35 protein-coding genes, 1 tRNA gene and 1 pseudogene are annotated in these 40,815 nt (G+C 32.3%); 28 read left to right on the top strand and 9 right to left on the bottom strand.

The features are described 5' to 3' along the window. The 4 genes and pseudogenes from C6368_RS15335 to C6368_RS15320 form a co-directional block, all read left to right on the top strand. Nucleotides 1-3,566, top strand: a pseudogene (locus C6368_RS15335) (hypothetical protein); the annotation flags it as partial. A 148-nt stretch (nt 3,567-3,714) separates the two neighbouring features. Next, a complete protein-coding gene (locus C6368_RS15330; RefSeq protein ID WP_317045985.1) occupies nt 3,715-5,379 on the top strand; it encodes a DUF819 family protein in 1,665 nt (554 codons plus the stop codon). A gap of 4 nt (nt 5,380-5,383) precedes the next feature. Then, nucleotides 5,384-6,286 carry a histone deacetylase family protein gene (locus tag C6368_RS15325; protein ID WP_107040102.1) on the top strand — a complete coding sequence of 301 codons (903 nt, stop codon included), beginning with the start codon at nt 5,384-5,386 and terminating at the stop codon, nt 6,284-6,286. Next, nucleotides 6,246-6,776, top strand: coding sequence for a TspO/MBR family protein (locus C6368_RS15320; protein ID WP_107040101.1), 531 nt, complete (start codon nt 6,246-6,248; stop codon nt 6,774-6,776). The genes C6368_RS15325 and C6368_RS15320 overlap by 41 nt, the downstream gene beginning before the upstream one ends. Nucleotides 6,777-7,095: 319 nt before the next feature. Here the strand turns inward: C6368_RS15320 and C6368_RS15315 are convergent, their stop codons facing one another. The 3 genes from C6368_RS15315 to C6368_RS15305 form a co-directional block, all read right to left on the bottom strand. Next, a complete protein-coding gene (locus C6368_RS15315; protein ID WP_107040100.1) occupies nt 7,096-7,668 on the bottom strand; it encodes a hypothetical protein in 573 nt (190 codons plus the stop codon). 3 nt (nt 7,669-7,671) lie between these two features. Next, nucleotides 7,672-9,540: a transcription termination factor Rho gene (gene rho / locus C6368_RS15310; protein ID WP_107040099.1), complete on the bottom strand. Its 1,869-nt coding sequence runs from the start codon at nt 9,538-9,540 to the stop codon at nt 7,672-7,674. 249 nt (nt 9,541-9,789) lie between these two features. After that, a tRNA-His gene (locus tag C6368_RS15305) sits at nt 9,790-9,865 on the bottom strand. Between the two features lie 307 nt (nt 9,866-10,172). On the opposite strand from C6368_RS15305, the gene C6368_RS15300 reads away from it, so the two are divergent. From C6368_RS15300 to C6368_RS15270, 7 genes are all read left to right on the top strand, one after another. Then, entirely contained in the window at nt 10,173-11,165 is a 993-nt protein-coding gene (locus tag C6368_RS15300; protein WP_107040098.1) for a Gfo/Idh/MocA family protein, read from the top strand. A gap of 41 nt (nt 11,166-11,206) precedes the next feature. Further along, entirely contained in the window at nt 11,207-12,070 is an 864-nt protein-coding gene (locus tag C6368_RS15295; protein WP_107040097.1) for a hypothetical protein, read from the top strand. A gap of 9 nt (nt 12,071-12,079) precedes the next feature. Next, a complete protein-coding gene (locus tag C6368_RS15290) occupies nt 12,080-13,474 on the top strand; it encodes a sugar transferase (RefSeq protein ID WP_234369152.1) in 1,395 nt (464 codons plus the stop codon). A gap of 197 nt (nt 13,475-13,671) precedes the next feature. After that, nucleotides 13,672-14,220 carry a bifunctional pyr operon transcriptional regulator/uracil phosphoribosyltransferase PyrR gene (gene pyrR, locus C6368_RS15285; RefSeq protein WP_107040096.1) on the top strand — a complete coding sequence of 183 codons (549 nt, stop codon included), beginning with the start codon at nt 13,672-13,674 and terminating at the stop codon, nt 14,218-14,220. Then, the gene (locus tag C6368_RS15280) at nt 14,213-15,142 is read left to right on the top strand and encodes an aspartate carbamoyltransferase catalytic subunit (RefSeq protein WP_107040095.1); all 930 of its coding nucleotides are present in this window, start codon (nt 14,213-14,215) and stop codon (nt 15,140-15,142) included. Before pyrR ends, C6368_RS15280 begins: the two co-directional genes overlap by 8 nt. 34 nt (nt 15,143-15,176) lie before the next feature. Further along, nucleotides 15,177-15,515, top strand: coding sequence for an STAS domain-containing protein (locus C6368_RS15275; RefSeq protein ID WP_107040094.1), 339 nt, complete (start codon nt 15,177-15,179; stop codon nt 15,513-15,515). A gap of 4 nt (nt 15,516-15,519) precedes the next feature. Then, nucleotides 15,520-16,431 (top strand): ribonuclease Z, encoded by a 912-nt coding sequence (locus C6368_RS15270; protein ID WP_107040093.1) that lies wholly within the window; start codon nt 15,520-15,522, stop codon nt 16,429-16,431. A 140-nt stretch (nt 16,432-16,571) separates the two neighbouring features. On the opposite strand, the gene C6368_RS15265 is transcribed toward C6368_RS15270, so the two are convergent. Beyond that, the gene (locus C6368_RS15265) at nt 16,572-17,369 is read right to left on the bottom strand and encodes a M15 family metallopeptidase (RefSeq protein ID WP_199851658.1); all 798 of its coding nucleotides are present in this window, start codon (nt 17,367-17,369) and stop codon (nt 16,572-16,574) included. A 428-nt stretch (nt 17,370-17,797) separates the two neighbouring features. On the opposite strand from C6368_RS15265, the gene C6368_RS15260 reads away from it, so the two are divergent. From C6368_RS15260 to C6368_RS15235, 6 genes are all read left to right on the top strand, one after another. Then, nucleotides 17,798-18,610 carry a ParA family protein gene (locus C6368_RS15260; RefSeq protein WP_107040092.1) on the top strand — a complete coding sequence of 271 codons (813 nt, stop codon included), beginning with the start codon at nt 17,798-17,800 and terminating at the stop codon, nt 18,608-18,610. After that, complete coding sequence (locus C6368_RS15255) at nt 18,600-19,499, top strand: ParB/RepB/Spo0J family partition protein (protein WP_107040091.1); 900 nt, start codon at nt 18,600-18,602, stop codon at nt 19,497-19,499. Before C6368_RS15260 ends, C6368_RS15255 begins: the two co-directional genes overlap by 11 nt. A 4-nt stretch (nt 19,500-19,503) precedes the next feature. Further along, nucleotides 19,504-20,082, top strand: a complete 579-nt coding sequence (locus C6368_RS15250) for a DUF5683 domain-containing protein (RefSeq protein ID WP_107040090.1) — start codon at nt 19,504-19,506, stop codon at nt 20,080-20,082. Nucleotides 20,083-20,144: 62 nt separating this feature from the next. Further along, a complete protein-coding gene (gene dapB / locus C6368_RS15245) occupies nt 20,145-20,870 on the top strand; it encodes a 4-hydroxy-tetrahydrodipicolinate reductase (RefSeq protein ID WP_107040089.1) in 726 nt (241 codons plus the stop codon). Nucleotides 20,871-20,882: 12 nt separating this feature from the next. Further along, complete coding sequence (gene lepB / locus C6368_RS15240) at nt 20,883-22,784, top strand: signal peptidase I (protein ID WP_107040088.1); 1,902 nt, start codon at nt 20,883-20,885, stop codon at nt 22,782-22,784. Next, the gene (locus C6368_RS15235; protein WP_107040087.1) at nt 22,784-23,383 is read left to right on the top strand and encodes a WbqC family protein; all 600 of its coding nucleotides are present in this window, start codon (nt 22,784-22,786) and stop codon (nt 23,381-23,383) included. The genes lepB and C6368_RS15235 overlap by 1 nt, the downstream gene beginning before the upstream one ends. Nucleotides 23,384-23,863: 480 nt before the next feature. On the opposite strand, the gene C6368_RS15225 is transcribed toward C6368_RS15235, so the two are convergent. The 3 genes from C6368_RS15225 to C6368_RS15215 all read right to left on the bottom strand — a co-directional run bounded on the left by C6368_RS15225 (nt 23,864) and on the right by C6368_RS15215 (nt 26,868). After that, nucleotides 23,864-24,400: a GNAT family N-acetyltransferase gene (locus tag C6368_RS15225; RefSeq protein WP_107040085.1), complete on the bottom strand. Its 537-nt coding sequence runs from the start codon at nt 24,398-24,400 to the stop codon at nt 23,864-23,866. Nucleotides 24,401-24,409: 9 nt separating this feature from the next. After that, complete coding sequence (locus C6368_RS15220; protein WP_394336219.1) at nt 24,410-25,078, bottom strand: SanA/YdcF family protein; 669 nt, start codon at nt 25,076-25,078, stop codon at nt 24,410-24,412. 320 nt (nt 25,079-25,398) lie between these two features. Then, entirely contained in the window at nt 25,399-26,868 is a 1,470-nt protein-coding gene (locus tag C6368_RS15215) for a hypothetical protein (protein WP_107040084.1), read from the bottom strand. A 162-nt stretch (nt 26,869-27,030) separates the two neighbouring features. On the opposite strand from C6368_RS15215, the gene C6368_RS15210 reads away from it, so the two are divergent. Further along, complete coding sequence (locus tag C6368_RS15210; RefSeq protein ID WP_107040083.1) at nt 27,031-27,723, top strand: pseudouridine synthase; 693 nt, start codon at nt 27,031-27,033, stop codon at nt 27,721-27,723. A gap of 16 nt (nt 27,724-27,739) precedes the next feature. Here the strand turns inward: C6368_RS15210 and C6368_RS15205 are convergent, their stop codons facing one another. Both C6368_RS15205 and C6368_RS15200 read right to left on the bottom strand, forming a co-directional pair. Then, entirely contained in the window at nt 27,740-28,318 is a 579-nt protein-coding gene (locus C6368_RS15205) for a DUF1287 domain-containing protein (protein WP_107040082.1), read from the bottom strand. Between the two features lie 129 nt (nt 28,319-28,447). Then, nucleotides 28,448-29,695, bottom strand: coding sequence for a cystathionine gamma-synthase family protein (locus tag C6368_RS15200; RefSeq protein ID WP_107040081.1), 1,248 nt, complete (start codon nt 29,693-29,695; stop codon nt 28,448-28,450). 152 nt (nt 29,696-29,847) lie between these two features. Here C6368_RS15200 and C6368_RS15195 point away from each other — a divergent pair, with 152 nt between their 5' ends. From C6368_RS15195 to C6368_RS15150, 10 genes are all read left to right on the top strand, one after another. Further along, the gene (locus C6368_RS15195; protein WP_107040080.1) at nt 29,848-30,297 is read left to right on the top strand and encodes an Lrp/AsnC family transcriptional regulator; all 450 of its coding nucleotides are present in this window, start codon (nt 29,848-29,850) and stop codon (nt 30,295-30,297) included. Between the two features lie 122 nt (nt 30,298-30,419). Next, on the top strand, nt 30,420-30,983 hold the full coding sequence (locus C6368_RS15190; RefSeq protein WP_234369151.1) for a thioredoxin family protein: 564 nt from the start codon (nt 30,420-30,422) through the stop codon (nt 30,981-30,983). A gap of 203 nt (nt 30,984-31,186) precedes the next feature. Next, on the top strand, nt 31,187-31,645 hold the full coding sequence (locus C6368_RS15185) for a UpxY family transcription antiterminator (protein ID WP_107040079.1): 459 nt from the start codon (nt 31,187-31,189) through the stop codon (nt 31,643-31,645). Nucleotides 31,646-31,826: 181 nt separating this feature from the next. Continuing rightward, on the top strand, nt 31,827-32,825 hold the full coding sequence (locus C6368_RS15180) for an SDR family oxidoreductase (protein ID WP_107040078.1): 999 nt from the start codon (nt 31,827-31,829) through the stop codon (nt 32,823-32,825). 87 nt (nt 32,826-32,912) lie between these two features. Beyond that, nucleotides 32,913-34,547 (top strand): glucose-6-phosphate isomerase, encoded by a 1,635-nt coding sequence (pgi, locus tag C6368_RS15175; RefSeq protein WP_107040077.1) that lies wholly within the window; start codon nt 32,913-32,915, stop codon nt 34,545-34,547. A gap of 72 nt (nt 34,548-34,619) precedes the next feature. Next, nucleotides 34,620-36,032 carry a nucleotide sugar dehydrogenase gene (locus C6368_RS15170; RefSeq protein ID WP_107040076.1) on the top strand — a complete coding sequence of 471 codons (1,413 nt, stop codon included), beginning with the start codon at nt 34,620-34,622 and terminating at the stop codon, nt 36,030-36,032. A gap of 68 nt (nt 36,033-36,100) precedes the next feature. After that, nucleotides 36,101-37,150 (top strand): dTDP-glucose 4,6-dehydratase, encoded by a 1,050-nt coding sequence (gene rfbB, locus C6368_RS15165; RefSeq protein WP_107040075.1) that lies wholly within the window; start codon nt 36,101-36,103, stop codon nt 37,148-37,150. Nucleotides 37,151-37,325: 175 nt separating this feature from the next. Next, nucleotides 37,326-38,195, top strand: a complete 870-nt coding sequence (rfbA, locus tag C6368_RS15160) for a glucose-1-phosphate thymidylyltransferase RfbA (protein WP_107040074.1) — start codon at nt 37,326-37,328, stop codon at nt 38,193-38,195. Further along, nucleotides 38,196-39,635 (top strand): lipopolysaccharide biosynthesis protein, encoded by a 1,440-nt coding sequence (locus C6368_RS15155; protein WP_107040073.1) that lies wholly within the window; start codon nt 38,196-38,198, stop codon nt 39,633-39,635. It abuts the gene before it with no gap. Beyond that, on the top strand, nt 39,632-40,714 hold the full coding sequence (locus C6368_RS15150) for a DegT/DnrJ/EryC1/StrS family aminotransferase (RefSeq protein WP_107040072.1): 1,083 nt from the start codon (nt 39,632-39,634) through the stop codon (nt 40,712-40,714). The genes C6368_RS15155 and C6368_RS15150 overlap by 4 nt, the downstream gene beginning before the upstream one ends. Nucleotides 40,715-40,815: the final 101 nt, after the last annotated feature.

The raw sequence follows: 40,815 nt of genomic DNA, 5'->3' as shown, positions 1-40,815 counted from the left end.
TTAGAAAGCTGGAAGAAGAAAATGAAACACTTTTGCTTGATCACACCAATAACGAAAATCTAGTTGCGCAGAATAAGGCTTTGGAGCAATTGGAAAGTGAAATCCAAAATGAAATCGATGAATTGGAAGCTGTAATTGCAGAGGAAAACCAAATTTCAAATGAAATCAATGAAGAAGAATTAGCTGAATCAAATCTGGAAAGTGGAAATAATGAAGTACTTAATTCCTCAACACAAATTCCAAACAATGTAAGGACCTTGTTTTCAGAAAAAGGAGAAGAAAAGTTTAATGAGCTTAATTTAGAAAAAGCGCAACTGATCGCTGAAATACAGAATAACCCTTCATTGAAGAATGATATAAAAACAATAAATAAATTAGCTAAAATTGAAGACAAAATCCAGCAAGAGATTAATATCGAACTACAAAAAGCTGTTTTAGACAATTATTCTCTCATTGAAAGCCAAGCAAATTCAATTGATGATTCGAATAATATTCAGATTTTAAAGTCTAAGCAAAGTTTAGCTAAAACTGATTATTCTATATTGAAGATCAATAAAAGTGGAGATTCTGAATCAAGATATAAATTATTGAATCAGACCTTTCAGGAACAACAAAAATTAATAGAATCAAATAAAGAAAAAGTTTTAGAATCTAATAATGAAAGTTCATGGACTTCAATAGAAGCTCTTAAAAAAGAACAAGTTGAAATTGATAATTTATTAAAGAAATTAGAACTTCAAAAGAAGGAATTTTCAGATTTAAAATCAGCTGCAAATAAAAATGAACTTGAAACTATACACTTCAATCTAGAACAACTAGCTGAAATTAAAGAGAACTATGAAAGCAAATTAAACACTAATAACCTACAAATAGAAGAATTAGAGAATAATTTTCTAACTGCCAATAACAATACTGAATCGAAGAATGAAAACAATCTTTCAACTGAAGAGAAAACAACGAATCTAGAAAACAAAGTAGAAAATAAAGTGGATGAGTTTGAAAACAATGTATCCATAAATTCTAATACACAGCAGGATGATTCAGGTAATTTAATTTCAAACAAAGTAGAAGAAATCCTAACACCTTCTAGCAAGGAAAAACTAAGTACTTTGTTAAATGAAAAGAATGCAATTGAAACTGAGTTAAAAAACACTGAAGTTCCAAATGAAAAAACTAAATTAAAGAAACAGCTTTCAAAAATTGAAGGCGAAATTTATACCGGAGTATCCTTAGATCTTCAAAATAAGATAATTTTAGAGAGAGATGAATTGCAAAATCAAATCAAGAACACTGAAATCGAAAATCAAGATGATCTCAATGCTTTAGCATTCAATCAATCCAAAATAGACCAATTGATTTTCAAGTCGAAATCAAGTGCTGATGCTAAAGAAAAATACGAATTACTAAATGAAGCATTACAAGCTCAAGAAGTTGCTCGGAAAAGTATCGATGATGCAAAACAACAAAAGAAAATTACTGACTATATCCAAAGTGTTGCATCTGAAAAGAAATTAAACAATATTGATCCTCAAACAATTACTTATACAGAAGAGCAAATAAAGAAAGAACAAATCCAATTTAATTTAAAATTGCTTGAATTAGAGGAGCAGCAGAATGATTATGCAGCTTTAAAAATAACATCTAACCAATTACAACAGCAGGAAATTGATTCTAGCATCGTGCAAATTGAGAATATTAAAACCAAGATACAGTCGCAATATGTAGAAAACAACCTTCTACTGGATCAATTTAAATCTCAAAAATTGGCAGATGAAAACAAAGGAGTTTCCAACACGGCAATCAATAATGCGATCACCTATAAGGAAGAAGTTGAAATTGCAGAATCTCCAGAATACAATAATCAACTTAAATTCATTAATAAACTGCAACAATCTCAATATGAATTACGAATTAAAGAACAACAATTAGAGGATCTACTTAATGAAATGAAAAAGTTGAATGATAAAATCAAATTAGCCAAAACAATTTCAGAAGAAGATAAGCAATTAATTGACAACTATATACTTAGCATCAACACTACTAAAAACGAAATTAAATCCTTAAGAGCAGATGTTCAAAAGCATCAATTGGATTTAGAAAAGGCACTTCCTACAGATAAGATATTAAGAAGTAAAACAGAAAATTTAATTGCTCGGGATGTTTCGCCTATCAAAGAAGGAGAAAAGAACAAAATAAACAAGCAATTGATTGAAACAGGATTTGTAGTTCTGCAGGAAAATCAGGTAACCTACAGCGATGAAAGACCTATTCCTATTATTGAGAATACAGAAGATCAAATTCAAGGATTGGTATTTAGGGTACAAATCGGAGCATTTAAAAAACCAGTTCCGAATTCCACATTTAAAGAGTTCACCCCTGTAACAGGAGAAGATGTTGGTTCTGGCTGGATAAGATATGTTGTCGGTATTTTCAACAATAGAGACAATGCTAATGAAGCCAGAAACAAAATTAGAACATTTGGATATTCGGATGCATTTGTAGTTGCTTATTGCGATGGAGAACGCATTCCAGTGTACCGCGCTATTCAACTCCTGAACTCAGGCGCATGTTCTCCTCCCAAAACTGAGGACATGAATGAAGAATTGGTTTCTAATGCTGTTGAATCGGGCTTAAGTAGAGCAAATGAAATTGATGAGAGTTCGTACAATGAAACCCTAGGTTCTGCAAAGGCAGAAATTGTTGAGCAAAGATTGGGTCTATTTTACACAGTTCAAGTTGGTGTTTATAACAGACCTGTTCCATCTTCACAAGTAAAAAGCTTAACTCCATTAATAACCAAAAGACTAGAGAATGGTCAAATCCGTTACTCCTCAGGTATTTTCAACTCGGTAGAAGAAGCTAAACCTCAAAGATCTGAAGCGATTTCGCGTGGAATAAAAGACGCTTTTATTGTTGCTTATTATAAAGGGAAACGAATTTCAATTTCTGAAGCCAACAATATTCTTAAGACAAAAGGTGAATCAGTATTAGAGAAAAATAACAAGGACAATATAAAGAACATTCCTGTTAAATTTTACACGGAAAAAGAACGCATAGAACCATTTATTAACAATGGAAACTCAAGCAGTATGTTAATTTCAAAAAAACAATATACAGAATTCCCCATCCAGGAATTAAAAAGATATAATGAACGTGGTGAACTATTCTACTTCAATTCAAAATCCCAAAACATTGAAAGTTTCATATTTGAAAACAGCAGCATAGAAACGTCATTCAGTAATGAATTTACAAATTTAAAACTTTATTATTCTGCATATCCTGTAGTAAATGAAAATACACCAAATAAAACTGAAGCAATACGTCTTGCTGAAAAAGAAGTGATACAGCTAAAGATAGAAATTTCTTCTTCAGATTTAAATTCAGATATTATGGAAACCATTCTGACAACTCCTATTAACAGAAAAATGAAGACTAAGGTTGATGGCATAGAAATAGATTTTTATGCCCTAGATATTGATGAAAAACGAGAAGAAATGAATTTACTATATGCCAAATTGATAAAATTAGGAGCTACAAAGGTTGAGTTTTATGAATTGACAGATTAGTGAGATCTATAGTTATAATATGAATATCATTTTTTGATTTCTACAAAACGGCTTAATAACGATCAAAAACAAATAAACCTTGTTTTATAAGCACATATTTCAGATTTGTTAATTATTTTGTGACCTCAATTATAACAAGAAACATTTCATGAAAAAATTTCTCTTTTTACTTTTAGGATTCATTTATTCTTTATCATTTTCAAACGCCCAAGAACAAGTATTAGTTAGTGGAAAAGATAGTTTACTTATCTCCACAGAAGAAATTCCACAAGAAGTTCTCGATAAGATGGAATCCTACCGATTTGGTAAAGAAATCAAAGTATTCAGCGAATCATTTTATGGTGTTTTCTCCTTTAACGATGACGACAGAAGGATTTTAGAAAGTGCAGACGACATAAAGGTTTTCTTTAATGACGATTCTACACGCGTTGATGCAATTGGTAATATATTTTTCAAAAATCCAGGACATGATGAAATGATTCATGTAAGGTTGAAAGCATTTAAAAACGGAAAGGAACTTAGTTTTCATGGTCATAAAGCAGACACAAAAGTTAGTTTTTTAGCAAAACCACCTAAAAATGCAATGATTACAGATGACCGCATTGTTTTAGGAATCTTAGCTGTGGTCTTGGCTTTAATTTTCTTTACATCAAGTTTAAAAAGTAAAGGATGGAAGAACTTTTATACGATTATACCTGCACTATTCATGTGTTATATGGTGCCAGCAGCGTTAACTTCATTTAATATAATTGACCCTGAATCAACAAACCTATATTACATGGCAAGCCGCTATTTATTACCAGGTTCTTTGATTTTACTCATTCTATCAGCTGATATTAAGAGTTTATTGGGACTAGGTTCTAAAAGTTTAATCATGTTCTTCACCGGAACAATTGGAATTATTTTGGGAGGTGTATTTTCAGTTTGGATTTTCTCAATGATATCACCAGAAACAGTTGGTGGAGTTGGAAATGAAGCAACGTGGAAAGGCTTAGCTACAATCGCAGGTAGTTGGATTGGTGGTGGTGCTAATCAAACTGCAATGCTTGAAACCTATAAATACAAAGAAACTTTATTTGGCGGAATGATTCTCGTAGATATAGTTGTGGCCAACATTTGGATGGCTGTAATTCTATTTGGAATAGGTAAAAAAGCTAAAATTGATAAATGGTTAAAGGCAGACAGCAGCGCAATTGATGACTTAGTAGTTAAGGTGGAAAATTTCCAAGATTCGGTTCAAAGAAAAACAACACTTACTGATTATATGGTCATCACAGGTTTGGTATTCGGAGGAGTTGCTTTAGCCCACTTCTTAGGAATTATATTATCAGATTTCTTTTTAGAAACTTCTGGAAAAGGGAGTACTTTCTCTAGCCAATTCTTCTGGATGGTTGTTATTTCAACTATTTACGGATTAATATTAAGTTTTACCAGAGCAAAGAATTATGAAGGCGCTGGAGCATCAAAATTTGGTTCTGTATTCTTATATATTTTAGTAGCCACAATCGGGATGAAGGTAGATATTTCAATGATTTTTGATAAACCATTATTGATTTTCGTTGGATTGGTATGGATGGCATTTCATGCCATTCTATTAATTGTTGTGGCAAAAATTATTAAAGCTCCATTCTTTTTCCTTGCCGTAGGAAGTCAAGCCAATGTGGGTGGTGCAGCCTCTGCTCCTATTGTTGCAAATGCTTTTCATCCGGCTTTAACTACAGTTGGTGTATTAATGGCGGTTGTTGGATATTTCATAGGAACTTTTGGAGCTTTTATGGCTGCAGAATTAATGAGAATGGTCGCCCCAATGTAATATCATGTTAAAAATTGCTTTTAATAAATTCTATGCCCATTCTTTACCTTTAGGACATCGTTTTCCGATGGAAAAGTATGAGTTATTGCCTCAACAACTACTGTTAGAAGGCACAATTGAAGAAAATGCATTTTTTAGTCCTGGAATGATTAGTCAAGAACATGCTCTTTCAGTTCATGATGAAACATACTACAATGATTTATTGAATTTAAAATTAGATCGAAAAGCCCAAAGAAAAACAGGATTTATTCACAATGATGATTTAATTGTTCGCGAGCAAATCATCATGGAAGGTACCAGAGAATGTGCAGAGTATGCTCTGAAACATGGTGTATCTATGAATATCGCTGGTGGAACTCACCATTCTTTTACAGACAGAGGTGAAGGATTTTGTTTATTAAACGACCAAGCGATTGCTGCTAAATGGCTGTTGAATACTAAAAAAGCAAATAAAATATTAATTATAGATTTGGATGTTCATCAAGGAAATGGAACAGCCCAAATTTTTCAAAATACTCCTGAAGTTTTTACTTTCAGTATGCATGGAGAAAACAACTATCCTCTAAAAAAGGAAAATTCAGACTTGGATGTTCCTTTAAAGGATGGAATAAAAGATAATGATTATATTTACCTACTAGAACAATCTTTGGATAAAATTCTCAATATTTTCACTCCAGATTTTTTGTTTTTTCAATCAGGAATCGATATAATAGATACTGATAAATTAGGTCGACTCGGAGTAAGTATCAAAGGATGTAAGCAAAGAGACGAAATTGTTTTTAAGTTAGCAAAGGAATTAAATTTACCTATAGTGGCAAGCATGGGTGGAGGATATTCAAAAGAAATAAAATATATAATTGAAGCTCATGCAAATACATTCAGGACCGCACAATACCTCTACTTTTAAAAATGGACTTTGGTGGAAAATCCTTGCTTGCTCGCTGGCATGTTTAGGCTTGGGAGCCTTAAGTGGATTATCCTCAATGGCGAATTTTCAAGATTGGTATGCTACATTGAATAAACCTTTCTTTACTCCTCCCAACTGGATATTTGGTCCAGCTTGGACTATTCTTTACATTTTAATGGGCGGTTCATTAGCCATAATTTGGCAAATAGCATCAATTGGACGTTACCCAACAATAATTAAATTTGCCAAGAGAGGAATTGTAATTTTCATCATTCATTTTCTCTTCAATTTAGCGTGGACTCCCATCTTTTTTAATTTACACATGATTGGACTGGCATTGGTAGTAATTCTTATTCTTCTGGGATTAATAATTATTCTAATCAGACACTTTTATAGATTAGACAGACTTTCGGCTTTTTTATTAATTCCATATCTTGTATGGGTTTCATTTGCAACAGCTTTGAACTTGGCAATTGTAGTGATGAATTGATATTACATTTTATTGTTGATTAAAATGAATTAGACTGACACCTTCAACTGTTAATTATAGTCTTCCTATTTATAGTGGTCTCCGACTTATGCTATACAATTTTCGTCTTTTGTCGTATTTTCAATCGATATTCTCAACTTTTTCAAATAACTGATTAATTTTAAGAATGTCTATTTTATTGGAATAAGAACCCTAAATTTATTGATATCAACTAAAATACTCATAAGAATCTTTTGGACTTTCGCTGTTGTAGTTGATCCAAATAAAAAGAGGCTTGACTAAGTCAAACCTCTAAAAATTCCTTTTAATTTTCGAATTCCTAAACCTTTGGATAAAAATCTCTAAATAGAATTTTTCTGTAAATAACTGTAAGGAATATCGCATAAGTTAATGCCATAACCATTAAGCCAAGTAAAGAAAATACGAATAGTGTTTTAGCAGATAAAGCGCTTTCAGTGTCCGTTTTAATATCTCTAAGAATTTCGTCGTTTGTCATTACACGAAATTCAGGAGTATGAAGCTTCAATGTATCCATGTATGCCTCATCCTGAGATTCTTCATAAATGACATCCATTCTTTCAGATACTCGATTTTCTATGAATGAAGGATTGATGGTGTCATAATAAAAGAACATGAATACTGAAACAATCAATACGTATGGAGCTCCGGCCGTTAATCCATTTTTTATATCCGACAAAGGAGTACCGGTTCCAAAACCTTCTTTCTTCTTTTCGAAATACAAACCTAAACTTATTGCCAATAATAGAAACAAGTTATTGATTAAACCCGGTTTTACAACATCCTCTTGGAAAATATCTATTGCTTGAAAAACAAATTTTAATAGGATCCACGCTCCTGAAAACAGAAGTGCCATCTTTAATGCTGGTCTCATATTCTAGGTATTGTGCATTGAAACTAAAAACTCTTCGTTGCTTTTGGTGTCTTTCATGTTATTTTTCATGAATTCCATTGCTTCTATTGGATTCATATCTGCAATTACTTTACGTAATAACCAAACACGCTGAAGTGTTTCTTTATCCATTAATAAATCTTCTCTTCTTGTTCCAGAAGTAAGAATGTCAATGGCAGGATAAATTCTTCTATTTGCAATTTTTCTATCCAGTTGGAGTTCCATGTTTCCAGTCCCTTTAAACTCTTCAAAAATTACCTCATCCATTTTGGAACCAGTATCAGTTAAAGCAGTTGCAATGATAGAAAGCGAACCTCCATTTTCAATTTTACGTGCAGCTCCGAAGAAACGCTTTGGTTTCTGCAATGCATTGGCATCGACACCTCCAGAAAGTACTTTTCCTGAAGCCGGTGAAACAGTATTGTATGCTCTTGCCAGACGAGTTATAGAATCTAATAAAATACAAACATCATGACCACATTCTACCATTCGTTTTGCTTTCTCCAAAACCATGTTCGCAACTTTCACGTGTTGATCTGCTGGCTCATCAAATGTAGAAGCAATAACTTCTGCATTTACACTTCTTGCCATATCCGTAACCTCTTCAGGTCGTTCATCGATCAATAAAATAATCAAATATGTTTCTGGGTGATTTGCCGCGATTGCGTTAGCTACATCTTTTAATAAAACAGTTTTCCCTGTTTTTGGTTGCGCTACAATCATTCCACGTTGACCTTTTCCAATTGGAGCGAACAAATCCATAATTCTTGTAGACATAGATTCTTGTCTATGCCCCGTTAATTTGAATTTTTCATCAGGAAATAATGGTGTTAAATATTGAAATGGAACACGGTCACGAATAAACGCAGGATCACGCCCATTAATTGAATCAACCTTTACAAGTGGAAAGTACTTTTCCCCTTCTTTTGGAGGGCGAATAGTACCATAAACGGTATCACCAGTTTTTAAACCAAACAATTTAATTTGACTATGGCTTACATAAATATCATCCGGAGATGATAAATAATTATAATCTGATGAACGCAAGAAACCAAATCCATCCTGCATAACTTCCAAAACACCTTCTGCTGCAACAATTCCAGACAAGTCGTATTTCTTCTCTTTTATTTTTTGTTGATCAACCTTACGATTACTTGGGTGATTTGGGTTATTATTGTTTGCGTTGTTACTATTTGGATTATTGTTATTTGCTTTTGCATTATCATGCTTCGGACCTCGTGGATTATTCTGTTTTGAATCGCCACTCGCTTTTACAAAACCTTTCTTCTCCTTATTCTCTCCTTGGTTATTGTTATCAGCGCTTTTATTCTCTTTGGCCTTATTTTCTCTCGCTCTTTTTTCTCTTATTTCCTTTATCTCTTTACTCGTTAAAGGTTTTCTCTGAGGTGTTTCTTCTTTTTTCTCTTCTTTTGAAGCATCATTTGAAGTTTTTCTATCCTTTTTAATAGGTGCTTTTTGATTTGATTCTACTTTAGATTTCTCTGAAATAGTTTCCTTACCTCCTTCAGTTGATTTTTCAGAATCATCAAACAGAGTTGAACCAACCTTTTGTTTTTTTGAATTCTGTTTTTTCTCTGAAGCAATAACCGGTTTCTTTTCTTTTACATCAGCTTTTTTAACTGGTGAAATTTCTTTACCCTTACTTTCAGATGCATCAGAAACCTTGGTTTTACTTAATTTATCTTCCGAAGAGGCTTCATTGTCTTGCCCATCATTTGCGATTAAATCAATTAGTTCAGATTTACGAAATGATTCAACTTTCTTAATACCTATTGTCTTTGCAATAATGCGTAATTCAGGGAGTTTCTTCCCGGCTAATTCGTCTTTTTTCATTTAATTGTATGAAATAATAATATAAGAGATAACTATAAAGGTTGTTATATGTTCTTTTGAGATTCCCGCAGAGTTGCGATGCTACAATATTACAAATATTCTTTAATAATATCCAAGAAAATTTATAAAATTATTAAGTTAATTGAAATCATCCATTAAAACTCTATTTGCGAATAGTTGAATTTCATATAAACATGTGCAAAAACGTTATAAACAAAAAAAGCTAGTCTATTTCTAGACTAGCTTTTTGGGTGGAAGATGGGATTCGAACCCACGACCCTTGGTACCACAAACCAATGCTCTAACCAACTGAGCTACAACCACCATTTAAAACTTTATACTTATCTTGATAATAAAAATAAAATTCTGAATTTCTTTTTTAAAATCTGATCAGTTGTTCAAATCGGTTGCAAATATAATGAAATTAAAGTTATTCAATTCAACTTATTTAATTTTTTTTTGAGTTTTTTTTTACACCTCATCAAACCATTTGTAAATCAAATAATTGCATAACAAATATTAACATAGACAACTTTTACAATTCCAATGAATGTAAATAACGTGTTAATAACATCCTCTAAAAGAATATTAATCCTAGCTTGCATGCATTATATTTGTAAAAAAATGGATTAATGATAAAAATTGGATTGATTGGTACTGGTCATTTAGGAAAAATACACTTACGTTTAATAAAAGAACTTTCGGACGTTTATGAATTGGTTGGAATTTTCGATAATAATCCGGAACAAGCCAAAGTTGTGAGTGAAGAATTTGACTGCAAAGCTTTCACTTCAGCTGAATCATTAATTGATGCAGTAGATTGTGTCGATATTGTTACACCTACAACTACTCATTTTGAGACAGCTTCATTGGCAATAAAACGTTCAACTCATGTTTTCGTTGAAAAACCTGTAACACAAACAACTTATGAAGCTCGTGCATTATTGGCTTTGGCTGAAGAAGCAAACGTGAAAGTTCAAGTGGGTCATGTTGAAAGATTTAATCCAGCTTTTAGGGCAGCCATCCCCTATTTTGATCAACCTATGTTTATCGAAACTCATCGTTTAGCTCAATTTAACCCACGTGGAACGGATGTTCCAGTAATACTGGATTTAATGATCCATGATATTGATGCTATTTTAAGTGTTGTGAATTCCACAGTTCGAAAAATTTCAGCATCTGGAGTTGCTGTGGTATCTGACACTCCTGACATTGCGAATGCCAGAATAGAATTTGACAATGGATGTGTTGCTAATTTAACGGCATCACGAATTTCTTTAAAGAATATGCGAAAATCTCGATTCTTTCAAAAAGACGCATACATTAGTGTCGACTTCTTAGAAAAGGAAATGGAAGTTGTTCAAATGGAGACATTAGATGGAGAAGCTGGTCCTTATGACATGGTGATGGAAATGGGAAATGGGAAACCTTCCAAGAAAATTATTTTTGACAAACCGGAAATTGAGGCAAGTAATGCAATTAAGGAAGAACTTCGTACTTTTGCAGAATGTATTAAAAATGATACGACACCAATCGTTTCTTTAGAAGATGGGATGCTTGCTTTACATGTGGCAGAACAAATTCTAGATAAGTTAAAAATGAATGGTTCTATCCTTAATAAATAATATACGTCAAAATTTAACGTTTCCTTTTAAAACAACTCTAAATGAAGCAAACATTTATATTCATTTTTATATCAATTATACTATTTTCTTGTAAAAAAGAAGCGACCGATGCTTCTTGGTTAAAAATTGATAAATGGGTTTTAACCGCTAATCCAAATGCTCAAAACAACACTGGTGAACTAAGTCATGATTTATCCCAAGTATTTGTAAATATGGATGGAAAAAGTTTGGGTGTTTTTGAATTACCTGCTAAAATTCCAATTATTGGTGATGGAGATCATGAATTTGTGATTCTACCAGGTATAATAAACAACGGAATTAGTGAAACAAAAAAAAGATACCCTTTTATGGAGCCATATAATGGAACTATAAATTTGATAAAGAATGACACTGTTTCCTTAAATCTTCCAACACAATATTACAATTCCATAAAATTTTTAATCGAAGATTTTGAAAGTCCAAGTATGCAGTTAGAAGTTTCTACTGAATCTACAGCTACAATAGGTCGAAATGACAATCCTTCTATTTTACAATGGGGTAATAAATATGGTGAAGTTCTGCTCACAGATTCAGCTGCATCAATTTCATTTGTCACCACATTTGAAACTGTTTTACCTAAACTAGCTACTGAGGTTTATTTAGAATTTGACTATATGAATAGTAATTCATTATTAACAAGCGTACTTTCATACGGAAATGGAAATTACTATTCAGACCCTTATATTCTCCTAACTTCCCAAGACCCTAATAAAGCCTTCTGGAAACATGCTTATATTGATTTAAAAGAGATTATATCCTTCCGACAAACCACACCTATTAATGAAGCAGGGTTTCAAATTGTATTAGATGAAGGAGAAACTTCAACCTATTTTTACATAGACAATATTAAACTTGTTTACCCTTAGTTTTTTAGTATGATTCAAAAACGTTGGAAATCACTTTTCATTTCTATTGACTTCATCACAGCCTCAATTGCTTGGGCTATTTTCTTCTTTTATAGAAAGATTTATGTCGAAAATGTTCCTTTTGAAACTTCTGAGCGATTTTTCTTAGGGATGATCATGATTCCCATTTTTTGGTTAAGTCTATACTTTTTTCTAGGCACCTATAACAATATGAGAAGAATGTACTTTATGAGAGTACTTTCCATTTCCATGATTGCTTTTGTTCTTGGGACTTTATCGATATTTTTCTTTCTTATTTTAGATGATGAAATTCCAAGTCATACATTTTACTACAATCTTTTAATAGCACTATTTACATTTCATTCCGTTGCCACGCTTACTCCAAGAATAATTGTAACTTATTTCATTGTAAAACAAATTCGTCAAAAGAAGGATGGTTTTAGAACTTTATTAATTGGAGGAAGCTCTAAAGCAGTAGATATCTATAAGGAAGTAGAAGGACTTCCTAAAGGTATAGGTAATCAATTTATTGGATTCATAAATCTCAATGGAATAGATAATGATATTTCTAATCTTTTAACTCATTTAGGACATAGTGACGACCTTGAAAAAATTATTGATGAGCACAATGTTGAAGAGGTAATCATTGCTTTAGATTCCTCAGAGCAAGAGAGGTTAAAGAATTTAATTGCTAGAATTCAAGGCCGAGATATAAAAATCAAGATTAATGCCAACATGTATGACTTGTTGAGCGGAAGTGTGAAAATGACAAACATTTTTGGAGCTGTTTTAATCGAAGTGAATGACGAGATCATGCCTTTTTGGCAATTTGTGATCAAAAGATTAATAGATATCGCAGCATCAATTGTAGCCATAACGATCCTACTCCCGGTATATATTGTATTGGCTGTAATGGTAAAAAGTTCATCCAAAGGACCTATATTTTTCCTTCAAGAAAGGATAGGAAAAAATGGAATTCCGTTCAATATCATAAAATTCCGAACGATGGTTGTTGATGCTGAAAAATCAGGACCACAACTTTCATCTACAAATGATAGCAGAATTACCAAGATTGGAAAATTCATGAGAAAAGTTCGACTAGATGAAATCCCTCAATTCTGGAATGTTATTGTCGGTGAAATGTCCTTGGTTGGTCCACGACCTGAACGTCAATTTTTTATTGATAAAATTGCAGAAGTTGAACCACAATTTTTACAACTCACCAAAGTTAAACCAGGTATAACCTCTTGGGGACAAGTAAAATTTGGATATGCGGAAAACGTTGATGAAATGTTACAACGTATGAAATATGACCTACTTTACCTAAAAAACATGTCAATAGCCTTAGATTTAAAGATATTGCTATATACAGTCGTTATAGTTTTCAAGGGTACAGGTAAATAGTTTTTTTTCAACTAAATACTAATTTATGCGATCAGGGAGAGATTTTAAAAGTTCAAGCAAAAATTAAAACTATGTCCTCAATAAATTCACTGAATATTTTTTTATCAAAATAAGCTACCTCGCGCCTGCAGCTCATGGTCTAGTTTTATTTAAAAAATCCTTCAATTATTAATAGTTTAATTTTATCTTTGCTCTCGATGGAAACGCAAGTAATTCTCAACGCAAAGCAATTTAATTTCACCCTTCAAAGGCTCTGTCGACAACTCATTGAAAATCATGATGATTTTTCTAATACAGTATTAATTGGATTACAACCAAGAGGTATTAGCGTTCTCAATAGATTAAAGAAATTAATTGAAGAGATACTAGACAAAGAAATACAATGTGGGAGTTTAGACATTACATTTCACCGTGATGATTTTAGAAGACGTGAGACACCACTTATTCCTAGTGTCACCAATATTGACTTCTCTTTAGAAAATAAAAAAATCGTTTTAATTGATGATGTTTTATACACTGGAAGAACAATTCGTGCAGGATTAGATGCAATGTTGGCATATGGTAGGCCAAATAATGTTGAACTACTCACTTTTGTAGATCGAAGATTTAAGCGTCATCTACCAATTCAAGCTGATTATATTGGAAAAACTGTTGATTCACTAATTTCTGAACGAGTTTCTGTTGAATGGAATGAAATAGAAGGAGAAGATAAAGTGATATTATATACCAAAGAGAATAATGGATAATTTAAGTGTTGAACATCTAATTGGAATTGAAGATCTTACAGCTAGAGATATTGAAATAATTTTTCAAACTGCTGACCGATTTAAGGAAGTAATCAATCGACCAATAAAGAAAGTTCCTTCATTGCGTGACACGACAATAGCGAATGTATTTTTTGAAAATTCAACCAGAACAAAACTCTCTTTTGAATTAGCTGAAAAAAGATTGAGTGCTGACGTTGTGAATTTTAGTGCCTCAAGCAGCTCGGTTACAAAAGGGGAAACATTGGTAGACACAGTAAACAATATTCTATCAATGAAAGTGGATATGGTGGTAATGCGTCACCCGAACCCAGGAGCAGCGAAATTCTTAGCAGAGCGTGTAAATGCTAAAGTAATAAATGCGGGAGATGGAACTCATGAACATCCAACACAAGCTTTACTAGACTCCTACTCTATCAGAGAAAAACTTGGAGAAGTTAAAGGAAAGAAAGTCGTTATTGTTGGTGATATTTTACATTCTCGTGTTGCTCTTTCGAATATTTATGCCTTACAAAAACAAGGTGCAGAAGTTATGGTCTGCGGCCCAACAACACTAATTCCCAAATTCATTCATGAATTAGGAGTAAAAGTAGAGCACAACCTACGAAAAGCCTTGGAATGGTGTGATGTTGCAAACATGCTACGCATACAATTAGAACGTCAAGACATTCAATACTTTCCATCCTTGAGAGAATATACAATGCTCTACGGTTTAGATAAAAAATTATTGAACAGCCTTTCAAAAGAAATAGTTGTGATGCATCCAGGTCCTATTAATAGAGGAGTCGAAATCACAAGCGATGTTGCCGATAGCAAGCAATCTATTATTTTAAATCAGGTTGAAAACGGTGTTGCAATCAGAATGGCTGTAATTTACTTACTTGCTTCAAAGATTGAACGTTGATAAATTTTGTTACTTTTGATAAAACGAATCTAGAATGAACTTTAAAGTTATAAATAAATCAGATTACAGTATTATTTCTTCAGCAGTTGACAAACTCAACTTATCAAATGCTTCTGAATTAAAATCCATAATTCTTACAATTAATAAAGCAAATGTTAGCAATATAATCATAGACCTTAAAGATTCATCTTATTGTGATTCTTCTGGACTAAGCGCGCTATTATCTGCAAATCGCTTGTGTAAAAATTCCAATGGGAAATTTATTTTGACGGGCCTACAGTCAAACGTAAAAAAAATGATCGAAATTGCACAACTCCATAGAGTGCTTAGCATTACAGAAAATCTAGATCAAGCAGAAAAAGAGATTTTATAATTTAATGAGTTTTACTGTCACAATTCTTGGAACAGGTGCAGCAGTCCCGACTTTAAAAAGGGGTACAACAGCACAATACGTTAGTTGTCAGCAGCGTTCAATATTAATTGATTGTGGAGAAGGAACGCAGATTCAGATGCGTAAATTCAAAATTAAATTTCAAAATATTCAAGTTATTCTAATTTCTCATCTTCATGGTGACCATGTTTTCGGTTTGCCTGGTTTAATTAGCACAATGCAACTATTGGGAAGAAAAGAATCTATCACAATTGTGGGACCAGTAGGCATTAAAGAATTCTTATTAAGTCAATTCAAATTATCAGGTTTATATAGCGGATTTCCTATTGATTTTAGAGAAGTTCAACCTGAAACCAGTGGTTTGGTTTTCGAAGATAAGTGTTTGGAAATCCTTACTTTTCCTTTAAGCCACCGCATTCAAACACAAGGTTATCGCATTAATGAAAAACCAGGAAAACGAGGTTTAGATAAGGAGGCCTTTGATAAAACAGGAGTGAGTATATCCTATATTCAAAAATTAATTTCAGGAGAAGACATTCAAGACAACGATGGGAAAATAGTAAAATCCGACGACGTAACTTTCGCTCCAAAACCTTCCAAATCTTATGCTTTTTGTTCCGACACAGCTTACCATCCTCCAATAGTTGACTCCTTACTGGATGTAGATTTATTATATCACGAAGCAACATTTATAGATAAAGAAAGCGAACGCGCAAGTTCAACTTTTCATTCTACTGCAAAACAAGCGGCCACAATAGCACTAAAATCGAATTCTAAAAGGTTAATTTTAGGCCATTTTTCTGCACGTTATAAATTAATGGAAAAACATAAGGAAGAAGCTGAAAGTATTTTTAAACGGGTTTTTATACCAGAAGACGGAGAGTTGTTTAATGTTTAGTAGAAAAACAGTATTGAGTTTCGAGCAATAAGTGAGGCTTCGAAATAAATTTACTGAAATGAATAATATTTTCTCCAATTTTACTATTAGAATTGGAGCACCTCATTACTAAATACTCACTATTCATTACTTGCTGAACATTATTCTACAATCTCAAACATTTCATTTGCTTTCGTTCTAGAAAAAGCATTAAAATGCCACCATTCGGTTTCAATTACCCAAAAACCTCCAGCTCTCATTACTTTTCTCAACAATTTTCTATTGTCTACTTGCAATTGTGTCAATTCTCCAGAAGCTAAAAATTTTGCCTCGTGTCTTGGATATGCTATTTTTCGTAAGTCATCATATTCTGCGCCCATATCTAACCAACCACCAGAGTATTTATTAATAATAGTCAAATCAACAGCACAGCCGTAATTATGAATGCTTCCATTCACAGGATTACTCACAAATTTCACCCGATCATTAAAAGGAATAGAATCTAAAGCATCCCACATTTCTTGCTGAACAGATCTTGGTCTTGTTCCATCAAACACAAGCAAAGTCAATGTTGAATCAATTTTTTGCAAGGCTTTTTGAGCTTTTGAAAGTCTTTCAGCCACTATAGGTTGAAGATAAACTTTATCATATCCATCATAGAGTACCTTGTCCATGAAATTGTCCGTAGTTGCATATTTCACATCAACCTTCAAAGAAGAATCAACAGATTGAATATCAACCAAACCGGCTTTAATCATTCGTTTTTCAAGATCACTCTTCACAATTGTTACATTTTCAATGGTAGCCTTTAAGTCAGAAGTGTCAGCCATATTTTCTTTATCAATCCAAATATCATTGGATTCTGAATTGGAGCTTTCACTCAGTTGTTCTGCAGAATTTTCAGCTTTGCAAGCAAATAAAAAGAAAACTAGTAATAATGGAGAAAGTTTTTTAATCATATAAAAAGAATTAGTACGTTTAAATAAAAGAGCTGTTTTCAGTGATTTTTCAATATTTATTGTGTCATCAATTAACTAAAAAGTCAGAAAACCAATTTGGTTAATCATTGAATAATTAATCTATTTCAGCAAAGTTATTAACAAGTTAGAAATAATGTTGCAATAAAGAAATAAAAGCCAAATATTTGTATTTTCAACATGCTAATTTCATGAATAGAGAGCATTTTATAAATCAATAAAAGTGTACTTAAAACATGAAATTAGATTATGCGGCTTCTCATCCGTTGATTTGAAAGTCATTAATTATAAACAGATAATTTCAAACAATTTTCTGTTACTATTATTTTGAAAAAATAAGCCTACGGATAATTTTTAAAACCGTATCTTGTTCACTCATTTGAATTTTACTTTAGAAAACAATAAATAACATGGCAAAGATAATTGCAATTGCAAATCAAAAAGGAGGAGTTGGTAAAACAACGACTGCTGTCAATTTAGGAGGCAGCTTTGGAGTTCTTGAATATAAAACTCTAATTGTAGATGCAGATCCTCAAGCCAATGCAACATCAGGAGTTGGATTCGACCCTAGACAAACACGTAATATTTATGATTGTCTGATCAATGATGTTCACCCTTCAGAAGTAATTTTATCAACAGAAAATCCGAATCTTGATGTACTGCCTTCACATATCGATTTGGTAGGTGCAGAATTGGAAATGATCAACATGCCTAATCGAGAGTATTTAATGCGCAAGGTGCTGGAAAAAGTAAAAGACAGATATGATTATATCCTAATTGACTGTTCACCATCTCTAGGATTGATTACTGTAAATGCATTAACTGCAGCTAATGCAGTTTTGGTACCCGTACAATCGGAGTACTATTCTTTAGAGGGATTAGGAAAATTATTAAATACAATTAAAATTATTCAAGGTCGTTTAAACACAGATTTAGATATTGAAGGGATTTTAATTACACTTTACGATTCTAGATTACGTTTAGCAAATCATGTTGTTGAAGAATTAAAAACACATTTCCAAGACTTGATTTTTGATACTGTAATTCATAGAAATACAAATCTTGCCGAAGCACCGTCGCATGGTTCTACAATCATTATGCACGATGCTACGAGTAAGGGAGCTGTGAATTACTTAAACTTAGCAAGAGAAATAATTCAAAGAGAAGAAGCCGCAAAATTAGCTGAAGAAAACAATAAAATTTCATTAGAAGATGAGCTCTAGTCAAAAAAAACGTCCAGCACTAGGAAAAGGATTAAGTGCATTATTAGAAAGTTCATTAACAGATATTACTTCTGAGGATTTATCAGATGCATCTGTTTTAGGATCTGTTGCCTTGTTACCAATAAGTGCGATCGAAGCAAACCCTTTTAACCCAAGAACTCATTTTGAAGAAAGTGCTTTGATGGAGTTAAAGGAATCCATAGCAACTCACGGAATTATTCAACCTATAACGGTTAGAAAGTTAGGCAGAAGTAAATATCAATTGATTTCTGGTGAGAGACGTTTCAAAGCATCACAGTTAGCAGGTTTAAAAGAAATTCCAGCATATATCCGAGTTGCGAATGATCAGACAATGCTTGAGATGGCTTTGGTTGAAAATATTCAGCGACAAGATTTAAATGCAATTGAAGTTGCTCTTTCATACCACCGTTTAATTCAAGAGTGTAATCTAACACAGGAAAAATTAGCTCAGCAAGTTTCTAAAAGCAGAACTTCTATTACCAATCATCTGCGTTTATTAAAATTACCAGCAAAAATTCAGTTGGCGGTTAGAGAAAACGAAATTTCAATGGGACATGCTAGGGCATTAGTTGGAATTGAGGATGACACGCTTCAAATAGAAATATTTGATAGAGTAGTCAATGAATCACTTTCTGTTAGAGATTTGGAGAATATTCTTCGTGAGGAAAAAAACAAAACAGAGGAACCTAAAAAGAAGGAAGCCAAGCCTGTTGTTACCAATCAACAAGTAGATTTTACTCAGGATTTTTCAGATAAAGTAGCTGCAAAAGTTCAAATTAAAAAGCAACCAACAGGTAATGGTAAATTGATTATCAACTTTAATTCTGAGGTAGACTTAAATAGAATTATCGAAATACTGAACGAATAAAAGGATGAGATTTTTTCTTGTATTTCTACTCTTTATTTGTGCTACTTTATCAGCACAAGAAACTGAGCAATTCAATAAATTTGAAAATGACTCTTCGATAGTTGTTCAAGAAAGAGATACCACTCATTCTCCTAAAAAAGCTGCACTTTATTCTTTAATTCCTGGAGGTGGTCAAATTTACAATCACTTGGCTATGCCAAAAGGTAAGAAAAAGGCATTTTGGAAGGTTCCAATTATTTATGCAGGATTGGGAGCAACTGGATTTTTCGCAATTCAGAATCACATAACCCAAAGAAATTTAAAAGCTGAATACTTATTCCGATCAGAGTTCGATACTCCAAATCTTCAAGAATATTCACAATATGATGATCAAGGGATTTTAACGTTGTTTGAAGACACCAGAAGATCAAGAGATTTAATGATTTTTGCCTTTATTGCTGTTTTCGGATTAAATGTATTGGATGCACATGTTGAAGCACATTTTGTAAACTTTGACATTTCAAAAGATTTATCACTTAACCTAAAACCTAGAATGCATGATTTCAAGACTCCGGGACTATCTTTGAGTCTAAATTTTCGTTAAAATAAGTTCTTATTATGCAAGAGAATACTAATTTTGTAACACTTCAAAAAAAATAATACTTTATGAAAGTTGTTCTGGTAGGTTACGGAAAAATGGGAAAAGAAATTGAAAAGATTTTAATTTCTCGCGGACATGAAGTAATTGGAAAAGCAACTGATGCTGCCCCATTAAATCAAGAAATGGTTTCAAGTGCTGATGTAGCTATAGATTTTTCAACACCAGACTCTGTACTTGATAATATTGAATTCCTGCTGAATAATAAGATACCGGCAATTGTGGGTACGACGGGATGGAATTCCTCTTACGACAAAGTAAAAGCTTCTTTAAAAGAAAAAGATGGCGCATTAGTTCATGCATCAAATTTTAGTATTGGTGTTAATTTGTTCTTTAAATTGAATGAGCAATTGGCGAAATTGATGCATCAATATACTGATTACTCTCCAAGCATTACTGAAATTCATCATACAGAGAAAATAGATGCTCCTAGTGGAACAGCCATAACCTTAGCAGATGATTTGATAAAGAATTACAAAGAACTTACAGATTGGTATTGCACTTTAAGTGAGAAAAATTCTCAAGAGGACAATAATCTTGAAATTAAAGCGCTTAGAGAGCATGATGTTAAAGGAACTCATATTATAGAGTATAAATCAGCCATTGATACCATATCCATCCAGCACGAAGCTCATAATCGAACTGGGTTTGCTTTAGGTGCAGTGATTGCGGCTGAATGGATTCAAAATAAAAAAGGAATATTTACAATGAAAGATGTTTTACAGCTTTCTTAAAATTTAAAAAAAATGTCTGCATTATATTTTTTCTTGTTTTTTCTTGTTTACCCATATATCGCAATGTGGTGGAAAAGTTTTCCAAAAGCAGGGCGCAAATCTTGGGAAGCATTAATACCAGGGTATAATTATGCGATAGCATCCAAAATTTCAGGTCAACCAGCATGGTGGGCATTTTTAATGTTAATCCCTGGAATTCATATTGTAATGTGGATGGTTTTTAATGTGAGTTACATTCGTAAATACGGATTTTTCTCATTAACGGATACCCTTCAAGGAATTTTCTTTCCTTTTATTCTCATGGCAAAAATTGCAAACGATGAAACAGCACAGCCTGTTTACACGACAGATTGGGAAAAACAAACAGATATTGAACGTAGAAAAAATGGAGATCATTTAGTTCTTTTTCTCACACTTCCAATTATTGGTCATGTAGTCGCTTATGCATTAGGTTTCTTACAAAAGAAGAAAAAAGGCAGAAAAACGGTAATAAAAGAATGGGGAGATAGTATTTTGTTTGCATTAGTAGCTGCAAGTGCCATTAGAACTTATGTATTTGAGCCTTTCCAAATTCCTACAGGATCGATGGAAAAAACCCTATTGGTGGGAGACTTCTTAGTCGTGAATAAAATGGCGTATGGCTCAAAAGTTCCAGTTACTCCTCTCTCCTTCCCTCTTGTACACAACACTATTCCATGGATAAACATAAAATCCTACACGACTATTGAAAAATTGGAATATACTAGACTTCCGGGTTGGGCAGATATTGAGAATTATGATGTTGTCGTATTCAACTATCCTTCTGGAGACACAGCTGTTTACGACCCAAGAATGCCAAACGGATTGATGGGACACGATTACCACGGTATCGTAAATAGTGAAGCAAGAAGGTTATTTGAAGAATCAATTGACAAAAGCAAAATTCCAAATAGCAATGCTTTACTTCAAAAAAGAAGTCAGGAACTTTCAAGTCAATACGAAGGTGCAGCACTGGATAGTGTAATGCAGTTAGAGGCTCAAAAACTTGATAACAATGTTCAAAAAATCATTGACGGTATTTACAAAGATTTCGTAGACAATATTGGCTATTGGCGTGAGAAAGCACGTTTTGAAATTGCAGAAAATAAAAGAACATTCTCGGGATCCGAAGGTAGAATGATTGAACATTATGGGGTGGTTTATCGTCCTGTAGATAAAAGAGAGAATTATATAAAACGCTGTATAGGAATACCGGGTGATTCATTAAGGATTGAAAATTCTCAAGTATATGTGAATGGAGAAAAAGCACCTATTTTCGAATTTCAAAACTTACAATATCAAGTGACTAACATCTCTTTACCATCACCACGAGTGATGAAGAGTAAATTTGGTTTAGAAATAAACAGAGATTATTACGGCAGCGGGAGCGTGATGAATTTAACAGCATCTGAATTAGAAACAATGGAAAAAAGCTACCCAGACGCTACTTTCACTCTCGTGAATAGAGAAAAAGGTGATATTTCTTCGCAATCTTCGGCTGAAAAAGTAAGTAATTTAGATTACTATCCTAAATCGTTTAATCACAACAACAATGTTTCGAATTTTGAATCTTTCTGGATTCCTAAGAAAGGAGAAACTATTGAGCTGAATGCTCACAATGTGGCATGGTATAAAAGAGTAATTACTGCTTATGAACTTCACGACTTCGCAGAAAAAAATGGAAAATACTTTATTGATGGAAAAGAAGCTACAAACTACACCTTCGAGCTAAATTACTACTGGATGATGGGAGATAATCGCTTCAATTCAGCAGATTCAAGAGTTTGGGGATTTGTTCCTGAAGATCATATTGTTGGAAAAGCATCAATGGTTTGGTACTCTAGCGATCCTAATGGTGGAGTTCGTTGGGACAGATTATTTACAGCAATTAAGTAATGATTTACTCTACGAATTATTTTGGAAGTATCCCCTATTTTCAATCTATTGCAAAATGCAGTGAGATTGTAATAGATATACATGAACATTATAAAAAGCAAACGTGGAGAAATAGAACCCAAATTTTGGAGAGCAATGGACCAATGTATCTAAGTGTACCCGTTATGCGACCAAATGGAAGTAAGTCTAAAGTAGGAGATATTAAGATTTCCCACGACACCAATTGGAGAAAAGATCACTGGAAAGCATTGCAAAGTAGTTATCAACATGCCCCATACTTTTTTTATTATGGCCCTCAAATAAAAGAACTCATTTATCAAGAAGAAGAAACACTTCATTTGTTCAACTTAAAAATTCTAAAACAATTATTGGATTGGTTGGATTTGGAAATTGAAATATCATTGAGTAACGAATACAGTATTCCTGATGGTCCAGAAGATTCCAGAATAAAGTTGGATAAAAAGCAATTTTCTATTCCTCAACACAGATATTTTCAAGTTTTTTCGGATAAATACCCTTTTTACCCTAATCTTTCGATTATTGATCTGATTATGAATGAAGGACCAATAGCAAGAAATTATATTCTTCCAAAAAATTGACCTTTTAGCGTTATTAAAAACCAATACAATTGATTTTCGTCCTTTTAACACTTTTTAAATAATTTACACTTGTCAATGTAATTAATTTGAGTACCTTTATAATGATTTAGGTGGTTAGGTTAGGTTGATTAGCAAGAGGGAACACGGACGCTCGTCCACTTCCCTCTTGCGCTTTTATAGAACTTATTTTTATATAAAAAATTGACTTTCGCCTCCAACCAAATAGATCGTCCTTTCAAGTATAAATTTTCTGCATTTTCACCGATTTTATCGTTCCATAATTGTTGATGCAATGAAGCTTTTCTCAATTGTGTTTGTCCAAAAATAATTATTCTTTGATTGTTATTAGAAGTAATAACTGAAATACAACTATTCAACGCAAATAAGCAATTTCTTATTTCCTTATGTTATTTCCTTGAATTAATAGAAAATACCTGAAAATAAACCTAAACTAGCTGGTAAATAATTGATTTATGGTATCTAACAAGTAATAAATCCATGAAAACACTTTTCCTTAAAATCATTTTCAAATTTTGTCAAAGTTACCTCATCAATTAAATGTGGATAGGACATTATTAATAATTGGATTGGAAAACCATTTTTTCTGTATGGTAATTGTTGATATTCATACTGATTAAGTTTGAAATCTAACCTTTCATAAAAACCAATTCTTCTTTTATTGGTTTCTGAATTAGGCAATTCGACTTCTAAAATAATTTTTTCATTGGAGTCAGAAATAAATTTCTTCAAAATTCTACTACCATATCCCTTACCTCGGTGTGAATCTATAGTTGCCATATGCTCAATATAGCGTAAGCCGTCAAACCTCCACCAAGCTAAAAATCCAATAAATTCGTCGTCAAATATAAATGCTTCAAGAACATAATCTTCATGTTCGAAAATCTTTTTCTGAACTCCCAACTCCCTTCTTTCATCAATAGGAAAGGAATCTAAATATAAATCCCAAGCCGCCTGGAAGTATTTGTTCATCACAGATTTGACAATAAACCGCTTCATTCGATAATATTAATTTATTCTAATCGGCTCTCCCAAGAATTTGGGCTCAACATTAAAAATCACATCAAGAACCGCTTTACTTCTGGCAAAATATTCACGCAATTGAGTTTTGAAACCATAATTTTTGGAAACATCTTTGGCATTAAAGCCAATCGCTTCCACTCCATAATGTTCAGCCAAGTATATGGCTCTTTCGTTATGAAACTTTTGAGAAACAATTGTTATCTTCTTCTGTCCAAAAACTTTCATAGCGCGAACAACAGAATCCAACGTACGAAAGCCTGCATAATCTAAGAATATTTTATCGGCAGGAACCCCTCTTTTAATGAGCTCTTGTTTAAATGCTTCGGGTTCATTATAATATTTGGTACTATTGTCTCCACTCACTAAAATAAATTCAATTTTACCACTTTCATACAATTGAACTGCAGCATTTATTCTATATTTAAAATATAAATTTATACCACCTTGGGCTCTATACTTAGCCGTTCCTAGCACCATTCCAACTTTATTATATGGAAGCTCACTTATACTTGAAAATGTTTTTTCATTTGAAGTATTCTCAACCAAGGAATTCGAAAAATAAGCAAATATTATAGGGAACAACAAAATCAATGAACCAAAAATTAAGAGCTTTTTATTCCCTCTTTTAAACAATGTTATTACTGGATTTTTCAATTGTATTTTTGATTTCTGTCATGAATAAAGTGAACCAAATCAGTATTCCAAAAACAAAAAAATAATCTGAGTGCATCAGGCCATGATTTACTATATGAATAAGCCGCAATATCTTTCTGAATCAAGTCCATGAATTTCTACAAGTTTGAAAGACTAATATAAAGATATACTTCGACATATTTTACTTTCATGATAAAAATCCATGTCAATTGAACAATAATTAGAAAGCTATCAAACAAAAGTAATTTGAAAAGACGAATTTAACCTCATCCTAATTTTACATCTTTCATCATTAATTGAAAGAAATCAATAGTTAAATTCTATAAAACCGTGTTCTTCATTCCTTCTAGAACAAAATACCAAGCATATCGCCACATAGATCTCGTTGGGTCCCGTTCAAAATCGACAACTTTACTATTTTTTTCTATAGGTGGGCTAAGTAATTTGCTTGCCATGAAAGAAATTATTTTACGCTCCTTTCCCTTCTCATTGTACATTTCAACTGCTATATCTTGAGATTCAATAGAGAATGTACCAGTTGCAGATCCTTTAGAAACCATGTGCGCTTTCAAATCGGTGATCTTTCCATTAAGCTCTACATTCACTGCAGGTCTAAGCATGCTATTTAAGGAATTCGTTTCAACATCCATGGCATGTGCATCCAAAATGAATGTCTCAACTGCTGCAAATTGATCATAGGAAATATCGACTCCAACAATTGATCCAGGGCTAACTGAAAAAGTACCTTTCAATAATGCGTTTTGATTCTTTGATTTTATATTATGTAAATGTGTAATCTTTGCATTTACTTCTTTTAATAAAATTGTACTCACTTCCCCATCTTCTCCCTTCATCGAATATCTAATTCTAGAGTTTTTGGCTTCTAAAGCATTCCCATCAATTTTGAAATTGAGCTTTTGAACCATTTGACCATAAGTTGGTTTATGTGGAGTATATTCTGGAATGGTTTTATCGCGATAAACATCCAAATCAAAGGAGTCAATCTGAATTTCATTCAACACAATTTTCTCTAATTTATTCTTATTAAGAATAAAATCTATACTATCTATTACCAAATTATGGGCAACTAATTGCACATGTTCTTTTTGTTGAGGTATGTGATTGATGTAGTCTTCCCTTGAATAACGGGTTATTAAACTAAAAGTATCAATTTCGAATTGATGATTTTGATAACTCAAATTATTCGCATGAATATCATGGAGAACTCCGGCATTTTGCCTTAAATACTTAACATTTAACTTTTCTAATTGACTAAATTGAATATCATTCAAGTTTTTTAAGTTAGCTTCCAATCCCACGCCAATAACCATAGTTAAGGTATCATTTTCGCCATCTTCCCCTAGTTCTATGGAATAAAAATCTAAACCCTCAATTTGAACTTTATTTAAAGCGAAAGTCTTTTTAGTGTTTTTTTTATCCTTTTTTTCTTTATTCGAATCAACTTTAGTAGAATCCGCACCTAATTTGAACTGGTTCAACTTAACGTTTTTAGCAAAAGACTTTTTAATTAGAATTGTATCAGAAGAAATTATTTTCATAATTCCTATTGACAATTTTACATCTTCAGCCTCGACTTCAACAACATCGTTTTTAAATTTTAAATTTTTGAAAACGAAATTCCCTCCAAAACTCATATCGAATTCTGCATAGGATAAGTTCTCTTGTTTTTTTAATTGTTTTTCAATATAATACTCAAGTGTAAATATAGCAGAAACATATAGTATTGCGAGAACTGCAAGAGTTATGGTAATTATTTTCAGTATCTTCATTTGTCAGTAAAAACAATAAATATAAATATTAAAACGATAGTAGATAGGAATATGAAATAATAAATATAACAATAGTCGAATGAAGGAAGCAGTCAAAATGAACATCTAAAACTGACTGACTCAAAGGGTAAAAAAACTATCTTTATCGGCACAAAATAACGAATGGAAGCAAACTTAGAAATCCTATATGAAGATGATTATATCATTGCGATAAACAAACCAGCGGGTTTGCTTGTTCACCGTTCGAAATTAGCAAGAGATGTTAAAGAATTTGCTTTGCAAATGCTCCGTAATCAAGTTGGTCAACATGTTACTCCAATACATCGATTAGACAGAAAAACGTCAGGTGTTTTATTATTTGCTAAACAACAAGAGTTTGTAAATGGATTTCAAACAGTTCTACAAGAGGAAAAAACTCAAAAAACATATATCGCAGTTGTTCGTGGTTTTTTTACAAATGAAATAGTAGTTGACCACCCTTTAATCAATGAAGCTGGAAAAAAACAAGATGCCTTTACTAAATTTCGATTATTGCAACAGATAGAAATTCCTTTAGCTCATGGAAAGTTCCAAACCTCTCGTTATTCAATAATTGAAGCACTTCCGAAAACAGGAAGAATGCATCAAATAAGAAAACATTTGAATCATTTGCGACATCCAATAATTGGCGATAGACCTCATGGATGCAATAAACAGAATGCGCTCTTCTTAAAAGAATTTAAACTTGAAAAAATGTTACTTCATGCAAAGAGTTTAGAATTAAGGCATCCATTTTTAGATGAAAATTTAAAAATAGAAGCTGGATTTCCAGAACATTTTCATGCAATGATGGAGAAATTGGGATTTAAAATATAACTGCAAGCACTTCAAGTCAATTCTTCAAAGTTCCATAATGTCCTGTAATTTTAAAACTAAACAAACAATCTTCGATTACTTGTCCTGCACCGATATTATGAACAATCAATGGTCTTTTTCCGTCACTCGATTTTCTATCTATAACAATTCCAATATGCGTCATTCCATTTTGGAGTTTCCAACTTACCACATCACCCGGAAGATAATCTTTTGGATCATCAGAAATAGTTTTTTCTGCTCCCTGACGTTCAAAATACTTCATTAAGTTTGGAACTCGCCTGTGATCAATATTTCTGTCAGTCGATTTTAACCCCCAATCTTTGGGATAGACTGAAAAATTCTTTTTCATATCTTCATGAACTTCTTTTTGCAAATCGATGTTAAGTTTTCTATAAGCACGAATTATCACATCTGTACAAACACCTTTTCCTTTAGGAATATCTCCATTTGGATATTCCATGGAATAGTAGCTAGGGTCGTAAACTACTTTATTCTGTGTTAATTCTAAAGCGGCATTTGAAAGCGCTATTCCATTTTGAGCAATTGAATTATTAATGAAAAGAAGACTAACGAGAAGGCATAGAATTAATTTCATCTTGGGAGATATTTTATTTTTTAAAAGCTAATCTATAAACAAAAAAAATAGGCAAATATTGTTTGATTAAGATGAATAAATATAATTCAAAATCTACAATATTTGCCCATTCCTTCTTTTCAAAAATGACTATATTGTATCTAGGGCTTGTGAAACATCAGAGATAATATCTTCAGCGTCCTCCACTCCAATGGAGATACGAACTAAATTAGCAGTCACTCCCATTTTCTCTCTTTCAATAGGTTCAAGAGCGCAATGCGTCATTGTTTTTGGATGTTGAGCCAAACTCTCAGTACTACCTAGGCTCACAGCCAACTTAATTAATTTAACATTGTTTAAAAACTTAAAAGCCTCTTTTTCTCCACCTTTTACATACAGAGAAATCATCGCTCCAGGTGCATTATACTGTCTCTTATACAATTTATATTGCGGTGAGTTTTCTGAAATTAAACCCAAATATTTTACTTTTTCTATTTTATCATGTTGATTCAAAAAGTTTGCAACCAATTGAGCATTTTGAGACTGTCTGTCCATTCTTATTTTTAGCGTCTCTAAACTTCTCAACATCAACCACGCAGTATGAGGACTAACCATATTTCCCAAAAATGTTCTTAAGGTTTTAACTCTAGTCATTAATTCAGAATTCCCCATTACAGCACCAGCAATTAAATCACTGTGTCCTCCAATAAACTTAGTTGCCGAGTAAACGACAAGGTCAGCTCCCATTTCCAATGGACTCGACCAAACGGGCCCCATATACGTATTATCTACACATACGTAAGATTTGTTTTCACCATTTTTATGTTTAGCCGCTATTCGGTTGCACATTTCAATATCAAAAATAGCATTTGTAGGATTGGCTGGTGTTTCAACATATACCAAACCTAGTCGGTCGGCCTTTCCAGTTTTTTTTATTAATTCCATTATTTCTTCTTCGGTATCCTCAGCATGAAAAGCAACAGCGGAAACTCCGATTCTTTTTAAGAAATCATGAATAAAATGATCAGTTCCTCCATAAGAAGGTGAACTATATAAAATTAAATCACCAGGTTTAAGAAATTCTAACATGACAGTGCTTATAGCAGACATTCCACTTTCAAACACTGCTGTGTCATCTGCTTTGTCCCATAATGACAAACGATTTTCTAGAATTTCAAGATTAGGATTATTAATACGACTATAAATTAATCCAAGTTCTTCATCTTGTTCTTTTTTTCTTAATCCATAAGCTACTTCAAAAAATGCTTTCCCTTCTTCAGCAGTTTTAAATACGAAAGTTGATGTTTGAAAAATAGGACATTTTATGGCGCCTTCTGACAATTCAGGTTTATAACCATAACTCATCATTAAACTTTCAGGCTTAAATTTATCTTTCATTTTACTTAGTTTTGTTCTAAACAAAGTTAATTATAAACAACATCCAATCTACCATTATATAAAATTTAGAATATTTTCCTAATTTCAAATTAAAATAAGTTCATTTGCACTTTTAATCATATTCGAAAATAGAATGAAAAGAAAAATTTACCATGAATACAATAGACGACATAGATAAAAACATCATCACTTTACTAAAAGAAAACGCTAAATTGAGCATAAAAGAAGTTGCTCATGCAATTGGCATGTCCAAAACTCCAGTTTATGAACGCATCAAAAAGTTAGAGAAATCTGGTATTATTGAAAAATATGTAGCCGTAATTAACAATAAGAAATTGGATAACGGGATGTTTGTATTTTGTTCAGTTTCATTGGAAGTGCAAAAACTTAAAGAAATAGAAATTTTTAAGGAAGAAATTAGTAAACTTCCCGAAGTACTTGAGTGCTATTTAATGGGTGGAGTGAATGATTTCTTATTGAAAGTAATGGTTAAAGACTTAGAAGCCTATCATCAATTCTCTTCTGGTAAGCTTGCAGCTTTGGATAATGTGAGTCAAATAAAAAGCACATTTGTTTTAGATGTTGTAAAAAAAGAATTTTGACTAACACACTTTAATGGTAATTTATGTTCACTATTCTGACTTTTGTCATTTGTAATTAAACATAATAGTTACAAGTTTGCTATTCAATTAATCAATATGTTATTTCACGAAAAATAAAAATGATGGAAAATACAATAAATTTTAAAGAATATTTAGCAAGATTTGATGATATCCTTGCTCATGAAACTCCTCCCCCACCTTATAATGATTCAGCTTATTTAGACTACTTAAAATTAAATAGAAGTCGACAAAAAAGATGGTTAAAAACAGCTAGTATCAGAAGTGATTTAAGAACTATAATCGAAAGAATTGATACTAAACAAACTTGGTATTTAATTACAGAACCTTGGTGTGGTGATGCAGCACACAACAATCCCTTCATCTTTTTAATGTCGGAGTTAAATCCAAACATAACTTTGAAGATTGTATTACGTGATGCCCCTCCTTTCATGATTGATGGTTACCTAACTAATGGCGGAAAGGCTATTCCAAAGTTAATAATTAGAGATAGCAGCGAGAAGGATTTACATGTTTGGGGGCCCCGTCCTGTAAATTGTCAATTACTTTTTAACAAATTAAAGGAAGAAGAAGCTGATTTTGAAAGGCAAAAGGTAGAATTACAAAACTGGTACAACATTGATAAAGGGGTTAGCTTGCAAGATGAGTTTATTCATTTTATGAAATAATATTTTGACATTTTCAAATGATTAGATTTATTTTCATTTTTAAAGAATCATTATTATATTAGTGATATTGGTTCAATTATCAAAATTAACTCTGTAATGCTCAAATAGATTGGTCTATTATAAGCCCTAAATCTTTTAAGCGTCTACAACTAACAATGTAAATAATAATGTTTAAATTTGTCAACCTAAAAACGATTTAACAAATGCCTTGGTATGTGCTTATAACGAAACCTAAATGCGAAAAAAAAGTGGAAGCTAATTTGAGTAAAATTGGTGTTAAGTCTTATTGTCCTACTAGAATTGAAAGACGTCAATGGAGTGATCGCATTAAAAAAGTGGAGATTCCACTATTACCATCTATGATTTTAGTTGAGCTACTGGAAAACGAAAGAGATATTGTTTTTCAAGTTCCTGGTTCATTACGTTATCTATTTTGGATGGGAAAACCAGCCATAGTAAGTGATCAAGAGATAGAAATTCTCAATGAAATAGAAAGCGATCAAGTTAATTTTGTTAAAGTTGAAAAACTCCAAGAGGGAAACGAAATTGATATCGAAAATTTAGGAAGTGAATCAAAAAAAGGAGTGATAAAAAAAATATCAGGAAATCAGTGTTGGGTGACCCTAAAAAATTTAGGTTACACCATAAAATTCAACATTTAATTACAGTAATTAACTGATAAACAAACATTTTAATCCCTACCCAAATCAAACACATTTAATTAAAAGATGTGACTGATAAGGGCGAAGCCATATAAAAAAATACGCTACAAGGCATAATGATTTTGAATTGTCTGAAAATTAGAAGATTAATTTACAATCAGCCCTACATTGAAACTAGAAAATGAATATACAACAGTTCACAAAGCTAAAAGACAAGAAAATTTTAATAACAGGTGGTGCTGGATTTATTGGCTCAAATCTTTGTGAAATATTATTGGAAATTGGAGCAAAAGTTACATGCCTTGACAATTTCGCAACCGGACACAAACATAATATTGAGTCTTTCCATAATCATTCAAATTTCAGTTTAATTGAAGGGGACATTAGGGATATCGCTACTTGTCATGAAGCATGTGAAGGCAAAAACTTTGTTATTCATCAAGCTGCTTTAGGGTCTGTTCCAAGATCAATTAATGATCCAATTACTTCAAATGATGTAAATGTTGGAGGATTCTTAAATATGCTTGTAGCATCTAGGGATGCAAAAGTTTCAAGATTCGTTTATGCTGCCAGTAGTTCTACATACGGTGATTCAGAGAATTTGCCTAAAGTTGAAAGTATAATTGGGAAACCGCTTTCGCCCTACGCCATAACGAAATATGTTAATGAATTATATGCTGATAATTTCTTCTCCACTTATGGATTAGATACAATTGGGTTACGTTATTTCAACGTTTTTGGCAGACGTCAAGATCCCAATGGAGCATATGCTGCCGTTATACCTCTATTTGTGAAACAATTCATGGATTATGAAAGTCCACTTATTAATGGTGATGGCACGTTTTCACGTGATTTCACTTATATTGATAACGTTTTACAAATGAATTTGCTTGCATTAACTACTGAAAATGAAAATGCAGTTAATCAAGTTTACAACACTGCTGTTGGTGACCGCACTACTCTTCTTGAATTAACTGAATTGCTCAAAAAATATTTATCGGATTTTGATAAAAAAATTGGAAGTGTAGAAATAACTCATGGTCCAAATAGAAAAGGAGACATTCCACATTCATTGGCTGCTATAGATAAAGCTAAGAATTTATTAAATTACGAACCATCACATAAAATTGAACAAGGAATTAAGGAGGCCGTAAACTGGTATTGGGAAAACTTAAAATAGTTATTTTTATCAGTGAAAAATTCCTCAAACTTCTAAAATTAAATAAACAGAAATACAAATACCCCCTTTCTAGTTCTAAATTAAAACATGTTACCTAAAATAAACCCTTCAAAAACATTGGCTTGGCAGAAGCTAAAGGATCATTTCCTAAAAAATAAAAATGTTCATCTGAACGATTTATTTCAAGCGGATGATTCTAGGTTTGAAAAATTATCATTTGAAATAGAAGATTTCCTCTTTGATTTTTCAAAAAATATTGCAAATGAAGAAACCTTCAAATTACTAATTGAGCTAGCAAAAGAATGTAAACTTGAAGATGCAATTGATGCATTATTTCATGGAAAACACATTAATGAAACCGAAGAAAGAGCTGTATTACATACAGCTTTAAGAAGTTTTTCAAATGAATCTTTTATTGTTGATGGAAAGGAAATAAATTGCATAGTAAAAAATGAACGTGAAAAATTAAAGTCATTCTGTGAACTTGTTCATACCAAAAAATGGAAAGGTTACTCAGGAAAAAATATTAATTACATAGTTAACATTGGTATTGGAGGTAGTGACCTAGGTTCTTCAATGGTTACCGAAGCACTTCGCCCCTATCAAATAGAAAGTATTAAACCTTACTTTATCAGTAACGTTGATGGTTCAAATTTGAGTGAAGTCTTAAAAAAAATAGAGCTTGAAGAAACTCTTTTTATTGTGGCATCCAAAACGTTTACTACTCAAGAGACAATGACTAATGCTTATTCGATAAGAGAATTGTTTTTGGAGAGTTGTAAGGATGAAGCCCTGCTTAAAAATCACTTTATTGCTGTTACAGGAAATAAGGAAAAAGCAATGGAGTTCGGAATACAAGAAGAGAATATCTTCAAAATTTGGGATTGGGTTTGTGGCAGATTTAGTTTATGGGGTTCAATGGGCTTACCGATTGCTTTAACAATTGGTTATCAGAATTACGAGGAACTTCTTAAAGGAGCCAATAGTATTGATCTTCATTTTAAATCAGAGAAATTCGAAAAGAATATTCCTGTAATTATGGGGCTTTTGAGTATTTGGTACATTAATTTTTATAATGCGCAAAGTGAAGCAATTCTAGCATATGATCATTATCTTTCGAAATTCAAATCCTATTTGCAACAAGGTTCAATGGAAAGTAATGGCAAAAGTATTGACAGAAATGGTGATCCCGTTAGTTATCAAACTGGAGTTGTGGTTTGGGGGGAAACAGGTACAAATGGTCAACACTCATTTCACCAATTACTTCATCAAGGAACTCCCCTCATACCCTGTGATTTTATAGTTTCTGTCCAAAGTCAAAACCACTTTAATGATCACCAAGATGAAGTTCTATCAAATGCGCTAGCTCAAACTGAGGCGCTAATGAAAGGAAGAACAAAAGCTGAAGTTTTAGAAAAAAATTTAAATTCTGATAAAATCGATATTAACTATAAAGTTTTTAGTGGAAATAAACCGAGCAATTCAATTCTGATAAAAAAATTAACTCCATATAATTTAGGGAGTTTACTTGCGGTTTATGAGCATAAAATTTTCGTTAAAGGAATAATTTGGAATATTTTTAGTTTTGATCAATGGGGAGTTGAACTAGGAAAAGAGTTATCCTCACATAAATTAAGTTCAATTAGAAGTAAAAGCCAATCAACCCACTCAGATTCATCTACGAATGGACTAATTGGTAAAATTTTAGAATGGAGAAGTTAAAAATAAAATTAATGTAAACTGTGAAAAAATCAGATTACAGATAGATATAAATTTGAATTACAAAGAAATATAATGAAAATTAAAAACATTTGCTGTATTGGTGCTGGATATGTTGGGGGACCAACAATGTCTGTTTTAGCTTTAAAAAATCCAAATATTAAGGTAACAGTCGTTGATATTAATCAACAAAGAATATCTTCTTGGAATGATGAGGACTTAAATGATTTACCAATCTATGAGCCTGGTTTAAAGGAGGTGGTTAATGAAGCTCGAGGGCGTAATTTATTTTTCAGTACTGATGTAGATAAAGCCATTGATGAAGCGGAAATGATTTTCATTTCAGTAAACACGCCTACTAAAACCTATGGAAAGGGTAAAGGTATGGCTGCTGACCTAAAATATATAGAGTTGTGCGCTAGGCAAATTGCAAGGGTTTCAACTTCAGATAAAATAGTTGTAGAGAAATCAACTTTACCTGTTCGAACTGCACAAGCTATAAAAGACATTCTAGATAATACCGGTAATGGTGTGAAATTTCAGATTTTATCGAATCCTGAATTCTTGGCGGAAGGAACAGCTGTTCAAGATCTATTGGAGCCAGATAGAGTTCTAATCGGAGGAGAAGAAAGCGAGGAAGGTGAAGAAGCTATGAATTCTTTAGTTGATATTTATGCAACTTGGATTCCTAAAGCGAATATCTTAACAACCAATGTTTGGTCGTCAGAACTTTCAAAACTTGTGGCTAATGCATTTTTAGCACAACGTGTTTCCTCTATCAACGCTATATCAGAATTATGCGAAGCTACTGGAGCAAATATTGGAGAAGTTAGCCGCGCAATTGGTATGGATAGTAGAATTGGACCAAAATTCTTAAAAGCCTCAGTCGGTTTTGGAGGATCTTGTTTTCAAAAAGACATACTCAACTTAGTGTATATTGCCAAAACTTATGGTTTAAATGAAGTTGCTGATTACTGGGAACAGGTAATTATAATGAATGATCACCAAAAAAGAAGGTTTGCCGACAATATTGTTAGCACACTGTATAACACAGTATCAGGTAAAAAAATCACTTTCCTAGGTTGGGCTTTTAAGAAAGATACAAATGACACAAGAGAGTCTGCTGCTATATACGTTGCAGATGCTTTATTGAACGAGCAAGCTCAAATTACAGTTTATGATCCTAAGGTTAGTGCTGAAAGAATTTATGATGACTTAGATTATTTAGGTTCAAGAACTCCAGAAGAGAACAGAAGATTCCTTAAAGTAGTTAATGAGCCTTATTCTGCCATGGAAAATGCTCACGCTATTGCGGTTTTAACTGAATGGGATGAATTCATTGAGTATGATTGGAAAAAAGTTTTTGAATCAGTAATCAAACCAGCCTTTGTGTTTGATGGAAGAAAAATTCTTAATGAAAAACTTATGTTAGATCTAGGTTTTAATTACACATCAATTGGTGTTTCAAAAAAACAAGAAGAACAATAGTAAATCGAGAGCTTAATTGAATTAATTAAAAATCACCAAACCAATTACAAAATATACAACTAAAAAAAATGGCTAGAAAAATTCTTATTACAGGAGGTGCAGGTTTCATAGGATCTCATGTCGTTCGTTTATTTGTAAAAAAATATTCCAATGATCATATTTATAATTTAGATACACTTACCTATGCGGGTAATTTGGAGAATTTAAAAGATATTGAAAATGAAAATAATTACACTTTCATAAAGGAAGACATTAACCATACAGATAATATTTCTGAATTATTCAATAAATATAAGTTTGACACTGTAATTCATCTGGCTGCAGAATCACATGTAGACAGATCTATTGCAGATCCGATATCATTTGTAAGAACAAATGTGATGGGAACAATGAATCTTCTAAACGCAGCCTTAGAAACATGGCGAGAAGACTTTAGTGACAAAATGTTTTATCATATCAGCACTGATGAAGTTTATGGAACATTGGGAGAAACTGGATTATTTACAGAAACAACTTCCTACGATCCAAACTCTCCATATTCTGCTTCGAAAGCAAGTAGCGATCACTTTGTTAGAGCCTATGGAGAAACTTATGGATTGCCATTTATTATCTCAAACTGCTCTAATAACTATGGTCCTAATCAATTCCCTGAAAAACTGATTCCATTGTTTATTAATAATATTTTGAACAAGAAATCACTACCTGTTTATGGAGATGGGAATTACACCAGAGATTGGCTTTACGTTATTGATCATGCATTAGCAATTGATTTAATTCTAAATGATGGAAAAGTAAAAGAAACATACAATATTGGTGGATTCAATGAATGGAAAAATATCGATTTAATCAAATTACTAATTAAGCAAATTGACGAAAAATTAAATCATACCCCAGGTGAAAGTGAAAAATTAATCACTTACGTAAAGGACAGACCTGGACATGATTTAAGATATGCCATTGATGCTTCAAAAATCAATTCAGAATTAGGATGGAAACCAACAGTAACATTTGAAGAAGGGTTAAGTAAAACAATTGACTGGTATTTGAATAATAAAGAATGGATGAATAGAGTTACTAGCGGTGCCTATCAGGAATATTATGAGGAGCAGTATAAGTAGTTTTGTGGTTAAAAAGCAACCCTATGCGCTTAATAAAAGTTTAAAAACTCAACTGTAAATCTAGAAATACGTCTATTTAAAAATTCTTTACGGATAAAGACATTCTCAATTTAACAAACGAATTAACAAATTTACGAACCGACAAATTTACGAACCGACAAATTAACACTAGAAAATGAAAGGAATTATACTAGCAGGTGGATCAGGAACAAGATTACACCCTTTAACTTTAGCAGTAAGTAAGCAACTTTTACCTATTTATGATAAACCGATGATATATTACCCTTTATCGGTTTTGATGTTAGCAGAAATAAAAGAAATTTTAATCATCTCCACCCCTCATGACTTAGCTCACTTTAAAAAACTTTTGGGTGACGGTTCGAAGCTTGGTATAAAATTAAGTTATAAGGAGCAACCTAGTCCAGATGGTTTAGCACAAGCATTCATACTTGGAGAGGAGTTCATTGGTAATGATGATGTTTGTTTGGTTCTCGGAGATAATATTTTTTATGGAGCGGGCTTACAGAAAATTTTAAAAGATTCCGTAGCAACAGTAGAGAATGAAGGAAAGGCCATTGTTTTTGGAAACTATGTGAACGACCCTGAAAGATATGGTGTTGCTGAATTTGATGACAATAATAATGTAATCAGTATTGAAGAAAAACCGAAAGATCCGAAATCTAATTATGCTGTTGTAGGATTATATTTCTATCCTAACTCGGTCATTGACATTGCGAAAGACGTAAAGCCATCTCATAGAGGTGAATTAGAAATAACTTCTGTGAATCAAGCATATTTAGATGCTGAAAACTTAAAATTACAAGTCTTGAGTAGAGGTTTTGCTTGGTTAGATACGGGAACCCATGAAGCACTAACTGAAGCCACAGAATTTGTTAAAGCAGTTGAGAAAAGAACAGGATTAAAAATTGCATGTTTAGAGGAGATTGCCCTGAAATATCAGTGGATAGATAAAAAAGATTTGTCTAATGACATAGCGAACTTAAAAGGTAATTATTATGAATATTTAAAGAAAATAATATCATAAATGTCTTTACGTAAAAAATCTATTCAAGGCGTTTTATGGGTGTTTATTCAGCAGTTTAGTAATCAAGCTGTCACGTTTGTTATTTCGATTTTCTTGGCCAGAATTCTTCTTCCAGAAGACTTTGGACTAATAGGAATGATTACCGTTTTTATGGCTTTATCTCAAGTTTTATTGAATGCTGGGTTAACACAATCTCTTATTCGTCAACCTAAACCTCAGCAAATTGATTATTCAACGGTTTTCTACTTTAATATTTCAGTTAGTGTTATTCTCTATTTAGTTATATTCCTTTGCGCTGGGCTTATAGCTGACTTCTATACTCAGCCTATTTTAAGGAATATTATCAGATTTTATAGTTTAACAATTGTAATTAATGCCTTTGGAGCAGTTCAGTTCACAAAACTAACTAAGGAGATGAACTTTAAAACTCAAATGACCGTGACAGTTCCATCTCTCATCATTAGTGGAATAGTAGGGGTTATTTTGGCGTATATGGACTTTGGAGTTTGGTCGCTAGTTTACATGGCTATATTACAGTCACTACTCAGTACAATTCAAGTTTGGTTCAGGAGTGGATGGATTCCTAGTTTTGAGTTTAGTAAAAGAAGGTTCAGATATCATTTCAGTTTTAGTTATAAACTAGGGCTTTCGGGGATACTAAATTCGGTTTACTCAAATATTTATCAAATAATTATTGGGAAATTTTTTGCTCCTGCCTTGGTTGGTTTCTATACAAGAGCTGTTACAATGAAAAACCTACCTGTAACAAATATTGCAAATTCGCTAAATAAGGTTACATACCCTATGTTTGCGGAAATTCAAAATGATAATGTGAGACTAAAAAAAGTATATAAGATGATTTTACAATCTGTAATATTCATTTTAGCACCAATAATGATTTACTTAATGGTAGTGGCGGAACCTTTATTTAGATTTCTATTTACCGAAAAATGGTTGCCAGCCGTACCTTATTTCCAAATTCTTTGTGTTTCAGGAATAATATTTCCAATTCATTCTTATAATCTTAACATACTAAAGGTTAAGGGAAGAAGCGATTTATTCTTAAAATTAGAGATTGCCAAGAAGGTTTTAGGGGTAATTGTAATTATTATTTCCATCCAATATGGGATTATAGCATTATTATGGGGACAATTAATCTCATCTATTTTAGCTTTGTTTATAAATTCATATTATTCGGGTAGATTTATAGAATATAAGATATGGAGTCAATTGAAAGATATATCTCCTATTTTCATAATTTCAGGATTAGTTGGAATTATAGGTTGGTATCTAGATTCCAATGTATTTTCAAACTTAAATGATTTATTACGTATTTTTTTACCAGCATTTATAGGATTAGTTCTTTTTGTAGGGATATCATTCACCTTGAAATTAGAAGCTCTGAATAATTTAGTTTCACTCATAAAAAAACGAAAATGATTCCAATAACGAAACCCTTTTTACCTCCAGTAGAAGAATACAGTAATTATCTTTCTGGAATATGGCAACGTCAATGGCTGACTAACATGGGACCTTTAGCGAGTAAACTAGAATTAAAATTAAAAACGCATCTACAAGTTAAACATCTTTTATTTGTAACAAATGGAACGATTGCTTTACAAATGGCAATAAAGGCATTAGATTTAAAAGGGGAAATAATTACCACTCCATTCTCATTTATTGCTACAACCAGCAGCATAGTTTGGGAAGGATGTAAAACGGTTTTTGTGGATATTGATAAGGACTCATTGAATATTGATGCAACCAAAATAGAAGCCTCAATAACTAATAAAACTTCTGCAATATTGGCCACCCATGTTTATGGAAATCCATGTGATGTTTTAGCAATTGAAAAAATTGCAAAAAAACATAACTTAAAGGTTATATATGATGGTGCCCATGCGTTTGGAGTAAAAATTAATGGTAAATCAATTTTTGAATATGGAGATATAAGTACTTGCAGCTTGCATGCAACAAAACTTTATCATTCTAGCGAAGGAGGATTAATCGTTACCCAAAATTCAGAATTATTAAAAAAATTAGCTTCAATTAGAAATTTTGGTTTTAAAGATTCTGTATCTTTTTCTGAATTAGGAATTAATGGTAAAAACTCCGAGTTTCATGCTGCAATGGGGCTAACCAATCTAGACTATATAGACAGAATTCATGAAAAAAGGAAATTATTAACTGAATGTTATGATAAAAACTTAAAAAAATTCAGGGCGTACAAACCGGTTTGGAGTAAAAACGCAACTATTAACTTTGCATATTATCCAATCGTTTTGGAAAGTGAAGAATTATTACTTAAGTGTATGGATGACCTCAAGCGAAAGGAAATATTTGTGCGTAGATATTTTTATCCTTCACTTGCAAGTACTTTACCTTATTTGAATAAAGAATATTTTGAAATTACTGATGATGTTTCAAAAAGAGTAATGTGTTTACCACTTTATTATGATTTGACTTTAGAGGAGGTTGAGTACATATGCCACACAATATTGAAGGTCCAAAATAACTAAAAATGAAAAAAATATTATTTTTAATAATAATGTATTCTTTAATCTCAACAATTAATACAAGTAGCCGAATGGCGCATTATTAAGATGTGACTTAGAATTTT

Origin of the sequence: Brumimicrobium mesophilum (genome assembly GCF_003025005.1) — a bacterium.
Taxonomy (GTDB): domain Bacteria; phylum Bacteroidota; class Bacteroidia; order Flavobacteriales_D; family Crocinitomicaceae; genus Brumimicrobium; species Brumimicrobium mesophilum.
The sequence above is the reverse complement of the archived record's forward strand: the minus strand, read 5'-3'. Positions and strand labels throughout refer to the sequence as shown.

Coding starts and splice junctions, on each gene's coding strand:
- C6368_RS15330 (WP_317045985.1), top strand. CDS start 3,715: ATGAAAAAATTTCTCTTTTTACTTTTAGGATTCATTTATTCTTTATCA.
- C6368_RS15325 (WP_107040102.1), top strand. CDS start 5,384: ATGTTAAAAATTGCTTTTAATAAATTCTATGCCCATTCTTTACCTTTA.
- C6368_RS15320 (WP_107040101.1), top strand. CDS start 6,246: ATGCAAATACATTCAGGACCGCACAATACCTCTACTTTTAAAAATGGA.
- C6368_RS15315 (WP_107040100.1), bottom strand. CDS start 7,668: ATGAGACCAGCATTAAAGATGGCACTTCTGTTTTCAGGAGCGTGGATC.
- rho (WP_107040099.1), bottom strand. CDS start 9,540: ATGAAAAAAGACGAATTAGCCGGGAAGAAACTCCCTGAATTACGCATT.
- C6368_RS15300 (WP_107040098.1), top strand. CDS start 10,173: ATGATAAAAATTGGATTGATTGGTACTGGTCATTTAGGAAAAATACAC.
- C6368_RS15295 (WP_107040097.1), top strand. CDS start 11,207: ATGAAGCAAACATTTATATTCATTTTTATATCAATTATACTATTTTCT.
- C6368_RS15290 (WP_234369152.1), top strand. CDS start 12,080: ATGATTCAAAAACGTTGGAAATCACTTTTCATTTCTATTGACTTCATC.
- pyrR (WP_107040096.1), top strand. CDS start 13,672: ATGGAAACGCAAGTAATTCTCAACGCAAAGCAATTTAATTTCACCCTT.
- C6368_RS15280 (WP_107040095.1), top strand. CDS start 14,213: ATGGATAATTTAAGTGTTGAACATCTAATTGGAATTGAAGATCTTACA.
- C6368_RS15275 (WP_107040094.1), top strand. CDS start 15,177: ATGAACTTTAAAGTTATAAATAAATCAGATTACAGTATTATTTCTTCA.
- C6368_RS15270 (WP_107040093.1), top strand. CDS start 15,520: ATGAGTTTTACTGTCACAATTCTTGGAACAGGTGCAGCAGTCCCGACT.
- C6368_RS15265 (WP_199851658.1), bottom strand. CDS start 17,369: ATGATTAAAAAACTTTCTCCATTATTACTAGTTTTCTTTTTATTTGCT.
- C6368_RS15260 (WP_107040092.1), top strand. CDS start 17,798: ATGGCAAAGATAATTGCAATTGCAAATCAAAAAGGAGGAGTTGGTAAA.
- C6368_RS15255 (WP_107040091.1), top strand. CDS start 18,600: ATGAGCTCTAGTCAAAAAAAACGTCCAGCACTAGGAAAAGGATTAAGT.
- C6368_RS15250 (WP_107040090.1), top strand. CDS start 19,504: ATGAGATTTTTTCTTGTATTTCTACTCTTTATTTGTGCTACTTTATCA.
- dapB (WP_107040089.1), top strand. CDS start 20,145: ATGAAAGTTGTTCTGGTAGGTTACGGAAAAATGGGAAAAGAAATTGAA.
- lepB (WP_107040088.1), top strand. CDS start 20,883: ATGTCTGCATTATATTTTTTCTTGTTTTTTCTTGTTTACCCATATATC.
- C6368_RS15235 (WP_107040087.1), top strand. CDS start 22,784: ATGATTTACTCTACGAATTATTTTGGAAGTATCCCCTATTTTCAATCT.
- C6368_RS15225 (WP_107040085.1), bottom strand. CDS start 24,400: ATGAAGCGGTTTATTGTCAAATCTGTGATGAACAAATACTTCCAGGCG.
- C6368_RS15215 (WP_107040084.1), bottom strand. CDS start 26,868: ATGAAGATACTGAAAATAATTACCATAACTCTTGCAGTTCTCGCAATA.
- C6368_RS15210 (WP_107040083.1), top strand. CDS start 27,031: ATGGAAGCAAACTTAGAAATCCTATATGAAGATGATTATATCATTGCG.
- C6368_RS15205 (WP_107040082.1), bottom strand. CDS start 28,318: ATGAAATTAATTCTATGCCTTCTCGTTAGTCTTCTTTTCATTAATAAT.
- C6368_RS15200 (WP_107040081.1), bottom strand. CDS start 29,695: ATGAAAGATAAATTTAAGCCTGAAAGTTTAATGATGAGTTATGGTTAT.
- C6368_RS15195 (WP_107040080.1), top strand. CDS start 29,848: ATGAATACAATAGACGACATAGATAAAAACATCATCACTTTACTAAAA.
- C6368_RS15190 (WP_234369151.1), top strand. CDS start 30,420: ATGGAAAATACAATAAATTTTAAAGAATATTTAGCAAGATTTGATGAT.
- C6368_RS15185 (WP_107040079.1), top strand. CDS start 31,187: ATGCCTTGGTATGTGCTTATAACGAAACCTAAATGCGAAAAAAAAGTG.
- C6368_RS15180 (WP_107040078.1), top strand. CDS start 31,827: ATGAATATACAACAGTTCACAAAGCTAAAAGACAAGAAAATTTTAATA.
- pgi (WP_107040077.1), top strand. CDS start 32,913: ATGTTACCTAAAATAAACCCTTCAAAAACATTGGCTTGGCAGAAGCTA.
- C6368_RS15170 (WP_107040076.1), top strand. CDS start 34,620: ATGAAAATTAAAAACATTTGCTGTATTGGTGCTGGATATGTTGGGGGA.
- rfbB (WP_107040075.1), top strand. CDS start 36,101: ATGGCTAGAAAAATTCTTATTACAGGAGGTGCAGGTTTCATAGGATCT.
- rfbA (WP_107040074.1), top strand. CDS start 37,326: ATGAAAGGAATTATACTAGCAGGTGGATCAGGAACAAGATTACACCCT.
- C6368_RS15155 (WP_107040073.1), top strand. CDS start 38,196: ATGTCTTTACGTAAAAAATCTATTCAAGGCGTTTTATGGGTGTTTATT.
- C6368_RS15150 (WP_107040072.1), top strand. CDS start 39,632: ATGATTCCAATAACGAAACCCTTTTTACCTCCAGTAGAAGAATACAGT.